This window comes from Parapontixanthobacter aurantiacus (genome assembly GCF_009827635.1).
Lineage (GTDB): Bacteria > Pseudomonadota > Alphaproteobacteria > Sphingomonadales > Sphingomonadaceae > Parapontixanthobacter > Parapontixanthobacter aurantiacus.
The window spans coordinates 1-57,671 of sequence record NZ_WTYW01000005.1 but is presented as its reverse complement, the minus strand read 5'-3'; the positions used below and the strand labels follow the sequence as shown (position 1 = coordinate 57,671).

Below are 57,671 nucleotides of genomic sequence, written 5' to 3'. Positions count from 1 at the left end.
GTGCAATAATTCCGCTCGACGAGTTTCGCTGTTCGCGCTCACTCGCCAAGACCCTGAAGCGCGGCACTTACCGCGTCACCTGCAACCGGGCGTTCGGCCGGGTCGTCGGCGAGTGTGCCGCCCCGCGCCCCGCCCCGGACGGCTCGGACGAAGGTAGCTGGATCAGCCACCGGATCGAGCGCAGCTATCTCGCGCTTCATCGGGCGGGCTTTGCGCATTCGATCGAATGCTGGCGCGTCCCTGCAGCAGGGGAATACCCAGAGGCGGCAGGCGAAGCGAATGGCGGGGAACCATCCCTCGTAGGAGGTTTATACGGTGTTTCCTTCGACCGGGTATTCTGCGGAGAGAGCATGTTCTCGCGCGCGGACAACGCCAGCAAGGTGGCGCTCGCCTGGCTGGTCGCGGCCATGCGGAGAGGCGGCTACCGGGTGCTGGACTGCCAGTTCATGACCGACCATCTCGCAAGCCTCGGCGCTGTGGCTCTACCGCAGGCGGACTATCTTGCGGCGATCGGCGAGGCGGCAGGCCCGCCGGAAATGGATATCTGCGAGGCGATCGCGCGGTTCGAAGAGTGCGATCAGGCTTCCTCGCCCGGAAAGCTCATCGCACAGTCCTTGACCCAGACGTCGTAGATCGGGTGCTCGACCACGTTGAGCGAGGGCGAGTTCTTGAACAGCCAGCCTGAAAAGATGCGCTGGAAGTCGGTGTTCTCCGCGTTCGGATTGCGCACCATGACCTGCACGAACGCGCCCGTTTCCTTCTGCGTTTCCCACGGCGCGGTCCGCTCGCAGGCGGACAGGCCGACGATGATGTTACCGAGCCGTTGCTGCTCGCCCGGCGTCAGCTCGATGTCACGCGTCGCATTGTTGCGCTTGTTGAGCACACCGATCGTCGCCACGCGCTCTTCCATCGGGGTCGCGCCTTCGACCTGACCCTCGGGCTGGACAGCGCGATTGGAGGTCTCGCGAATTTCCTCGGGAATTTCGGTTTCCTCGCCCGTTTCGGCTGGCGGAACATCGTCCGAGCAACCTGCGAGCATCGCCAGGCAGGCAGCGCCGACCGGCAGTAACAGACCCCGGCGAACCTTCATTATTCGGGCGTCCAAGCCTCGTAATCGCCGACCGCCTTCACCCGCTTGCCGCCCCGTTCGAGCGCGCCTTGCGGGCGATAGGCATCGGCGGTGCCCGTCGCATTGGGGACGTATTCGGTTTCCCAGATCTTTGCAGGCGGCAGATAGCTTTCGGGAACATCGTCGAACGAGCCATGCAGCCAGCCATGCCATTCGGGCGGGACGCGGCTCGCATCGTTGGCGCCTTCGTAGATGACCCAGCGCCGTTCCGCCCCGATATAAGAGCCGGCGGTGGTCATATCGCGCTTGTTGCGTGACCGGTAATAGGTATTGCCCTGCGCATCGGTGCCGACCTTCTCGCCGCGCCGCATCGTGAACAGCGATGTGCCGATGGTGGCACCGTTCCACCAGGTAAAGATTTTGCCGAGGAAGCTCATAGGGCTTCGCGGTTAGACGATTCCCCGCTTACCGCCAAGACCCATTTGTGCTGGCTGTCCAGCGCCTACCAGGTGACGCGGTCACCCGGTTCGATGCCGAGTTCGGCGGATCGGCCACCCCTGATTTCTAGGACGAGACTGGCCGGACCGGCCGATGGCAGCGACTCCTCGGACAGCGGCTCGGTATTCTCGTAGATGTTGATGATCCGCTCGTCCGGGCCGACATAGATGATGTCGAGCGAACTCGGCGTGTTCTTCATCCAGAAGCTTTGCACGCCCGGCGGATTGTAGGGAAAGATCATTCCCTCATTGTCGCCCAGCGGAGGGCGCTCCATCAGCCCGCGGCGTTGCTGATCGAAGGTGCGTGCCACCTCGACTGCGAAAACGTGCTCTTCCTCACCCGATTCGATGGTCAGAGGGACGACTTCGAGGCCCGATACGGGATGGCGTTCCGGCATGGCCGCTTCTGCGCGAACGTCCTGCTGCTGCGTCGAGGCGGCCTGCGGCGAACAGGCGCCCAGCCAAGCCGCACCAAGGATCAGCGTCAGCGCACGCTTCCCGAATTTATGCATCGTCGTCTCCTCGCGCCCATTCCTCCGCTTCGGCCTCGTTGCGGAAATCGAGAATGGCGCTGGCATCGGCGAATTCATGCCCTGCCCGGAGCATTGCCGCAAGCTGCTTGTCGCGCAATTTGCGGCGTTCCTCGTTCGCGGCGAAATCGCGATCTTCGGGCAACAGTCCGTCCTCGATATCGCCGTTCGGCCCGCCCCGCGCGAACGGTCCGAAGCGCCGCTTGCGCGCCAGGGCCAGTGCCGCCTGCCGTGCTTCCGCGCGCTGGGGTGCATGGGCATCCCTTACTTCCTCGGCTATCCCGTCATGCCGCAGGGTTTGTTCGATCCGCCGGGCGCCGTAGCCACGCGACAAGAGGCTTCCTGCACGGCTCCGCGCGAACTGGTCGTCATCGACATAGCCCTTTTCCACGAACCGCTCGACGAGTTCCCCAATTCTGGCGCGTCCTGCCTCGAGCGATGCCTCGTCGCTTGCCCTTGCAGCATCCTCCGCGAGCCAGTTTTCGGAAGCATCGGGGGTGTATCCACGCTCGCGCAGCTTGCGCAGAAGATATTTTTCGAGCTTCGCAGCGCTCGTTGCAAAGCGCGCGACATAGGCGACCGCGAATTCTTCGAGACGCGCCGGATCGAGCGGTTTTAGGGGCTTTCGCGGCCGTCTTCCACGAGGCTTGCGATTGGGATAACGCGGCATTGCGCCTTATTCGTGCCACACTCCTTATCAAATGGAAAACTTTGCAACCGGGGATTTGAGCGTTAACGGTTCATCCGCGGATCATGTGGGGGTGCAAGAAGGCGCAAATCTTATGATCAAGAGTTGCGACAGAACATAATCATGCAGGAAGCAGCTATCCAGCCGACGCCGAACGATTGCGCGTTACCGCGCCGTCGCGCCGATTTCGCCACCTTCGTCGAGGCGATCGATTACGCCGCGAGAAGCGAAAAGGGCCTGAATTTCCACGATATGCGGGGCGCGTTGGAGCGTGCCTACACGTTTCGGGAAATGCGAGAGGACGCCTTGGCGCAAGCGCGCCGCCTCGTCGCCAGCGGCGTCGAGAAGGGCGACCGCATTGCGCTGATCGCGGAAACCTCGCCGGAGTTCGCCGCGCTGTTCTGCGCCTGCGTCATAGTCGGCGCCTGGCCTGTGCCGTTGCCTTTGCCTACCGGATTCGGCGGCAAGGAAAGCTACATCGACCAGCTTTCGGTGCAGTTGCAGTCGAGCGATCCCAAGTTCCTGCTCTACCCTGCGGAAATCGACGAGATGGGTGCCGCCGCGGCGGCGCGTCAGGGTTGCGAGGGCGTGAACTGGGACGATTTCGCCGAGCGCGACGGCCCGGAATGCACCTTTGCCAAGGCCGAGCCCGAAGACATCTGCTACCTCCAGTATTCCAGCGGCTCGACGCGCTTCCCGACCGGTGTCGCAGTCACGCACGAGGCCTTGCTTCACAACCTCTACGGCCACGCGACGACGATGAATGTCGGCTCGAACGAGCGCGTGGTGAGCTGGCTGCCTTGGTATCACGACATGGGCCTCGTCGGATGCTTCCTGTCACTGATCGCGAACCAGATGTCGGTCGACTACCTCAAGACGGAGCATTTCGCGCGCCGCCCGCTGGCCTGGCTCGACCTCATCAGCCGCAATCAGGGCACGACGCTCTCCTATTCGCCGACCTTCGGCTACGATATCTGCGCCCGCCGCATCTCCAGCCAGAGCAATGTCGGCGAGCGGTTCGACCTGTCGCGCTGGCGCGTCGCCGGAAACGGGGCGGACATGATCCGGCCTGACGTGATGCAGAACTTCGTCAACGCCTTTGCCGGTGCGGGCTTCAAGGCCAATGCCTTCACCCCCTCCTACGGTCTCGCCGAAGCGACGCTGGCAGTGACGGTCATGCCGCCTGGCGAAGGCATTCGCATCGAACTGGTCGAGGAAGAGCGCCTTTCGGGTACGCAGCGCGACCTCTCGCGCCCCGCCCGCTACCGCGCGATCGTCAATTGCGGCAAGGCCCTGCCCGACATGCAGGTCGAGATTCGGGGCGAGAACGAAGAGGCGAAGGGCGATCGCCAGATCGGCAAGGTCTGGTGTCGCGGTCCCTCGGTCATGCATTCCTATTTCCGCAACGAGGAGGCGACGAACGACTGCCTCGTTGCCAAGGAAAACGGGGAGTTGTGGCTCGATACCGGTGACATGGGCTATCTCGCGGACGGGTATCTGTTCATCGTCGGACGGGCGAAGGACATGATCATCATCAACGGCAAGAACCACTGGCCGCAGGATATCGAGTGGGCCGTCGAGCAGCTTCCGGGCTTCAATCACGGCGATATCGCGGCCTTTTCGGTCGAAACCGAAGCGGGCGACGAAGCCCCGGCGGTCCTCGTCCATTGCCGGGTTTCCGATCCTCAGGAACGCATCAAGCTGCACCAGCAAATCCGCGACAAGGTTCACTCGGTTACCGGGATGAACTGTGTCGTCGAGCTCGTTCCGCCGCGCACGCTGCCGCGCACCTCCAGCGGCAAGCTGAGCCGCGCAAAGGCCAAGAAACTCTACCTTTCCGGGGAGATACAGCCCCTCGACCTGGCCGCCTGACGCCTCTCCCGCGCAAAGTCCACAAGTGCACCTGAAGCGCCCTCAATGATGTCGAGGGCGGATCGACGGTCGTCTTACTCTACGGGAGCGGTCCAGCGCGGCACGACGCGAAGGCCGCCCGGCACGATCTCGCTCGGCGCCAGTTCGATGCCCTGCCGGCGCAAGCGATCCTCGACGATTGCGACCAGTCTTTCGGGTCCGGTAAGCGCGATAGGCGCATCGACCCGCGCCCCGGCCCAGCCGACCAGTGCGAGCGCCGTCGCGCCCTCCTCCGTCGGCACGAATTGCACCTCGCCAGCCGCGCCGTCGGCGTCGACCTCCTCTTCGGGCAAGCGAGCCTCGAACGCGATCGGAGGCAGCGCGCGCAATGGCGGGCGCAGTTCGATCCGCCAGCCATCGACGCCATCGGCGATGCGCCGTTCGAGCGTCCGGTAGGCAGCGAGCGTCGCCCCGTCGAGCGGATTAGCGCGCACCGTCGCCCGGCGATTCTGCCGGTCCACCAGCACCTCGCTACGAGGCACACCGGCGACGAGCGCCAGATTGGCGGCGATCGCTTCGGCGCGGGCCGCGTCCGCCTCTTCCGCGCGCGCATCGGCTGCCGCAATCTCGGCCGCTTCGGCTTCGGCCTGGGTGCCGACGCGGAACTGCGTCAGCCGCAGATCGACCGGACGACCGAGCAGGACGGCGAGCGACCCCTCACCGTCGCGCTCTGCCAAGGCCATCGTGCGCGGCGTCAGGACGGTGGCATCGACCGTCACCGGCTCCGCCTCCAGATCGAAACTGAGTTGCGAGATGCGCGCATCTCCGTCAAAACTTTCGAGGACCGTGCTGCGGATCTGCCGCGCGGCGTTGGTTTCCCAGGCGATCTGGCGCAGCGAGAGGAATAGCGGGATGGCGAGCGCGACGAAGATCGTGACGATCAGGATCGTCTGGAACCGCGTCTGGCGCTCCGACAGTTCCGCGCTGAAGCCATAGATGCGCGCCATGATCGTGGCGACCAGCGCGATCGTCATGAGGTTGGTCACGAACAGGAGAAGCGCGCCGGAGAACACGGTCCAGTTCGTCGTCGCGAGGCCGAAGCCCGCCACGGCAAGCGGCGGCATCAGGGCGGTAGCGATGGCGACCCCGACGATCGTGCCCTCGCGTCCCCTTATCATCGAATAGGCACCGGCCAGCGCCGAGAATACCGCAACACCGAGGTCGAACAGGTTGGGCCGCGTGCGCGCCGCGATCTCGGGCGTGACCGTCTGCAAGGGCGAAACGAAGACGATCAGCGCGCATAGCGCGACCGCCAGGACTGTCCCGGAGACCAGCGCCCTTACCGAGCCGCGCAGCCACTTGTAATCGCCAATGGCGAGCGCGAAGCCCGCGCCGATGATCGGGCCCATGAGCGGCGCGATGAGCATGGCGCCGATGACCACGGCGGGCGAAGACAGGAGAAGGCCAAGCACCGCGATCCCCGCCGACATGGCGAGCATGAACAGGTAACGGGGCGAGGTATAGGCTTCCTCGCGCCGCTTCTCGATGACGCTCGCCTGATCGACCGTGCCGATGACGGCGTCACGCCACCAACGACGCCAGGACAGCATGACGCTGGCGAAGCTGTCAGGACCGAAGATCGGCGTATTCCCGGCGGCGGTGTCGCCGGGCGCGCCGACGTGCCGCTGCGATCCGCGTTGCGCCGCGCCCTCGCCGTTCGCCGCTGTCTCGTTCGCCAAAAAGTCGTCCTCCTCGCCCCGGCCCCTCATGGACCGCGGGTTCGGCCTATGTCGATAGCCGTTCGCCCGCTGCCGTCAAACGTGCATTCGTCGCAGATTGCTATTGCATAGAGGGCGCAAAGCCCCCGATACTGCTTGAACAGTGTGTTGTATGACACTAATACACTAGGCGAACCTCAACGCCGTCACAGATTGGAGCGACTGTCCGACATGGCCGAGAACCTGACAACGACTCAGACCAAGACCAAGACTGACGATTTCGAGCTGACCCCGCCCGACCCCGTGCCCGCCGTGTCGGCGGAAAAGGCGGCCGGCCTCGTGCCCGTCAGCGACGAGGTGAAGACCAAGTTGCAGAGCAAGGTCGAGGGCTTCGTCGAGGCGTTGGTGGCAGAAGATGCCAATTCCCCCGAATTCGGCAAGAAGGTCGATCAGCTCACCAATATGGGCCGCAAGGAAATCGCGGCGGCTTCGCAGATGTCGAACCGTTTCCTCGACCGCCCGGTGCGCGCGATGGACAAGGACGAAGGGGTCGGCGCGAACCTGTCGGAACTGCGGCGCACGGTGGAGGATCTCGACCCGTCGAAGCGCGGCAAGCTGACGACGGGTCGCAAGATCCTCGGCATCATTCCCTTCGGCAACAAGCTGAAGAACTATTTCGAATCCTATCAGAGCGCGCAGACGCACATCCAAGCGATCCTGACCAAGCTGGCCGACGGCAAGGACGAGCTCTTGATGGACAATGCCGCCATCGACGTCGAACGGCAGAAGCTGTGGGAGGCGATGGGCAATCTCGAACAGATGATCCACATCTCCCGCGCGCTCGACGAAAGGCTCGAGGAAAAGGCGGAGGAGCTGGATTCCACCGATCCCGCCAAGGCGAAGGCGATCCGCGAAACCGCCCTGTTCTATGTCCGCCAGCGCACGCAGGACCTGCTGACGCAGATGGCGGTCAGCGTGCAGGGCTATCTTGCGCTCGATCTCGTCAAGAAGAACAATGTCGAACTGGTGAAGGGCGTCGATCGCGCCAGCACGACGACGGTCGGTGCGTTGCGCACCGCTGTCACGGTGAGCGAGGCGATGACCAACCAGCGCCTCGTCCTCGGCCAGATCACCGCCCTCAACGACACGACGGCAGGCATCATCGATTCCACCGGCAAGATGCTGCGCGAGCAGACCGGCAAGATCCACGAGCAGGCGGCGGCCAGCACAATCCCGCTGGAAACGCTGCAACGCGCCTTCCAGAACATCTACGACACGATGGACGAGGTGGACGAGTTCAAGCTGCGCGCGCTCGACAGCATGAAGCAGACCGTCACCGTGCTTACCGACGAGGTCGAGAAGTCCAAGGGCTATATCGCGCGCGCCGAGGGGCAGGCGCAGGCACAGGGCAAGCTGGCGAAGGAGGAACCCTCGCTTCTGGAACTCGATAGCTGATGGGCGATCTGACGACTCATAGCGACCGGATCATCGAGGAAGGCCGCCGCGTTCGCGACGATAATCGCGCTGGCGGGCGGCATCGTGCGACGGGTTCGATCGGCAAGGGCTCCTCGCAACTGAAGACGCAGCATTATCTGCGCAAGGTCATTCGCGTCGCGATGGCGATCGGGGCGATCCTCGTCGCGGCGATCGCTGCCGGAATGATCATCGGCGGAATCGGCTTTGTCGGCGTGATGCTGACCTTCCTCGCGATCATCGCGGCGATCATCGCCTTTAGCATCTTTCCGAAGATGAAGGTGCCTGCCCGCGCCGACCTGACGAAGGGCGATGCGAAGACGATGGTGGCGCGCACCGAATTGTGGCTGGAGCATCAGCGCGCCGCGCTACCCGCGCCCGCTGCCGCGCTGCTCGACGACATGGGCGTGCAGCTCGATACGCTCGGCATCCAGCTGGAGACCGCGGACCCCAACCATCCCGCGACCCGCGACATCCGCAAGCTGGTCGGCGAAATCCTGCCCGAAACGGTCGAGAGCTATCGCCGCATCCCGCAGCACATGCGGTCCGATGCGAGCGCCGGTTCGACCCCGAACGAGCAATTGACGCAGAGCCTCACCAACATCTCTCGCGAACTCGACGGCATCAACCGGCAGCTATCGACCGGCGCGATGGACGACCTTGCCATCAAGCACCGCTATATCGATTACAAATACGGCAAGGGGCAGGATGCCGCCCTCACCGACGGGCGCGCGCAGCGCGAGGGAGAGGAAGCCTGATGCGCGTCGCCATTCCCCACAATCTTGACAAGGCGGAAGTGCGGCGGCGCCTCCGCGAACGCAGCGGCGAGATCGCCGATCACATTCCCGGCGGCATGGCGCACGTGACGACGAACTGGCGCAGCGAGGACGAGATGGCGATGTCGGTCGCGGCTCTGGGCCAGTCGGTCGATGGGAGCGTTCTGGTCGAGGATCAGCAGGTCGTGTTCGTCGTGACCCTGCCCCCTGCCCTCTCTTTCTTCGAGCCGATCGTGGCCGGCGCGATCCGCGACAAGGGCGTGAAGCTGCTGACGTGACCTGACGCGGTCCCGCCTTTCAGCAGGCTGCTAGAGGTCGCGGTCGAGTTCCAGAAAGTCCTTCGGGATGCGCAGCGCCTCGGAAGCCGCCCGCGTCTCGCGCAGGAACAGGACGAGCGCCCACATCAAGAGGGCGACGGCGAGGATGAAGAACGTCGCCACCACCGGTTGGAGGGCGAGATTGGCGAATTCCTCAACGAACAGCAGGACCACGGTCACGCCGATGCTGAGGCCACTCAGCACCATCCGGAGGATCGCATGGCCGATCAGTTCGATGCGGCGGTCGATGATGCGGATTTCGCGCACGACGATGTCGTGCTCCGCGCCGCTGGTTTCGCGGTGCCGCTCCTGCAACTGGCGCGAGCGATCGACCACCCGCCCGAGCCTGCTGGACAGCAGGTTCATGATGTTGCCGATCGCCACGAGGACGAAAACTGGCGCGAGCGCAAGCTGGATGGTCTGGGCAATCATGAACCGGGCCTGTCCTTCGTCACAATGCGAAATTAACTCACTAAGGATACACGGGAAACCGGATGCCGGACCGGAACGAAACCGGTTCTGGCACGTAGTATGACGATTGAATTTTCGCACGCTCCCGATCGCATTAAGGCAATAACGGGAGAGAGGTTCGTGCGAAAGCCTGATTTTACGTGAGGGCGGGCACGAAAGAGTAATGGGAACGCATTCGGACAAGAATAAGGACACCTTGCGGGCAAAGCTTCGTAGGGCGACATCCGATTTGCACGACCGGCTCGACCGTCAGCTCGGCAATCTCGATCTGACCAATCCCGTTCAGTATGCCCGGTTCCTGCGCGTGCAGCTGGCCGCGCGCCGCCCCATCGAATTGTGGCTGGCCGTACGTGAACTCGACGGCATCGGGCTGCCGCCGCGGCAATCGGGCATCATCGAGCGCGACATCATGATTACCGGGGCCTCCCCCCGGCTTCATTCGACGCGGGTGAAGCCGTTCGACGTGCCCGGGGCCGACCGGCCGGACGATGCGGCGCTCGGCGTGGCGTGGGTGCTGGCAGGCTCCGCGCTCGGCAACCAGATGATGCTGTTGCGCTTGAAACGAGCAATGCCCGTGAGTACACAGCCGCACGCTTTTCTGGCCGATAACTCGATGAAGGATTACTGGAACGTGCTTCGCCCGCATCTCGAACGCCCTCGGTCGCAGGAGACCGAGAGAAATGCGATCGAGGGGGCGACCGCCGCTTTCTCGCTGTTCCTGCACATTGCCGATGGCGAACTCGCCATGGTGGCCGCATGACGCTCGCGAAGACCGTTACCGACATAACCGATTGCGACCGCGAGCCAATCCATCAGCTCGGGCAGGTGCAGTCCTTCGGCGCGCTCGTCGCGGTCAACAGCGACTGGATCGTGACGCAATATTCGGAAAACCTGTCCGAAATACTTGGCAAGGACATCGGCAACCCGCGCGGGCATCGGCTCGACGAATTCTTCGACGGCGCCGCGATGAAGGAATTGCGCCGGGTCTCGCGCGACTGTTTCGAGAACGAGCAGGTCGAGCGTTGCTTCGGCATGAGGCTGACCGCTGCCGACACGACGTTCGACGTCGCGCTGCACAGCACGGGCAAGACGCTCGTCATCGAGTTCGAGCCGCACGACGGCACCGATCACAACAGCCGGATTGCGGCGCTCGGTCCGCTGATCACCAGGCTCCCGAACGAGCAGGACATTGTCGAGCTGTGCAACATCACCGTGGCAGAGGTCCGCAAGCTGATCGGCTTCGACCGCGTGATGGTCTACAAGTTCCATGAGGACGGCACGGGCGAAGTCATCGCAGAGGATCACAAGGCCGAAGTCGAAAGCTATTTCGGTCTGCGCTATCCCAAGACAGACATTCCCGAACAGGCGCGCGAGCTTTACCTGAAGAACCGCTTTCGCATCATCGCCGATGTGCGCGACGAGGGCGTGCCGATCGTGCCCGGCATCACGACGAGCGGCGAACCGCTCGACCTGTCGCTGTCCATCCTGCGCTCGGTCTCGCTCGTCCATCTCGAATATCTGCGCAATATGGGCGTCATGGCCTCGCTGTCGATTTCGATCGTGGTCGAGGGCAAGCTGTGGGGCCTCGTCGCCTGCCATCATTACGAGCCTGCGAAGCTGTCCTATTCCGAGCGGACGGCAGCGGAACTCGTCTCGGCCATCATTTCGATCAATATCGAGCGCGCCCTCAACGCGCAGCGCGCGGCAAACGAGATCGATTCCTTCAAGCTGCACGACCAGCTGATGCGCGGCTTCGCCGCCGGCACCTCGATTGCGGAAAGTCTCGACGAGATTGCTCCGATGCTCGAACGGGTGATCGATTTCGACGGCGTCAGCGTGTGGCTCGACGGCGTCTACCGGACCTATGGGATGGCGCCCGACAAGGAAGAATTCGGACAGATCCAGCCGATCCTCAACACGCTCGAGACGAGCACGATCACTGCCACGGAATCGCTCGAACAGCTGATCCCGGAAGCGCAGCAATTTGCCGACCGGGTGGTAGGCGCAATCATCATTCCGATCTCGCGAAGCCCGCGCGACTACGTCATCTTGTGGCGCCGCGAACTCGTGCGGATCGTGTCGTGGGCCGGCGATCCGAGCAAGGCGAAGGAAACGGGCGACCGGCTGACCCCGCGCAAGAGTTTCGCCGCATGGCAGGACACCGTCCGCGGTCGCAGCGCCCCATGGACAAGGCGGGAGCGCGACGCAGCCGTGGCGATCCGCACCAGCCTGCTCGAAGTGATCCTGCGCGTGACCGACGAAGCCGTGCAGGAACGCGCCCGGTCGCAGGCGCAGCAGGAATTGCTGATCGCGGAACTGAACCACCGCGTGCGCAACATCCTCAACCTTATTCGCAGCCTCGTCAGCCAGTCGCGCAGTCAGGCGGAGACGATCGACGAATTTTCGGACCTGATTGCCGGACGCATCGGTGCCCTCTCCAACGCGCATGACAATATCACGCGCCAGAACTGGACCGCGGCGGCCTTTCGCGATCTGCTCGCTTCCGAGGCGGAAGCCTATCTCGCGGGCAAGACCGACCGGGTGAAGATTTGCGGACCGCGCGTCATGATTGCGCCCGAGGCGTTCACGGTCCTTGCCCTCGTGATGCACGAGATGATTACCAATGCCGCGAAATATGGTTCGCTTTGCGACAGTCGTGGTAAGCTGCTAGTCAATCTGTCGATCAGGGATAATGGCGATCTGCAGATCGACTGGCGCGAGGAAGACGGGCCCGAAGTTACCAAGCCCAAGCGCCGCGGTTTCGGTTCGACGATCATCGAAAAGTCGATCCCGTTCGAACTGGGGGGAGAGAGCGAAGTGGCATATAAGAAGGACGGTCTCGAAGCGACCTTCGTCATACCTGCGGCGCATGTCACCGTAACGGATGAAGAGGTCGAGGAAACCCTTCCGCGCAGCGAACGGGAACCGCGCACCGAAACCGGCGCGAGCGAAATACCCGACAGCGTGCTGCTCGTCGAAGACAGCATGCTGATCGCGCTCGACGTGCAGGATTGCCTGGAAGAAGCGGGCGTCGCCCGCGTCGAAGTCGCCAGCACGGTGACGCAGGCGCTCGGTATGCTGAAGGATCACGAGTTCCAGTTCGCGATCCTCGACTTCAATCTCGGCAGCACGTCGAGCGAACCGGTCGCCAAGGCCTTGCGAGAAAAAGGCGTGCCGTTCGTGCTCGCGACGGGCTATGGCGATCTCGACGAGAAGCTGAAGGAACTCGGCGCGAAGAAACTCCTGACGAAGCCTTACGGCAAGCAGGAAGTTACCCAGCTTCTCGAAGAGTGGAGCAGCTACTGATTTCGGCGGCTGCCGGCTTTACTGGTCGGCGGCACCGGGAAGTTTCCCGACCTTCTGCGCCCCTTCGCGGGTCGTGACCAGCACCTCGCCCTTGTCCACGACCACGATGAGGTCGCACGCACCCACGATGGATACGCGTGGCCCATCGCTTTCGACCATGACGTTGCGACAATCGACGAGGTCGGCCTGACCGCGTGCGTGGTTGCCGTCCCCATCGCTGTCCCGCGCTTCGGCAAGCGCGTCCCAGTTGCCGATGTCCGACCACCCCATGTCCGCCGAGACGGTGGCCGCTCGATCCGTATGCTCCATGACCGCATAATCGACCGATTCCCCGGTGATTTGCGCGAATGGCTCTCCTGCGGGGTAGAAAACGCGCCCCTCGCTGCGCCCCTCCTCGACCGCGCGCAGGGCCGCTGACGCCATCTCGGGCCGGGTCCGCTGCAATTCCTCGAGATAGCGACCGGCAGCGAATGCGAAGATGCCCCCGTTCCAGATGTAGCCGCCCTCCGCCAGGAAGGTTTCGGCTCGCTCGGCATCGGGCTTTTCGACGAAGCGTTCGATGCGGTGTCCTTCGCCGAGCGGCTCTCCGGTCTTGATGTAGCCATAGCCCGTCTCGGGCCGGGTCGGCGCGACGCCGAACGCGACGAGCCACCCTTCTGCCGCCAGATCGCGCGCCTTTGCCACGCCCGCCCTGAAGGCCGCACCATCGCCGATGTGATGGTCGGACGGGCAGACGAGCATGATGTCCTCGGGCTCCAGTCGTGCAGCGGCCAGCGCGATAGCCGGGGCGGTGTTGCGCGCCGCCGGTTCGACGATGAGACGCGCTTCCTCGCCCGCTTGCTCCATCACAAATTGCTGGTGCGCCTCGCCCGCAACGACGATGGGCGGTGCGAACAGCGAAGGGTCGCGAGTCCGCTCGAGCGATTGCTGGAACAGCGTACGCTCTCCGACGAGGGGAAGGAAAGGCTTGGGTGCGGCGATCCGGCTTCGTGGCCAAAGACGCGTGCCGCCGCCACCGCACAGGATAACCGGGTGTATGAGGCTCATATCACTTCCAAATTCGCGAACGGGCAATCGGGTCCGCCTTGTCGATAAAAGGTCTTCCCGCCACGCCTAGGCCGGATCGAAAGTCTGCTCCCACCCGTAACGCGCGGGCACCGGATTGCCCGCCGCATCGCGGGCCGGGTTGAAACGGATGCGCTCGATGACGAGCGGGCATAGGGCGGCGTTCGCCCGAGGATCGGGGCCGGGGCGGATGACGCTGCAATTGGAGGCGCGACCGTCGACGCCGACGGTAAAAGCGACGACGATGCGCGTGCCGAAGCGGGTTGCGCGGCCGCCTTCCGGTATGGGAAAGTCGCGCGCGGCATCGATCCGGCCGGACCGGACCGAGGGGCGCGTGACGGCTCCACCGCCGCCCTGCCCGCTTCCGGCATTGCCTGATCCCGTGCCCAGGCCCTCGCCGGCTGCGCCCGTGCCGCTGCCTTCCTCGCGCGCTCCCGATGTCGTGTCGCGGCCTTCGGCGCTCGCGCGCGGTATGGGGCGATCCTGCCGGATGACGACTTCGGGTTCGGGCGCGGTCTCGGGCCGCGGGATGGCTTCGCGTCCCGGTTCTCCTGCCGCACCGTCGTCGGGTGCGGCATCGGGTGGAGGGGCCGGTTCGGGAGGGGCGGTCGGAATGGAAAAGGTGGACAGCACTTCGCGCTCCACCCCCGCAACCATGTCCGGCGCGAACAGTCGTGCCAATCCGTAAAGTGCGCCGAGGTGAAGCAGCACGAGAAGCAGTATCAGGCCGACGCGCGGCCGCCGGCGCGCGTTGCCGTATCCACCCGATGATCTACCGGCCCGGTTCGCATTGCTCCCGGCCCTCTCGCTCGTGTCCATGCCGCGTTCCTGCCAGCTTTCGGGAAGTCCGCGCAAGCCTTTGCAGCGGGCGAAGCGACGAGATGGATTACAGCGCCGCGAATGACGCAAAGAAAAAGGGGCGGCACCCTCCCGGATACCGCCCCGTTCTCTTGTCTGGCTGCCTATCGCTTAGAATTCGTAGCGAACGCCAAGCTGGATCTTCCACAGCGAGGAGCTCGGCTGGATTTCCGGAGCACCGAGGCCGCTATAGTTCGAATAGACGTAACGGCCCGAGGAATCGAAGTTCGCCTGGATCGGGGCTTCCGTATAACGGTAGCGCTCGAACACATTGGCATCGCTGTCGATGAGGTTCAGGAAGTTGTCGAAATCGACGAACAGTTCCAGCTTGTCCTCGGTGACACCGAACAGGCTTGCCGGTCCGGGCAGTTCCTGTGCGAAACGCACGTCGAGGTCGTAGAACCACGGGTTGTTGCAGCTGTTGCGAGCGATCGTACGACCGCGATATTCGCTAATGCAGTCATTCTCGTTGATGAATGCATCGAGCCCCTGCGCAGCCTGTTCCGCCGTCTGGACAACCGCGCCGTTGAACGTCGTATCGCGATAGACGACGTTCGGATCGTCGATACCCGTCGGGATGTACAAGAGCGAGTTGAAGTCGCCGCTGGCACTGTCGTTGAACACGCTGCTCGAGATGTTGTCCTGCACGATGGAGTAAGGACGGCCCGAGCGCGCGATGAACACGAAACCGAAGCTAGTATCGTTGTCGCCGAAGAACTGCTCGCGGAAGTTCAGACCAAGCGAGAAGTTATGCCGCGACTGATATTCCGCCGTGGCGACATCGACGTTCTGACGATCGAAAGCAGCCACGATGTCGAAGCTCGACGTTGCCGTGGAGCTGTTAGCATAGCGGTTGTTCTCGGCATCGGTGTAAGCATAGCCGAGGTTGAAGTTGATGGCGCCGGTTTCCGTGAAGATACCGCGATACCAGTTCTTCGTCAGGATGGCCGAAGCGATCTTGCTCTCGTAGCTCTTGCCGTTGGTCAGCTGGATTTCGTCATCGCGGCTGGTGTTGAAACAGGCCGGAGTGACGTTGGTGTAGGTCGGCGAGAGACCGCCCTGGTTCTGCAACTGCGCGGAGCAGCCGTCAGCCGTGGGGTCGATCGCCCGGTAGATCGGACGCCCGTCGACCGTGAAACCGTCGAGGCCGAGGTCGGTATTCACGACCTGCGACAGATCGACGAAATCGACCGGATTGACGAACTTGCTGTAGATGAAGTCAAGATCGAGCTGCCAGTCGCTGAGCAGGCCCGTTCCCGTGCCGAAGCCGGTCGAGATACCGAAGTTCGCGCGCCATACGGTCGGCGCCTTGAAATCGGGATCGGTCGACTGCGTGTCGGCCGTACCACCTGCTGACGATGCCGACGCGGCGGCAATGACGCAGGCCGGAACGCCAGTGAACTGGCCGTTCTCGACGACATCGACCTGCGTCCCCTCAGGACCGCAATTCGCCCGCCCCGTTCGGCCGAAGCCAACAGCAAAGCCGTTGTTGGAGAACGCGTTCGAGAAATACACGGCCGGGTCGCCGCCCGTGAACCGGCCCACGCCGCCACGGATCGCCGTGCTGTAGAAGAAGCCTTCATTGTCGAAGTCGTAGGTCAGGCCGAGACGCGGCAGAATGACCGGATCGACCTTGCCGAAGCTGTTCGCGTTGGTGAAGCCGTAACGGTCGAGGAAGGCTGGGTTTGCTTCGGGCGCATCTCCCGAAAGCCACTCGACGCGAACGCCGGCGACGATGTTCAGCTGATCGGAGGCCTGCCAGTCGTCCTGCGCATAGATCGAGAAGGTCTTGCGCTTCCAGTCGGCAGCAGCATCGTTGATGTCACCGCTTGCCGTAAAGTTGCCGTAAGCACCTGCTGCATCGCCATCAGCGATATCGGCACCGCTCGGGAAAGTGTTGGTGCCGCTGGAAAGCAGACCGGCTTCGAAATCGTCGAGATCGATGAACGTCAGCGTCCCGGTGGAGTTCTGTGCGAACAGGTTGAAGACGTCGAGTTCGTTATACTCGGCACCGATCGTGACCGTGTGGCTGTCCGCGTTGATCCGTCCGAGCGCCTTCAGCTGTGTAACCGTCGTGTTCAGCTCGTTCGAGGTGCGCGAGAAACCGGGGCCGGCTACGATCGAACCGAGGTTCGTTCCGTTCGAGACGCCGACCACGATGCGCGGAATGGGGTTGCCGGATTGGGCTTCGCCGCCGCCAACTGGACCCTGGACGTCCTGAACGTCTGCACGCGATGCGCGCAGTTCGGTCGAGAAGATGTCGGACCAGTCGGAATAGACGCGAACCGAGTAATAGTCGCTGACCGTTCCCTCTTCCTCGAACGAGTTGAGGCCGGTAAATACGCGCGACTGCCGGCTGAAATCGTCGGGCTCGACATTTTCTTCCTCGAGCCGCTGATACGTCGCTTCGAGACGGTGATTGTCGTTGATGATGGCGTCGATACGACCGAAATAGCGCACGTCTCCTTGCGCAAGATCGGTTGCGATGCCGCCGCTGTCGATGCCGTAGGTATCGCTCAGGATATTGGAGAAGCGATTGAACTGTTCGGTCGTGACGAAGTCCAGTTCGGTGGGGAAGCCGAGGCCGGGAGGGCCCTCGAGCTGGCTGTCACCGAGATCGGTTTCCTCGTAGCCGACGAAGAAGAAGAGGCGGTCGGGAATGATGGGACCGCTCAGCGTGGCACCCCAGCGCTTTTCCTTATAGGGCTGTCCGGCGAAGTCGAGATCGCCAGCCTGATCACCCTGCAAGCTGTCATCGGCGTAAGTGAAGAAGGCAGAGCCGTGGAAGTCATTGCCGCCGGACTTGGTGACGACGTTGATGGCGCAGCCGGTGAACTGGCCGTATTGTACATCGAACGGGGCGAATTCGACCGACGTCTCGCGAATGGCATCGTAAGGCAGCGGCAACGAATTGCGGCTTGCGAAGGGCGTTCCGTTCAGGCCGAAAAGGTCGGATTGAGCGATGCCGTCGACGGTGAATGCGTTGGTGCGCTCGTTGCCGCCGAGGCACGAGACCCGGTCGACTTCGTTCGAACGATCGAGGCTGACGCGAGGGTCGAGCCGGATGATGTCGCGGACGTCGCGGCTGATCGAGGGGAATGCGTCGATCGTTTCGGCACCGAAGGACTGACCCGGACCAATGGCACGCTGCGTCAGTTGGACGCGCGAACCGGTCACGACGATGACATCGCTGCTCGCGACGGACGCATCGGAAAGCGAGAATGTCAGCTGCGCATTACCCTGCAAGTTGATGAAGACGTTCTCGACGGTCTGGCCTTCGAAACCGGGAAGGGTCGCGGTGACAGTGTAGGGTCCGCCGGTGATAAGACTGTCGGCGCGGAAAGAGCCCTGCTGCCCGGTCGTAATCGTCTGCTGCTGACCGGTCCGGGTATCGGTGATGACGACGGTTGCCCCGGCGAGCGGAGTGCCGTCCGTGCTCTCGACGAATCCCTCGATGCCCGAGGTGATCTGCTGAGCGGCGAGAGGTGCCGGCACGATGGCTGCGGCGGAAAGGCTGACCACGCTGGCCGCCAGCAAGTACTTGAGTTTCATTCAGAACCCCTATGTCCAAATAGCAATGACTAGAAACGCGAAGTTTGTGTTCGACAATCGCCGCCTCTCCCGTGGCGATATGCCGCTGCCCTAAGCGGGAGCTTTATTACCACTTCGTGACAGTTTTGCAGCCCCCTCGCCTTTCGGCTTATCCACTGGGGTCTGAAACCGAAGAATCATACAAATCAATGACATAGCATCGTTGCAAAAATAGCGCAGTAACCGGATTTTTTTACCGTCGGGCGGGCGCTGACGCCTGCCCCAAATTCGTTTCCGCGCGCCGCGCCGACATGCCCGATAATGATTCTCTCTCGAGGGCTTTATGTTCGAGACCCTCAAACACGCAGAATTGCGCGGTTTGAGTTACTGTCGCGAAATTTGGCGCGCCGCGTTTTTCTAATGACGGGTTTGGTATCCTAATTGAAACTTATGTTTCCAAGCGGCCCGCTTATCGCAAGATTGTTCTTGACGGGCACCGGCATTTTATAAATCATTCCTAGCGACGGTATGGAAAAACACCGCGATAGATGGGAGAGAGATTATGGCCGGTCCACAGGACGGATATATTTCGCGTTTTCAGTTTTCAGTTTCGACCTCGGCGCTTGCATTGAGCCTGATGGCGGCTCCCGCCTTCGCGCAGCAAAGCGCGACGGATCCCGGCGTCCTCGCCGCGCAAGACGACGAGGTTATTGAAAACCAGATCGTCGTCACCGGAACGCTGATCCGCGGTACGCCGGAAGATACGGCTCTTCCCGTCGAGGTGTTCTCATCCGAGGAATTGACGGCCGAAGGTCAGACATCGCCCCTCGATTTCATCAAGGACATCCCGGCAGTCGGATCCGTACTCGGCGACTCCAACCAGTTTGCTCAGGGCGCACAGGGCCTTAACGGCGTCGGCACGATCAACCTTCGCAACCTCGGACCGCAACGTACGCTCGTCCTTCTCAATGGTCATCGCACGATCCAGGCGGCCGGAGCAGGTATCAGCGATACGAACCTTCTTCCCCTATTTGCGCTGGAGCGCGTCGAACTCCTCAAGGACGGCGCTGCCGTGACCTACGGCTCTGACGCGGTCGCAGGTGTCGCCAACTTCATCACGCGCGACAATTTCGAAGGTGTCGAAGTTCAGGCCGACTACACGTTCATCGATGATAGCGATGGTGACTGGACCGCATCCATCTTGGGGGGCATCAATCTCGGTGCAGATGCCAATATCCTTGCTGGCTTCGGCTATCGCCATCGTTCGCCGCTCAACGCCATCGATCGTGATTTCGCTAACCAGCCCTTCGAAGTGAACCCGGCGGGTTATTCCGGCATCTCCAGCATCGGGACTTATATCCCGCTTGGCTTCATCGGCGGAGCGGTCAGGCCGATCGCCGGACCACAGCGCGATGCCAACTGCGAACCGCTCGGCGGGGTAGAAGGCACGCTCGGTTCAGGCCTTGCGACCTGTTATTACCAATATACCGATTACAACAATCTCGTGGAAGATCAGGACTTCTATCAAGCGTTCGCGTCCATGAACGTCGATCTGAGCGATGATTTTCGCTTCAATGCCGACGCTTTATGGGCTCGCAGCAAGACCCTGACCGTTCTTTCCCCGTCCTACCTGACGTCCAAGGGGCCGCGCGGCATCGGGCTGGGCACGCCATATCTTATTCCGCGCAACAATCCGGGCTTCGATGATTACATTGCGCAGACCGGCAATACCGATACAGCGATCGGCGCACTTGTCGGCGTCTATCGCCCGCTTTCGCTGGGCGGCAACCCGATTTACGGAGAACCGTTCGGCGGCCAGGGCGAGGCGGTCGCCAACAGCTGGCGCGTTTCTGCAGGCTTCGAGCATGATCTGGGCGATACGATCGTTGCTTCCTTGCAAGGAACCTACATCGATTCCGGATCGAGAGACTTCTCTCGCGATTACCTCTCGTTCCGTCTGCAGAACGCCATCAACGGGTTCGGCGGACCGGATTGCGACATTGCCACAGGCTCGCCGGGCGTGGGCAACTGCTACTTCTTCAATCCTTTCTCGAACGCGATACCGGTCAATCCCCAAACCGGTCAGGTAAATCCGGGCTACGTGCCAGGTAACGAGAACCGCGAAGACGTAATTGCTGCCCTGTTCGAAGAGAGCGGCGTGATCGACAACGAAACACAATACGTCGTCGACGCTCTGGTCAGCGGCAGCCTTCCGGGCTTCGACTTGGGGGCAGGCCCCGTCGCGTTCGGTGTCGGAGCGCAGTATCGCAAGTCCACCTTCCGATCCCGTCCGATAAGCGTGTTCTCGGATGAAGCGCAATTCCCTTGCCCAAGCCCGGGCCAAGAGCTCGGCGAAACCAACTCCAGCGGCTATACCTGTAACACGCCCGTTGGTCCGTTTGCGTTCCTCGGCTCGTTCAACGATGTCGAGGTCGAGCAGGATATCTACGCAGTGTTCGGCGAAGTGCTGGTCCCTGTCTTCGATCGCCTCGAAGTGACGCTTGCATTGCGATACGAAGATTACGGCGAACCCGTCGGTTCGACGCTCGATCCGAAGGCATCTTTCCGCTTCGAACCGCTCGACTGGCTGGTCCTGCGCGGCTCGGTCGGTACGACATTCCGCGGTCCGCTGGCCGGACAGGTAACGACGAACAGCGTGACGGCCCTCCAGTCCATCACAGCTGCCGGCAGCAACTTCCTGTCCGTCGATACTCGCGGCAATCCGGATCTCAGCCCGGAAACCGCTTTTACCTATAACGTTGGGGCAGTCATCCAAACTGGCGGGTTCAATGCTTCGATCGATTACTGGAGCTACGATTTCGAGGACCAGATCATCAACCAAAGCGCCAACGCGATCGCGGACACGATCGCTCCGGGACCATCCCGTTTAGCAGATTGCGACAGCCCGCTTCGTCCCCTGATCACGTTCGAAAGCGGCACGTGTGTCACCGGCACGACCAGCGGGGCCAATATCGTCCGAATCGCGACGCAAACCGTAAACGGGCCGCCGGTCGAAACGCGAGGTGTCGATTTCGAGGCCGACTACACGAGCGATCTCAGCGCCAATCTGGTTGCAACGATCGGTATCGCGGGCACGTGGACAATCGATTACAAGGTCGATCCCTTCTTCGTGAATGGAGTTCAAGTAGCAGAGGCTTTCAACGGCGTCGGCTTTAGCAACTTCGATCGGACAGCCCCGGCTATCTCCGAATTGCGAGCCAATGCCTTCGCAAACTTCAATTTCGGCGGTTTGAATGCTCGCTACATCGTACGCTACGGTAGCGGCGTCGATGATGACCGGTACGACGATCCGCTCTTCGCCGATTTGCCGCAGGCACGCGCTGCGCCGGAACCGCGGCCGGAATCGTTCTACGGACGCGACGGGGAGGATTCCTGGCAGCACGACCTAACGCTGCTTTACGATCTGCCGTTCGATTTCGCGCAGGTGCAGTTGCAGGGTTCGGTGAACAATATCTTCGACGAAGATCCGCCCGTTGCGCGGCTGGAACTGGGCTACAACCCGTTCCTCGGCACGCCGCTCGGTCGGACCTATCGTCTAGGCATCAAGGCCGGCTTCTGAGCTAAAGTAGAATGACAAAGAACGCGATATCTTGAAGATATTCGCCACATGACGGACGGTGCGTCGGGGCAAACCGCCTTGGCGCACCGTCACTTTTCCTGAAGCCCGCATCCGATGCCGAAGACGGCACGAAAACGGGTCACGCGGTTCGGCGACTTTCCGCTCAAGCAAAAGGTGACTCAATTACGATGTCCAGCACGGTCGCAAACAAGTTCGATGCCGCAGACGGCGAAGTGAGCGCGAGAGCGCGGCGCGTCACCCTGACCCTGCTGACGGTCACCTATTTCTTCAGCTACATGGACCGGCAGATCCTTGCGATCCTGCTCGAGGACATCAAGGCCGACCTGCTCCTGAACGACACGCAGCTCGGACTTCTGTCCGGACTCGCCTTCGCGCTGTTCTACGCCACCCTCGGCATTCCCGTCGCGGCGCTCGCCGACCGGATGAACCGGGTCAACATCATCTCGATCGCGCTCGCCCTGTGGAGCGGCATGACCGCCGCCTGCGGTCTGGCGCAAAATTTCTTCCAATTGCTGCTCGCGCGGATCGGTGTCGGTGTCGGCGAAGCCGGGTCCTCGCCGCCGAGCCATTCGATCATCGCCGACCTTTATCCGGCAGAAAAGCGGGCGCTCGCCCTGTCGATCTATTCGCTGGGGGTGACGCTGGGCGCGGCGGCCGGGCAGATCTTCGGCGGGAACCTTACCTATTTCTTCGACTGGCGCGTGGCCTTCATCGCCATCGGCCTGCCGGGCGTCATTCTCGCGATCGTCGTCAAGGTCTTCGCGACCGAACCCATGCGCAAGGCGGAGCCGGGCGCGGTCGCGGAGACGGAAACTCCGTCCATCGCGGCAGGATTTCGTTCGATCTTTGCCAATCGCGCGGCGGTCTGGCTGGTCGCCGGAGTAACGCTTACGTCGATGATTGGCTACGCGCTCACGGGCTGGACGCCGGCCTATCTCATCCGTTCCTTCGGCCTCAACACGCTCGAAGTCGGCAACATCGTCGCTCCCTTATTGGCTATTGCCGGGGTCGCGAGCGGGCTTGGCAGCGGCTGGCTGGCGAACCGGCTGTCGGAACGCTACGGCCTCAAGGCGCAGCCCTATATGGTCGCCGGTCTCAAGACGATCGCCCTACCCTTCCTCATCTGGTTCTACGTCGCGGAGAGCGCCCCCCTTGCGGTCGGCGTCTACTTCATCGCAGTGCTGTTCCAGTCCTGCTATCTAGGGCCGACCTTTGCGCTCATTCAGACGCTGGCTCCCCTGCGCATGAGAGCAGTGTGGGCGGCCATTACGCTTCTCGTCATCAACCTGATCGGTCTCGGTTTAGGCCCGACCATGGTGGGCGTCCTGTCCGACATCTTCGCCGATCAATATGGCGAGGAGTCGCTGCGACAGGCACTGCTGGTCATCGCGCTGGCGACCCCGCTCGCGATCTTCTGCTACTGGCGCGCAGGGCGCTGCCTCGAAGCGATGAAGAAAGCCGAGACGCCGCGCACCGCTTAATTGCCAGGGCGAAACCGGCTCAGAGAGCCTTTCGCCAGCGTGCGACGAAGAAACCGTCGAGTCCGCCTTTCTCCGCCATCATGCCTGGGTGGGTGCGCACCCGGCCATCTTGCAAGGCGTCGGACGCTAGGATCGCAGGCAACTCTTCGGGTCGCACCTTGTCGGGCTTCAACAACCCCTTCTCGTCGAACAGCGCAGCCTGCGCTTCGCCCTCTTCGGCTTCGAGCGAGCATACCGCGTAAACGAGAACGCCGCCCGGCTTCAGCCACGCCGCGGCCCGTTCGAGCATAGCCGCCTGCAATTCGGCGAGTTCTACGATCTGCCGCTCTCCGATCCGGTGGATCACGTCGGGATGACGGCGCAGCGTTCCCGTCGCGGTGCAGGGCGCATCGAGAAGGATGGCATCGAAAACCGCTTCCGACCCATCGACGAGCCGCGGCCGCCACTTCAGCACGTCCGCCCGCACGATGTCCGCGGCCAACCCTGTTCGTTCGCAATTTTCCGCAACGCGCTCCAGCCGGCGCTTCGAGATGTCGAGCGCCGTGACGCGCCACCCCGCCGCCGCCAGTTGCAGCGTCTTGCTTCCGGGTGCCGCGCATAGATCGAGCGCAGCACGACCCGCCCCCGCCCCTATCAACCGCGCAGGTATCGCGGCGGCGAAATCCTGCGCCCACCAATGCCCGTCTTCATAACCAGCAATCCGCTCGACGGCCTGCCCGCGATGCAGACGAAGCGATCCTGGCGCCATGACTTGTGCGTTCAGCCGATCGGCCCACGCCTCGGTCGCGGTCTCGTCCTTCAGCGTCAGATCGAGCGGCGGCGGAACGGCAAGGCCAGCCGCGATCTCGTCCGAACGCGTACCCCAGCGCCGTTGGGCACGCTCCGGCAAGGTCGGCTTCTCGGGCAATGCGGCCTTACGTTTTGCCAAGGTCGAGAACACGCCATGCGCCAGCCGTCGCGGTCCGCCGTCGAGCAAGGGGAGCGCGGTCGCAATGACCGCATGGGGGGGCGTTTCGAGCCGCAGCCAGCTCGCCAGCATGATACGCAACACGCTGCGCGCCTTGGCGTCGTCCGGCAGGTTTCGCTTCGTGGCGCTGTCGATCAGGGCGTCGAGATCAACGAGCCAGCGCAGCACCTCGCTCGCCAGCGCGCGGGCCAATGCCTTGTCGGCGAATTCCGTCAGTTGGCCGGTCGCGCTGCCGAAAGCCTGATCGAGGGTTTCGCCGCGACGCAGCACGGCGTCCAGCAGGCGGAGCGCTGCCTTGCGCGCAGGGTATCCGGAAATTTCGGCCATTATCGGCGCGCCCTATCCGCGATTGAAACCAAGCGCCAGTCCGACCATTTGATAGGGTGTCATGAAACGTTCGACGAAACGCCCCGAAAACTTCCGAAAACCGGCGCACTGGACCAACGATCCGCCGCCCGAGCCCAAGCCGATGGAAAAGACCGACGACCCGCAAGGCCTGTCGCCGACGCGCTATGGTGATTGGGTGAAGGACGGCATCGCCATCGATTTCAGCTAGGCGCTCACTCGCCCTGTAGCGGCGTAAGCGTCACCCTCAGTCCATCTTTCGGCTTCGGGATCGGCCAGGCCTGCCAGTCGGGTTCGTAGCCTTCTGCAATTTCGATCCGGTAACGGGTCAGCAGATGCGCGGTCAGGATCTTCACCTGCATGTAGGCAAAATGCAGGCCGAGGCACATATGCGCGCCGCCACCGAACGGCACCCAGGCGTATTTGTGGCGTCCCTTCACTGCTTCCGGCGTGAAGCGCATCGGATCGAACTTTTCGGGTTCCGGCCAGATTTCCTCCATCCAGTGCGTCGCTCCGGGACTGACCGAAACCTGCGTGCCCGCCGGGATCGTATAGCCGCCATATTCGAAGTCGCGCAGCGCGCGGCGTGGGATCGACGGGACGGGCGGCATGAAGCGAAGCGCTTCCTTGAACGCCATTTCCGTCAGTTCCATCTTGCCGAGCGCCGCTTCGGGCAAGCTGCCATCATCGTCCATCAGCCCCAACGCTTCCTCGCGCAGCTTTTCCTGCCACTCGGGATGTTCGGCGAGCTTCCAGACGAGCGTCGTCGCGCTGCTGGTAATGGTGTCGTGCGCCGCCATCATGAGGAAGTTCATGTGATCGGTCACTTCGTCGACCGTCATCAGTTCGCCGTCCTCGCGCCGCGCACGAGCGAACTGGCTGAAAAGGTCGGGCCCTTCCTCGCCCTCGCGGCGACGCAGCGTCTCGCGCCCGAACCACTCCTTCAGGAACTTGCGGCCTTTCACGCCCCGACCCATCGCGGTGAAGGGCAATGGCTTTCTGATCGGGGCGACGGAGGCCTGCACCATGTCGACAAAGGCGGTGTTGATCGCATCGGCCTCTGGCCCGAACGGCAGGCCGACGAAACTGTCTGCGGCGAGTTCCAGCGTCAGGGACTTGATGGCGGGATAGAACTCCATCGGCCCCGCGCCCCAGGCGGTCACGCCCTGAGCCATCCCGCGATCGAGCGCCTCCGCGTAATGCCGCATCGGCGCAGGCTTAAAAGCAATGGACAAAGCGCGCCGGTCGGCCCGGTGGCGCTCGAAATCCATCAGCATCAGGCCATGCGGAAACAACTGGTCGAGCACCGGACCCCAGCCCGCTTCGCTTGAGAACAGCTTGTTCTTGTCGAACAGGACGAGCTCATTCGCCTCCGGTCCGATCATGCTGACCGTGTAGTAGCCGAAGCTGTTGACCTTGTAGACCCTGCCGTAGCGAGCCTGCATCCGGCGCGCGAATTCGGGAGGGTCGCTCAGCACCGCGAAGGTCGTTCCCACCAGCGGCAGGCCGTCTGCGCCGGGAATATGCTCCAGCTGCGAACCGGAAGTCGGGGGTCCGCTCAAATCATGCGCTGGGGTTTGCGGATCTGCAAGCTGGGTGGCCATCGCTCTTGTCTCCGGGCTGGAGGTAACATCGGTTTCGTTTCGCTACGTATCTGCCTAACGTAACCGTTGCGTTAAATCCAGCCGAAGAGTTCGCGCCGCACGATCGTTTCGAGCATCTCCATGCCGGGAGCGCCCGCATTGAGGCAGGACAGGACAGCAAAATTGTCGCCGCCCGCATCTGTAAACTGTCGCTTGCCCTCGATCGCCAGTTCCTCCAGCGTTTCGACACAATCGGCGGCGAAACCGGGCGCGGCGATGGCGATGCGCTTCGTCCCACGTTCCGCTTCGGCCTCGAGCGTCGCATCGGTTGCCGGTTCAAGCCATTTCGCCGGTCCGAAACGCGACTGAAAGCTGGTTTGCACGCGCCAGTCAGGCGCGATGACGCCTTTCCCTCGCAGGCTGTCTTCGAGCAGGCGCGCGGTCTTGCGACAGTGGCAGTGATACGGATCGCCGAGTTCCAGCGTGCGCTTCGGCATTCCGTGAAAGGACAAAAGCAGCACCTCGGGGGCGAAGGACAGGCCTTGCAGTTGCGCACCGATGTCCTGCGTCAGCGCCGCGATGTAAGCCGGATCGTCGTGATAGGGCGGCATGGTCCGGATGGATGGCTGCCAGCGCATCTTCGCGAGCACCTGTCCCACCTTGTCGACGACCGTCGCCGTGGTCGCCGCGCAATATTGCGGATAGAGCGGCGCGACGAGGATGCGCTCGCACCCTGCCTCCTTCATCGCGACGAGCCGGCTCTCGATCGACGGATTGCCGTAGCGCATCGCGTAATCGACCGTGAGACCCGTGCCGAGCCGTTCGCGGAGCGCCTCCGCCTGATCGGCGGTGATGGTTGCCAGCGGCGATCCGCGTTCGCCCCACACCTTTGCGTAGGCGCGCGCAGACTTCTTCGGCCGGGTGTTGAGGATGATGCCGCGCAGGATCGGCTGCCAGGCGATCGGCGGAATTTCGATCACCCGCCCGTCGGACAGGAACTCGGCGAGATAGCGCCGCACGGACTTCGCGTCCGGCTCGTCGGGCGTGCCGAGATTGACGAGCAGTACGCCGATCCCGCCCGATCGCACCGACGGATGATCTTCGGGAAGACGCTGTTTCTGCCAGGTCATATCGGCTCCGTGCTGTCGGCGGCGAAACCGCCTTCGTTTAGTGCATCGAGTTCCTCGACCGACATCGTATCTTCGTCGGGCGGTATCTCGGCCGGTTCTTCCCCGTTGGTCGCATCGGCGGGTTCGGGCTGAGGCTCGGGCTCCGGCGCAAATTCCGCCAAATTGCGGGTCAGCGGCAGGCTCCGCAACCGCGTGCCGGTGGCGGCATACATCGCATTCGCGATTGCCGGGGCGACGACGCCGACGCCAAGTTCGCCGGGGTCGAAGGCAGGCGCATCGCTGGCAACGAAGATGACGTCGATAGTAGGACTGTTTGCAAGCCGCGGGACGTCGAGTTCACTCAGCGTCGTTTGTTGCGGCACCGAATTGCGGATTTCCGGTGCGCAGCCGACGGCCAGCCCCATGCCGAACAGCAACCCGCCCTCGATCTGCTGGCGGGCAATGTCGATATTCACGATCCGCCCGATATCGACCGCTGCGAAAAGTTGCGCCACCTCGATACCGCCCGGACCGGGACGCGCCTCCGCAATGCAGGCGATCCGCCCTTCGCTAAGCCCCTGTTCGCTCGCCAGCTCCATCCTGAAACAGGCAAGCCCCTGACCGTGGCTGCGCGGCTCGCCAGCGCGCCTGCCGCCATCCCACTGTGCCAACCCCGCCACCTCGCGCAGCAGCCGGGCCATGCGCGGATCGCCGCCAAGCATGGCGACACGGAAGGACAGCGGTTCGCGCCCCTCGCGCCCGGCCAGTTCGTCGATGACGCATTCGGTGGCGAAGTTCGTGATCGCGCCGGTCCCGCCGCGCATCGGCCCGCAGGAGAGCGGCAGCGTTACGGGCACGTGATCGATGGCGATTTCCGGTATGGCGTAAGGCGGAATGGCTGCACGACACATGATGGCGTCCGCCTCGCCGCCTGCCTCCGCGATCGCCGCTTCGGGCGTTTTGTTCTCGAAGAGCCGTGCGCCGAACTCGTGATGCACCGAAGGCATCGCGACCCGCTCGTACCAGGACGCGATGCGGCCCCCATCCGTGCCGGTCATGCCCACCGCGATGTCGATGAGCGCGGGCGGACGCATCGGTATGCCCAGCACGTCCTGCCGCCGCGGCCAGGTCAGCTGGACCGGCTTGCCGACTGCCTGGGCCAGTTGGGCCGCCTCGATCGCCTGGATATGCGTGAGCCTCGCATCGAAGCTGCCGCCGGCGGGCATCGGATAGAGCACGACATCGGTCAGCGGCAGATCGATCGCTTTCGCCGCCGCGCGCCGGGCCGCTTCGGGGGCCTGTGCCGCCATCCAAAGTTCGAGCCGTCCCTGCCGATAGCGCGCCGTGACGCTCGTCGTTTCCAGCGTGGCGTGAACGGCGGGTTCGATCTCGAAGCGCGCCGTATATTCGCTCGGTCTGAGAAACTCGCCTTCGCCCAGCCGGATGACTTCGAGCGGCTCTTCGGTTTCCATCGCGGTCGCCAGCATCTCGCGGTTGCGCTCGCTATCGACCGGGTCGGGTCCGCTGAAGCGCGGGTTCATGACCGCGAGTGCGCTTTCCGCTGCCCACCAGTTCGTGGCGACCGCCGCCAGCCAGCGCTTCGAGCGGACGACGCCGACCAGCCCGCGCACCGACGCGGTATTCTCCTCTTCGAAACTTTCGAGGATCGGACGACCGAGCAAACCGTGACGGATGCTCGCATGGACCATTCCCGGCAGGCGCACGTCGGCGGCGAACTGGAACGTGCCATCGACCTTGGCGGGCGCATCGAGGCGGGGAAAGGCAGACGGCTCGACCGGGCCGAGCGCCACGGGCCGCTCCTGTGCCGGCATGGAGCGGAGCGGAGGCGGATCGGGCGGGGAGAAGGTTGCCGCTTCCTCCGCCAGTTCGCCGAACGAAAGGCGTCGATCGCCATGGATGATGAAACCGTTCTCGGCTTCGAGTTCCTCCCAGGTGACGTCCCAGCGCTCCGCCGCCGCCATGGCGAGCATCGCCCGCGCCGCAGCAGCCGCTTCGCGCGCGGGCATTTCGTAGGCGTCGAGGCTGGTCCCCGATGCGGTCGCTGCGAAGGCTTCGGAACGCGCCCAGCGCCCCGCGATAAGGCTGTCGGGCCATGATGAGGGATCGCTCGCCAGCGACGCCGCGAACGGCATCCATAGCGGTGCCCATTGTGCGGCCAAGGGCACGTTGGGATAGGCCCCGCTCGGCGGCGTCGGCTGAACCGCGACCTGTCGCCAGTCCGCCCCCAGTTCGACGGCGGCGATCTGCGGCAATATCGTCGTGATGCCCTGCCCCATCTCGAGCTGCGGGACGGCGACCGTAACCACGCCGTTCGCGGCGATCTTGAGCCAGGCGCCGAAGCCGTATTCGCCCGGCCCCGGCGCCAGCGGAACCTCGTAGTCGCGCGGCAAGGCCATCCAGGCAACGATCAGGCCACCGCCCAACGCCGCCCCGACGAGCAGCCCGCGACGGCTCAGTTTCGGACCATGTTCGCCAATCTTGTTCATGGGTCCGGCGGTCTTATCCGCGCTTGTCGAGCCACGCAGCAAGTTTTTGCGCGATCGCGGCGAAAGCCCTGCCGTCGGGCGTATCGCCGAGCGCGGGGGGCGAGCCGGCGTCACTGTCCTTGCGAATGGCGATGGAGAGCGGAATGCGTCCGAGGAAGGGCAGGTCGAGCCGCTCAGCGGCTGCCTCGATCCCGCCGCTGCCGAACGGGTCGCTGACTTCGCCGCAATTCGGGCAGACATAGCTGGCCATGTTCTCGACGAGACCGATAATCGGAATGTCGCCCTGGTCGAACAGCTGCCCCGCCCGCACCGCATCGATCAATGCAAGATCCTGCGGCGTGGATACTATGATCGCACCGTCGGGCCGGAAATGCTGGAGCATCGAGATTTGCACATCGCCTGTGCCGGGCGGCAGATCGACGAGCACGACGTCGGCATCCCAATGCGCATCGATAAGTTGTGCGAGCGCCTTGCCCGCCATCGGCCCGCGCCAGGCGAGCGCCTTGCCCTGCGCGACCAGATGACCCATCGAGAGGAGCGAGACACCGTGCTCGCTCGCGATCGGCACAAGCTTTTCGTCCCGAGCTTCAGGTTTCTCTCCGGTCGTGCCGAACAACATCGGTTGCGAAGGACCGTAGATATCGGCATCGACGACCCCTACCGAGACGCCACTTTTCGCCAGTGCCACCGCGAGATTCGCAGTCAGGGTCGACTTGCCGACCCCGCCCTTGCCCGAACCGACCGCGATCATCACCGGTTTGTGCATCGACGCCGGGGCCGTGCGCTCGCTCGTCGCAATGATCTGCACGTCGCCCGGCGCACCGGCGAGCGACAGGATCGCAGCGCGAACGTCGCCCATGGCCGCGTCGCGCTCCGCTCCGCCCAGCGCGGCAACGTCGAGCACGGCTACCCAGCGCTCCTTTCCGGCGGTCAGGGACTGGAGCCGTTCGGCCAGTTCGGCAGGCAGTTTCTGCCGGGCCTGTTCCAAAATCGAGACATCGTTCATGCGCGCGGACCGTTTCACCATTAAAAAGCGAATGCCAACCCTGTTTTTCCCCGTATCCGCGCCTATAAAGAAGGCATGACACTGTTTGGCGGGTTCGGAAGAACGATCGGGCTGGCGATGGCCGGCAAGAACAATCCCTGGGGGAAACCATCCGGCGGCGACGGCTCGTCGGGCGATGGCTCGGACAGCGAGGGCAAGTCCGGCGGCAAAAGCGGCGGACCGCGCAATCCTTGGCTCCCCCCGGCAGGTGGCAGCGGCGAGACCAAGGGGCCGCGCCGTTCCGCCAGTATCGAGGATATCTTCAAGAACCGCGGACCCGAAGGGCCGCGCCGCGTCGGCGGTGGAGGCGGCGGGCCGAATTTTCGCCTGCCCGAACGCCCCGACGGCAAGAGCTGGGTTCCGCTGATCGTGGTCGCTCTGGTAGTCGGCTGGTTCCTTTTGTCGAGCGTTCACCAGGTCGGTCCGAAGGAACGAGGCATCGTCACGACGTTCGGCAAATATACCAACACCCTGTCGCCGGGCCTCAATTTCACCGCGCCCTGGCCGTTCCAGAATGTCGACATAATGGACGTATCGACATTCCGGTCCGAGCGGGTTCCCGGCAACAATAACACCGAAAAGCTTATCCTGACGGGCGATCAGAACCTCGTCGACCTGTCCTACGTCGTGCGCTGGAACATCGCCAATCTTCAGCAATACAAGTTCCAGCTCGCCGAACCTGAAGAGACGGTTCGCGAAGTGGCCGAAGCAGCCATGCGCGCATCGGTCGCGGAACAGGAACTCGACAGCATTCTGTCGGGTGCGGGACGCGCCGAGGTCGAGCAGCAGGTCCGTATGCGGATGCAGGCGCTGCTCGATGCCTATCGTTCCGGCATTGCTGTGCAGGGCGTCGAAATCGAGAAGACCGACCCGCCTGCGCGCGTCGTCGAAGCCTTCAAGGACGTCTCGGCTGCTCAGCAGAACGCCGAAACGGAAGTTAATCGTGCGCGCGCCTATGCTCAGCAGGTCCTGGCTCAGGCAGAGGGCGGCGCGGCGGCGTTCGACAAGATTTACGAGGAATACCGGCTCGCTCCTGAAGTGACGCGTCGCCGCCTCTATTACGAAACAATGGAACAGGTTCTCGCCAATACCGACAAGACGATCGTCGAGTCGGACGGAGTGCAGACGTATCTGCCGCTGCCCGAGGTTCAGCGCCGCGCGCAGCAGAACCGCAACGCTCAAGCCGGCGAGGCAGGACAGTAAGATGGAACGTATCTGGGATCAGTACAAACTCGTCATCATCGCGGTCATCGCGGCGATCATCGCGCTCTTTTCGGTCATCATCATCGTTCCCGAGACGCAGCAGGCGGTCGTCATTCGCACGGGTGAGCCGGTGCGCAAGATCAACACCTTCAAGCCGGGCGTGCCTTACGGCCAGACCGGCGCGGGTATCGGCTGGCGCATTCCGCTGCTGGAAACGGTCCAGTATATCGACAAGCGCGTGCTCGACCTCGACATGGAGCGCCAGCAGGTGCTGTCGAACGACCAGCAGCGTTTGCAGGTTGACGCCTATGCCCGCTTCCGGATCATCGACCCGGTCCGCATGGTTCAGACCGCCGGAACGGAAGAAGCCGTAACGACGCAGCTTACCCCCATTCTGACCTCCGTCCTTCGCCAGGAACTTGGCCGCCGCCCCTTCGCGGCCCTGCTGACGGCGGAGCGCGGCACGGCGATGGCGAATATCCGCCAGGCGCTCGACCGGCAGGCGCGCGAATACGGCGCGCAGGTCATCGACGTGCGCATCAAGCGGGCCGACCTGCCCGAAGGACTGCCGCTTGAAGCAGCCTTCCAGCGGATGGAAGCCGACCGGCAGGAAGAGGCTGAAACGATCCGCGCACAAGGCCGCAAGAACGCGCAGATCATTCGCGCCGAAGCCGAAGCGGCAGCCGCCAACACCTATGCCTCGGCATTCGGGAAGGATCCGGAATTCTACGACTTCTACCGCGCGATGGAGAGCTATCGCCGGACGTTCAACCAGGGCGAGGCCGACAGCAACGTCATTCTGTCGCCCGACAACGAATATCTGCGGCAGTTCCGCGGGAGCCGTTGATCGGTTCGTTCCCGCTCGCCCGGAAATCCGCCGTGAAGCCCGACAAACGGCGCATGGCGGTCGACCGGCGGCGCTGCCGTTCAATGGCAGTTAAGCGGTTTTGCGGTGTAACCGGTCGCGTTCTGCCGCCTCCCCGGCGGCTTTACCGACACTATCGAGAAGAGGATTTGAAACCAGTGCGATATGCTTACGGTTTGACAGGTGCCCTGCTGGTCGGCGGCGCCGCTATTTCTTTGGCGACCGGCTATCCCGCCGGCGCGCAAGTCGCCCAGAACGACGACAGCCGGATGGCGCAGGTCGTCCCGCGCGCAGGTGCGCCTGCCAGTTTCGCCGAGCTGACCGAGCAGTTGCAGCCGTCGGTCGTCAACATCTCCACCCGGCAGCGGGTCGAGATCCCGACCAACCCGCTCGCCGAGTTCTTCAACCGCCGCCGTGGCGGTCCGGACGAGCCGCAGTTCCGTGAGGGCACTTCGCTCGGCTCGGGTTTCATCATCAGCGCCGACGGCTATGTCGTGACCAATAATCACGTCGTCAGCCCCGACCGTCGCGGTACCGTGGAAGAAATCACGGTGACCATGCCCGACGGCACGGAATATCCCGCCGAACTGGTCGGCGCGGACGCCGCATCGGACCTTGCCGTCCTCAAGATCGAGCGGGGCGAGCCCTTCCCCTTCGTTGAGTTCGGCAATTCGAGCCAGGCGCGACCGGGTGACTGGGTCATTGCGATCGGCAACCCGTTCAACCTCGGCGGGACGGTGACCTCCGGCATCATTTCCGCGATTGCGCGCACGACCGGCCAGGGCGGCGCCTATGACCGCTACATCCAGACGGATGCGAGCATCAATCGCGGCAATTCCGGCGGTCCACTGTTCGACATGCAGGGCAACGTCATCGGCATCAACAACGCCATCTTTTCGCCTTCCGGCGGCAGCGTTGGCATCGGTTTCGCAATCCCTGCAGAAACGGCCGCTCCGATCGTTGCCGAACTCATGGAGGGTCGCGCGATCGAGCGCGGCTATCTCGGCGTGCGGATCGAGCCGGTCGTCGGCGATCTGGCCGACTCGCTGGGCCTGCCGCCCAATCGCGGCGAGTTCATCCAGTCGACCGAGGACGATTCCCCGGCGGCACGCGCGGGCATTCGTGCGGGCGATGTCGTGGTCAGCGTCAACAACCGTGCGGTGACGTCGGACCAGACGTTGTCCTTCCTCGTCGCCAATATCGAACCCGGCACGACCATTCCGGTCGAACTCATCCGCAATGGCGAACGTCGCCGCGTCGATGTGACCGTCGCGCGCCGTCCGAGCGACGAAGAACTGACCCAGCGCCAGATGTTCGAAGGCGATGACGAAAGCAGCGACCCCCCGGTCGAATCGAGCGACATCGTGAGCGAGCGGCTCGGCATCCAGGTCGTCGAACTGACGCCGCAGATCAATGCGCAACTCGGTATCGACAGCGACACGACCGGCGTCGCCATCCTGTCGGTCAATCCGAACAGCGATGCGGCACGCAAGGGATTGCAGCGGCGGGACGTTATCCTGCAGGCGAACTACCGCCCGCTCGACGGCATTGCCGGGCTTGAAGCAGCCATCGCCGCAGCCGAGGAAGAAAACCGCGAAGCCGTGCTGCTGCGCGTTCAGCGCCGCGGAGTGCCCCCGCAATCGGTGGCCGTCCGGCTCCGGTAAAACTCCTTGAAGAGAAACGAGGAACCGCCCGCGCCGATAGATGGCGCGGGCGGTTTTTCTTTGTCTCGTTCCAAGTGAGAGGCTCGTTCGCGTGAGCTAGGGCGGCTGGCCTAGGGCTACCCTATCAGCCGTGCCGTCATTCCTGACCGGCGGGCGAGCGGGTCGAGCGGATCGGCTCGCCGCGAACCGAGCCGCTGGGTGCGCGTGTATTGCCGGCTGGCTGCTCGGGTATTTCCCGCCCCGTGGCTTCTTCGAGGAAGTCCTCGTCGACCGCTCGCGGCAGACGCCGTTGCCGCGGTTCAGGCGACTGGTTGCCGCTCCGCACATCGACCTCGCCATCCTGACGCAGCGGATCGTCGCCGAACTCCCCGTCGATCGCGAAGGGGTTCTCGCCGGGACCTTCGTCGCGCATCCCCGGTTCGATCAGGTTGCCCTGTTCGTCGATGAAGTAATAATCGTCGGGATCGCCGAAGAAGTACTCGTCATCGGGTTCGAGCTGCCATTCGGGCAACTGCACCTGTGTATCGAATTCCTCGACCGGCCGGTCGCGCACCGCGACTTTCATAAAGTCGGCAAAGGCGCGCGCCGGAGCACGCCCACCCTGCAATCCGCCGACAGGCTTCGCATCGTCGCGGCCCATCCACACGCCCGTCGTTATGCCGCTCGAGAAGCCGAGGAACCAGCCATCCTTGTTGGAATTGGTCGTGCCGGTCTTGCCCGCGACGGGCCGCCCGATCTGCGCCGCACGCCCCGTCCCCGTATTGACGGCAGTCTGCAACAGGTCCGTGATGCCCGCCGCCACATAATCCGGGACGAGCTGCGAAGTCCGCCGCCGTTCATGCTGGTAGAGGACATCACCACTCGCGGTCGTCACCCGGATGATCCCGTAAGGCTGGACGGATTCGCCCTTGGCGGAGATCGCGGCAAAGGCCTGCGTCATGTCGATGACGCGCGTCTCGTTCGTGCCGAGGACCATCGAAGGGTAGGTCGAAACTGGCGTCGTGATGCCCAGCCGCCGGGCCATGCGGGCGACCGTGCCGAAGCCGACCTCGTTGCCTAGTTGCGCAGCCACGGTGTTTTTCGAATAGGCAAAAGCGGTGCGCACGTCGATCTCGCCGGCATAACCGCCGCCCGAGTTGCGCGGCGTCCAGCCCTCGATCGTAGTCGGCGTATCCTTGACCCGATCCTCCGGCGTGTAGCCCGCTTCCAGCGCGGCGAGATAGACGAACAGCTTCCACGCGCTGCCGGGCTGACGCACCGACTGGACGGCGCGATTGTAGTTCGATTCGACGTAATCGGTCCCGCCGATCATCGCGAGGATGGCCCCGTCGCGGTCGAGGCTGACCAGCGCGCCTTGCGCGCCCTTGGGTGCGTTCGCCTTAATGGCAGCGGCGGCGGCATCCTGCAGTTTCGGGTCGAGCGTCGTCCAGACCTCGATCGGCTCGAAGGTTTCGGGCAGCAGGAGGTCGAGCTGTGGCAAGGCCCAGTCGGTGAAGTAGCGCACCGAGTTCTGGCTGCGATCCTGCTTCAGCCGGACGGTCGAAACGTCGATGGAGGCTTGCGAGGGGCTGATGACGCCCTGCTCGCGCATCAGGCGCAGAACGACTTTCGCGCGATCGACCGCGCGGTCGACATCGGCAGTCGGCGAATAGCGCGAGGGCGCTTTGACCATGCCGGCGATAATGGCAGCTTCCGCCACGGACAGCTCGGTCCCGGAATGGCTGAAGAACTTCCAGCTGGCGCTGTCGATGCCGTATGCGCCGCCGCCGAAATAGACCTTGTTAAGATAAAGCTCGAGGATCTCGTCCTTCGTGAACTTCGTCTCCAGCGCCATGGCCAGGACCGCCTCGCGCAGCTTGCGGTCGACAGTCCGGTTGGAATTGAGGAACAGGTTGCGTGCAAGCTGCTGCGTGATGGTCGAGGTTGCGCCAATGCGCTTGTCGCCCGTCGCCCATTCATAGACCGCTCGCGCAAGGCCGATCGGGTCGACGCCCGGATGCATCCGGAACCGCCGGTCCTCCACGGCGACCATCGCTTCCTTCATGGCATCGGGGATTTCTTCGCTGTCGAGCCACACGCCGAAGCTCGGTCCGAGTTCGACCAGTTGCGACCCGTCGCGCGCGCGCACGATAATCGTCTGGCCGTGCTGGCTCGCCTTCAACTGGTAATAGCTGGGGATGCTGCGCGCTGCGAACAGGACCGCGATGGCGAGCGCAATGCATCCGAGCAGGGCAAGACCGCCTCCCCACAGGAAAAGACGCTTCATCCAGCGACCGAACGCGCTGCCCTCGTCGGAGCGGCGCGGTTTGCGGGAATTGCGCTTGCCGACGGTTCTGGTCCGGGCATTGCGCGAAACATGCGCTCGTTCCTTACGAGGCATCGTTCCGGCCACACCCCAAATTATAGACCTTCATGGTCGAACCCGATCCCTGTCCAAGCCGAAGCCCACCGCCCCCGCAATTCATGGCGAATATGCGCGTCGAGGTCATAACCCAAGGTGAACGGGCCGGACAGGGAAAGTTGCTTTGGCCACCCTGCCATGAGTTCGGCGGCGTCAGTCCTCCGGCTCGAACTCCAGCGCGAGGCTGTTGATGCAATAGCGCAGGCCGTGGGGACCGGGGCCGTCGGGAAAGACGTGGCCGAGATGTCCCTCGCAATTCGAGCAGGTCACCTCGGTGCGGATCATGCCATGCGAGGTATCGCGATGTTCGGCGACCGCGGACTGCTCTGCCGGCTCGGTGAAGCTGGGCCAGCCCGACCCACTGTCGAACTTGTCGTCGCTTTCGAACAGGATCTGCCCGCAGCCGGCACAGCGATATTCGCCCTCGGCCTTGTTCTGATCGTACTTGCCGGCAAAGGCGCGCTCCGTGCCTTTTTCGCGCAGGACATGGAACTGTTCAGGGGTCAGACGCTCGCGCCATTCGGCTTCGCTCAAATTCTTGGGATCGGTCATCGTTTCAACGCTCCTTCGGCATCGATATGGTGCCTCTCGGTGCCATTGTGAACCCGCTCGACATCAGTCTAGATGTCGACTTTCGCATAGTGAGCGGGCGGGTGGATGCCCTCCATCTTCTCCGACAGCATGGGGCGAAAGCTGGGCCTGCTCTTGAAGACGGAGTACCAGCGCTGGGTCGGACCGTGATCCTTCCAGTCGATGCCACCGAGATAATCCGCTACGGAAATCTGGGCTGCGGCGGCCAGATCGGCAAGGCTCATCGTCGCTCCGGCAACCCAGGCACGATTGTCGATCAGCCAGTCGATATAGTCGAGATGCGCGTGCGCGTTCTTCATCGCCTGCCGCAATACGCGCGAATCCGGGGGTTCGCGCAGGACGAGCCGTTTCCTCATCCGTTCCTGCAGGAGTGGCGCTGTCACATCGGCATAGAAGTTCTCGTCGAACAACGCGACCAAACGGCGGATTTCCGCCCTTCCCACAGCCGTTCCGTTAATCATGGGAGACCGCTCGACCGTTTCTTCCAGGTATTCGCAGATCGCCCGACTGTCGCACAGCGTCAGGTTCTTGTCCGGATCGTGAAGAACCGGGGTCCGGCCCGCCGGATTGAGCGCCCATAACTCGTCGCTCTCTTCCCACGGATTTTCGCGCTTCAACTCGTAGGAGACGCCCTTTTCCCCCATGAGCAGACGCAGCTTCCGACTGAACGGACACAGGGGAAATTGATGAAGTTGCCACATCTCGCGGCTGTCCATGCCGCAATGGTTAATCTACGTCCATAGCAGCAAGCACGCTCGTCTGATTTTGGCACTCGCTATCTTATGTCGCGGCCCGCCTGCCCGACCTGTGCGCCGAGTTCACGCAGCCTCGGCATCATCGTTTCAAGCGCCTGCGCCATGCCGGCAATCGCGCCCATCGCGCGTGGGACCTGCGTTCCCACCTGCTCGGGGATTGCGCTGCTTCCCGGCGCGATGCTGCGCAGGATCAGGTTCGGATCGACCTCGGCAAGTTCCTCTCCAGCCATTTCGGCAGCAGCCTCGGCAAGCGGCGCGAGCGGAATATCGAGCAGGATTTCGGTGACCGTCTGCAGCATCATTCCGACTTCGCGTTGCCTGTCCGAATCGTCCATCGCCTCGACCAAGCCCGAAAGGTTCCGGTCTTCGACCTCATAGCCTTGAACGGTATCGTCGACCGCGTCCTGCGCCAGCGACGGGGTCGCCAAACTCGCGGTCGCCAAGGCAGCCAGAGAAATTATCGAAAAGCGCATCGGATTGCTCGCCAAATCAGTCGAAGAAATAGACCGTGATAGTCCGACAGCAAGCGTGAGCGGACGATGAACGGCAGTCAGAGACGTCTTACAGGCCGGACACTTCGAGCAGGGACAGGCAGGGCGGAACCATCTCGTCGAGCGCTTGCCCATTGTCCCACAATGCCTGTGCCTGCGCGGAGAGGAGCCGACTGACTGTCGCCCTGTCGAGCCCTTCTTCGTCCATCAGCCGTGCCATGCTGCGCACCATGTATTCGCGGCCCCTCGTCGCCACGTCGGGATAGGCGAGCGCCTCTGCATTGCCGTTTGCCTGCTGCCGGGCAACGATCGCGAAGAGGGCCGAGCAGCGCAGTGCCGTCTGTTGCTCCATCGTCAGGCGATCGGCCATCGCTGCGGTCGCCGGATCGACCATCGGCATGGGTTCGCTTTGCGCGAGAGCGGGGCCGCTCGCGGACAAGGCGATTGCAGCGGAAACGGGAAACCACATCTTCATGCAGACGCTCTTAATTCCGCTTGCCTGAACGAGAAGCAACGCACCGCCGACCGAGAAGCCGGGTTCTCAGCGCGCCAAATGAAATACCGCGAATTCGGCGCGCAGATTGGCTGCCGTCGCCGACAGCGAACGCTCACCGGCAAAGAACCAGCACCCCCGAATGTCGCAACCCTTGAGGCGTGTGAGTTCGCGGAAATCGTCGACGGTGACGTGATGGATGTTGCGCGTCTCGTACCATGTCAGCGGAAGGGCGCGGGTCACTGGCATCCGCCCACCGAGGAGCAGCGCCGCCCGCGTGCGCCAGTGCGCGAAATTGGGGAAGCTGACGAAAGCCTCCCGCCCAACCCGCAGCAACTCGTCGAGCATGAGGTCGGGCCGCTTCGCCATTGGTAGCGTCTGGCTGAGCACCGCGTAATCGAACGAAGCGTCGGGATAGTCGGTAAGGTCGCGATTGGCGTCACCCTGAACGACGGACAGCCCGTGAGCGACGCAGCCAGCCACTTGTTCGGCGTCGATGTCCATGCCCCTCGCATCGACACCCTTGCTGTCACGCAGCGTCTTCAGAAGCGCACCATCGCCGCATCCGATGTCGAGAACGCGCGCGCCCGGTGCGATCGCTTCGGCGATCACGGCGAGATCGGGACGAAGATGCTGGCTCATTGCGACAGAAAACCTGCGACCACGCGGTCGAGCGCCGGCACGTCGAGCAGGAAGCTGTCATGGCCGAAGGGTGCCGAGAGTTCGACGAAGCTGACCGCTGCCCCCGCCGCATTCAGGGCATGGACGATATGGCGGCTTTCCGCCGTCGGATAGAGCCAATCGGTATCGAAGCTAACGATACAGAAGCGCGCTTCGCTGCCCCCGAATGCCTGTGCGAGCTTGCCTCCATGCTCTTCGGCGAGGTCGAAGTAATCCATCGCGCGCGTGATATAGAGATAGCTGTTCGCATCGAAGCGGCGCGTGAAGCCGCTTCCCTGATACCGCAGATAGGATTCCACCTGAAAGTCGGCATCGAAGCCGAAGCTCTTGGCCCCCGGCGCGCCGTCCGGGCGATCCTGAAAGCGGCGACCGAACTTCTCCGTCAGGCCGTCCTCGGAGAGATAGGTGATGTGCGCCGCCATGCGCGCCACGGCGAGCCCGGCATCCGGGCTGGTCTCGCTTGCGTAATAGTCACCGTTCGACCAGGCTGGGTCGGCCATGATCGCCTGCCGCCCGACCTCGTGAAAGGCAATGTTCTGGGCAGAATGGCGGGCCGTGGTAGCGATGGCCAACACGCGACCTGCGCGCTCCGGGAAATTGGCGGCGAGCGAAAGCGCCTGCATTCCTCCCATCGAGCCGCCGATCACGCAATGCAGCCGCTCGATCGCCAGTTCATCGAGCAATCCGACGAGGCCGCGCACCATGTCGCGAATGGTGATGACTGGGAAGCGCATGGCATAAGGCTGGCCGTCGCTGGCCATGCTGGCCGGGCCGGTCGAACCGAGGCAGCTGCCGATGACATTGGCGCAGATGACGTGGAAACGATCGGTATCGACCGGCTTGCCCGGTCCCACCATCCGATCCCACCAGCCGGGTTTGCCGGTCACGGGATGCTCGCTCGCAACGAACTGATCGCCGGTCAGCGCGTGGCATATGAGGATTGCATTGTCGCGCGCTTCGTTGAGGACGCCATAGGACTCGTACGCGATCTCCGCATCGGACAGCACCTGTCCGCTGTCGAGCGGCAGGTCATGGGGCAAACGGATGCTGGAAACGGGGTAATCGCGTGTCATGTCTCGGCTTCGCCTTACGGGGCGGCGGCAAGCTGTCAATTCTCTGTTGCTTGCCGGCCAAAGCGGCTATGCGCCCCCCGTTATGCAAGAACAGCGTCCGTCAGCACCGCAGGCCAAGGCATGGATCGAGGCGATCCACCCTTACGTTCCGGGCAAGGCGAAGGCGGCGGACGGGCGCAAACTCGTCAAGCTTTCGGCCAACGAGAACCCGCTGGGATGCAGCAAGGAAGCTCTTTCGGAATTGTCGCGGGCGCATGATCCGGCGACTTACCCCGATCCCGATGCGACCGCTCTACGCGAAGCCATTTCCGAAGTTCACGGTCTTGCGGCGGAACTGATCGTTTGCGGAACAGGCTCGGACGAGTTGCTCAATCTGGCCGCGCAGGCTTACGCCGGGCCGGGTGACGAAGTGCTCTTCTCACGTCACAGCTTTTCGGTCTACGAAATTGCCGCGCGGCGGGGCGGTGCGAAACCCGTCGAAGCCCCCGATCGCGATTTCGGTGCGGATGTGGACGCGCTGCTCGACCATGTGAGCGAGAGGACGCGCGTCGTCTTTCTTGCCAATCCAAACAATCCCACGGGAAGCTATCTGCCCCCAACCGAAGTATCGCGGCTGCGCGAAGGACTGCCACCCGATGTCCTCCTCGTCCTCGACCAGGCCTATGCCGAATATGTCGATCCGGCCGAAGCCGAAGCGGGATTGGCCTTGGCGGGCAAGCACGACAACGTCCTCGTCACCCGAACTTTCAGCAAGATCTACGGCCTTGCCGCAGAGCGCATCGGCTGGGCGACCGGCTCTGCCGAAATCGTTACCAACCTCAATCGCATTCGCGGGCCGTTCAACGTAACGAGCAGCGGACAGGCCGCGGCAAAGGCGGCAGTGCGCGACCAAGCCTTCGTCGAGGCAACCCGCGAACACAACAGGAAAGAGCGCGAACGCTTCGTCAGCATGATCGAGCGGCTGGGCAATCACGGATTGCGCCCCCTGCCCAGCGCCGCGAATTTCGTGATGATCCTGTTCGAGGGTCGCCTCACCGCCAAAGCCGCGCATGACGGTATTGCAGAGGCCGGCTTTGCCGTTCGCCATTTCTCCGGGGGCGGGCTCGAGAACGCGCTTCGCATTACGATCGGGCGGGCGGATGATATGGACGTCATCGCCGACGTGCTCCGCCGAATGGCAGAAGACGCATGACCATCCGGCGCGTTGCGATCGTAGGCCTCGGTCTCCTCGGCGGGTCGCTGGGGCTCGCCATTCGGGAGCGGCTGAGCGAGGTGAAGACGCTCGGCTTCGACCATTCCGAAGAAACGCGCCGCCGCGCCGCCGAACGCGGGCTGGCGGATACGGTTTGCGACACTCTCGCAGAGGTCGTCCGCGAGGCGGATCTCGTACTGCTGTGCGTGCCCGTAGGAGCGATGAAGGCCGTCGCGAGCGATCTGGCGGCTCTCGTCCCGGCGGATTGCATCGTCAGCGATGTCGGTTCCTCGAAGCAGAGCGTGATGCGCGACTTGCTCGCCGCCTTACCGGGAAAGACCGTTATCCCCGCCCATCCCGTCGCCGGAACCGAGGAAAGCGGCCCGGACGCAGGATTTCCCGGCCTGTTTGCAGGGCGCTGGTGCATCCTGACCCCTCCTAGCGATGCACCGCCTGACAGGGTGGCCGAACTTCGCACATTCTGGGAAGCACTCGGCGCCACAGTCGAGATCATGGATGCCGAACATCACGACCTCGTCCTGGCGGTAACCAGTCACATACCGCATCTCATCGCCTTCACCATCGTGGGAACCGCGTCCGACATGGAGGAAGTGACCCGCAGCGAAGTCATCAAATATTCGGCCGGCGGCTTTCGCGATTTTACCCGCATCGCGGCTTCGGACCCGACCATGTGGCGCGACGTGTTCCTTCACAACCGGGACGCCGTGCTGGAAATGCTCGGGCGCTTTTCCGAGGATCTCACGGCCATGCAGCGCGCGATCAGATCGGGCGACGGAGACACGCTGTTCGAAATGTTCAGTCGAACCCGCGCCATTCGCCGCTCGATCATCGAAGAGGGCCAGGACGATGCCGCGCCCGATTTCGGCCGACGGCACTAAGGCGTTTCGCTCGCCCCGTTCAGCGCATTGATCTCCTCGACCACCCGCCGCTCGACTTCCTCGCGTTCGAGCCCCGCCGGAATTTCCGATCCGAACCGGTAAATGATGGTGCCCGGCTGCTTCAGCCAGCGGTGATAGACCGGACCGCTATTAACGGCGACAGGGACGACGGGCAGCTTCAGCATCTTATAGAGGCCCGCGAAACCGGAACGCAGCGGAGCGATTTCGCCGTGCGGAATGCGCGTGCCTTCCGGAAAGATGACGAGCGGTCGCCCCGCTGCCGCCATCCCGCGTGCTTCCCTGATCATCGCCATCAACGCCTTTGCGCCCGCATTGCGGGAAACCGGTATCAAACCGTAGGCCGACGCGGCGCGCCCCCAGCCAGGCAGCCTGAACAGTTCCTCCTTTGCAAACACGCTCGGCGTATCGAGGAGGTTGGGCGCGTCGATCGCCTCGAAGAAGCTCTCGTGCTTGAAGGCATAGAGAACCGGCTTCGATGCGCGGCTCCCCTCGATGCGGACGTCGCAGCCGATGATGTTCCGGAGGCACCACCGCTGATATCGGCCCCATTGCCGCACCAGTCGCCGGAACGCCTTCTCGTCGAACAGCATCAGGACGAGCGAACCGAAAGTGATCGCGATCGATCCGGCATAGAACAGCGGGTAGAAGACGATGTTCTTCAGGATGAGGACGAAGGTTTTCATAAGCCGGTGTAATAGGCGATGCGGCTAGCGAGGAACTTGTGATATTCGAGGAAGAGAGTGGACAGGCTCGGGCTGCCGACCGTCGCATCCTGCACGATCGTGATCTCGCTCGGAATGACGCTGCGAAATTCCGCATAGACGCGCGGCATATGCCAGTCGCTGGTCACAAGGCGAACGCTGCGCACTCCGCGCTGTTCGAGCCAGTTCGCCGCTTCCCTCGCATTGCTGCGCGTGTCGACGGCATCGAAGCCGAGTGTGACGCAGCAATCCATTTCCTGCGCGCTGACATCGAACTGCTCGGCGAATTCTTCCGCCCGCACTTCAGGATCGACCCCGGACACGAACAATTCTCGCGCATAGCCCCGGTCGATCACTTCGAGCCCTCGCTCGATCCGACCTGCCCCGCCGGTCGGCACGATGACGACATCGCTGACCCCGTTTTCTAGCGGACGCGGCAGGGTCACGGCGAACAGGACGAAGCCGAGCAGCCACACGACGAGCATTGCCGATACGATCCGCCAGATCATACCGGGCGCCGCAACAGCAAGAGGACGGTGAAACGTGCGGTCAGCAACGCGATTGCGCAGGCAGCGACGGGGACGAGCACGATCGCGAGCCAGTCCAGCCAGATCAGCCCGCCTCCCGCGACGAGTCCGGATTCGAGCGCCGCGAATTGCGAGCCGAGCAGCCATAGCGCGAGCAGGCCAAGGACGAAGCCTGCCACGCTGCCGACCACCGCATCCGTCCTCATCGCCCGTTGCACCACGCGCGCGATCTGGTGGTCGTCGCCGCCGAGCAAATGGATGACTTCGATGGTCTTTGCATTGATCGAGAGGGCGTTGCGCGATGCGAGCCAGACCGCAGTGATGCCCGTGAAGGCAAGCATCGCCACCAGTACGAGGGCAAGCCATTGCAAGGAGGCAATGGCGGCGAAAACCGGTCCGAGCCAGTCGGCCTGTGCATCGAGCCGCGCATCGGGCGCGTCGCGTTTCAGGAGGCTTTCGAGGCGCAGGAGTTCCGCCTCGCTCGCCGGTCCGACAAGCCGCGCATCGACGAGGGCTGGGATCGGCACGGAAGGCGCCGCCGGGTCGATTTCCCCAAGCCATGGTTCGAGCAGGGCATCGAGTTCGCTCTGCGGAACGGCCCTGACCGCGGCGACACGCCGGTCTGCTTCCAGCAGGCGGACGGTTGCCTCGGTCTGACGTTCGCGTTCGGCGGGGTCGGCTTCGACGATCTGCACGGTGATCGAACCGGCGAGGTCGTCATTCGCCGTGCTTGCGAGCCGATTGAGGGACAGGGCGCCGCCGGTCGCCAGCACGACCAGAGCGACCATGATTGCGATGATCCACGGCATCGGCCCGCCCATGCGCGTTTGCGGCAGGAGCTGCGTCGCCTGCTTGCGATGCAACGGAGTAAGGCCTCGCTTTACGGCGTCGGATATGACGGGAGGACGCTTCACGGCATTTCCCAGCCGCGCTTCTCCGCAGCCTCGACGTCTGCCGCTACACTGTCATCGCCACTGTCGTGCTCGTCAGCCTTAACGAAGCCGATGGTTGGACGCATTGCCCGGTCGTACAGTTCCCTCTTGCCGGCAGGGCGCTCTGCGCGCGGCGGATAACGAAGCGCCCCGGTCGGGTCCATCAGGCGTCCCTTGTCCAGCCGCATGATGGTCGCATCGGGCATCTGCCGCACGAGATTGAGGTCGTGGGTCGCGACGACGATGGTCGTGCCGAGGCGATTGAGGGCGTAGAACAGGCTCAGCAGTTTCATGGCCATGTCCGGATCGACATTGCCCGTCGGTTCGTCGGCGACGAGCATGTCGGGCCGGGAAATGACGGCCCGCGCGATCGCCACTCGCTGCTGCTCGCCGCCAGACAAGGTCGCAGGCTTCGCCCGGGCGCGATGCTCCAAGCCGACCCAGGACAGCATATCCTCGACCGGTTCCGCCAGATCGCGCTCCCGCACGCCGGCCACGCGCAGCGGCAAAGCGATGTTGTCATAGGCGCTCATATGCTCAACGAGGCGGAAGTCCTGGAAGACGACGCCCAGCCGCCGCCTGAATTCGGGAAGGCGCGACTGGGGGATGGTCAGCATGTCGGTGCCGAACATCCGCATCGCTCCGCGTGAGGGCGTTTGAGCCAAGTAGAGGATCTTCAGCAGCGACGTCTTTCCCGCGCCGCTCGCCCCCGTCAGAAAGTAGAAGCGGCCCGCATCGAGCGAGCAACTGACGCCGGACAGAACTTCCTTGTCGGTTCCGTAACGCAGTCCGACATTGTCGAGATGGACGATCGGATCGTCACTATCCATCATATCCGATAATCGTCCAATAACCGCCGACGCCGTAGGATTACCGCGTTTCCCCGAAGTCCTATAACGTGCCTCCAGTGTGGAAAAAAGGCATCATTGGCAAGAGGGGGCGGCACCCAAGCCTTGTTGATGGCGAATCGGCGTTCTAAGACGCTTAACCATGATTATCGCCTGTCCTGCCTGCAAGACGCGTTACGTCGTACCCGACGACGCGGTCGGTATCGAGGGGCGGACGGTACGATGCGCCAAATGCAAACACAGCTGGTTTCAGGAAGGGCCCGAACTCGCTCCGCGCGATGAGGCGCTTTCGGAAAGCCGCGCACCACAAGCTGAAGATGCGCCAAGCGAACCGGTCAGAGAGGCAACGGCGCTATCGTCCTCGCATGAAGATGACGCGGCGGGCGAGGTTGCAGCGCGACGGGACGAGCGCGACGAGGCGGTTCCTGCAACAGCACCACCGCCCGAGGAAACTTCGCGCGACGCAACTGCCGATGCACCGGGCGGGGACGCGGCATATGCGGAAACGCCTGACGAGGATGCGTCCCGCGACGACGAGCGAGACTTTTCACGCGAGCACGAAGCCGCCGCACCGCGCGAGGCGTCGATGGTCGATCCGGCGCCGGGCTATATATCCGCCCCCGCCGAAGATCCTCACGACAGCTATGCAGACGAGCACGCGGACGACGTGGCCGGCGGACGTGTCGAATATGCCGATACCGACTACGCACCGCCGGCGCGGTCTCGGCGTAACCCTCTGAAGCTGTTCACGATCGCCGCCGCAGCCTTCGCCATTCTCGCCCTTGCGGCAATCGCGGCGATCCAGGTGTGGGGCTTGCCCGACTGGGCGACGAGCGGGCCGCAATTCGCCGAGGACCAGCCGGACTTGAAGCTCGATTTCCCCATACAGGACCAGCAGCGCCGCACCCTTTCCGACAACACCGAGTATTTCGGTGCGCGCGGGACGATCACCAATGTCGGGACGGAAACGCGACGGGTTCCGCCCGTACTCATCGTGCTGCGCGACGAGAACCTCAAGATCGTGTATAGCTTTGAAGCTCAGCCGCCCAAGGACGAACTCGCTCCGGGCGAAAGCATGGTCATCAGCGAGGCGGTTGCCGACTTCCCCCGATCCGCGCGTTACGCCGATTTCGGCTGGTCGACGAGCTAATCTCGTACTTCGCTGGCGAGCGCAGGAGATTGTTTGAGCGCGGGACGGTCAAAACACTTGCAGCCATCGTGGCGCGTTGCTAGTGGCGCGCTCCTACCATGCGGGCACGGCCTCGGGCCGACCTCGCAATCTGACTGTGTGCGGTCGTGGCGGAACTGGTAGACGCGCAACGTTGAGGTCGTTGTGGGTGAATAACCCGTGGAAGTTCGAGTCTTCTCGACCGCACCATTCAGTCCATATCTCCTGATCAAATTTCTCATAGAGGACCGGGAAGGAGTTTCCCCGTTTCCGGTCCAGCATTGCTGCCAAAATGTTCAGGACGGTCCTTTTTCTTCCATCTTCTGGTTTGTGCGCTCGACCACCTCGTCCTTTTTCTTTCGCGCTTGTTCGCCAGCCTGTTTCGCCGTCTCTTCGGCCTTGTCCAACGCTCGCGCACCTTGCGGACCGAGTTTCTCCCGTTCGGTTTGCGACGCGGGGATGACGGATCCGGCGATGGCGCCGACGATTGCAGCGGCCAGACCGCCCACCAGGGGGTTGCTGTAGTAGGCATCCCGCCCCTTTTCCGCCGTTCGTTGGCCTCGTCGTGCTAGGTCGGTGCGGGTCTGCCGTGCGCTATCTGCGAAGCGGTCACGCTTTTCGCGCATCCGTCCCGTCGCATCATCAAGCCGTTGGCGATAGGACTTGTCATCTTCGTCGTGGCCACGTTCGATCATCAGATAAGTTCCGCGGTGCTCGTCGCGGCGGCGATAGTAAAACTGGTCTTCCTCGTCCGGTCGCCGCTCTATCCGAGACATGTGTTCGATATAGGCTCGGTGATCGGGATCGTAGTCGTGAGCGTTGGCCGATACTCCGTTGCTGCCGGAATCTGACGTGAATGCGGAGGGTTTGGCATCGTAGTCGCTTATCAGCCAAATGCCGCCCGCCGAGATGAGTCCCAAGGCAAGCGGGTTGCGCCGGGCGCCGTCGAGGATGTAACGGGCGTCGATCCCGTTCTCGTCAGCTTTGTCCAGTAAGGCATTGAACAGGTTGCGGGGCGACATCTGATCACCGATCCTGTCGACGGTTCTGCTCATGTCTTCCTGGGTGCGCCGGATATCGGCTTCAATCGTATCGGGGTCGCGCGTGTCGTTATGGTTCATCGTGTTGCTCCGGAATGGGTAAGCTCGCCGCGGGCGGCATCGGGCGTCCGTTCGACGGTGTCGATCGTGCGCTCTGGCTTGAGGTGCGTATCCTTCATCTTGCCGCGGGCTACCGCATAAAGAATGGCCGCTATGATTAACGTCGCAATGCCAACCAGCAGCGTGGCAAGATCGCGGTCACCAATCGCATCGCCGATAAGATAGGCGATGCCCATCAGGGTGACGCCGAGGCCGGAAATACCGAACACCGCCGCGCCCAACAGGCTGGCAATCGATTTCTGAATGTCGCTTACAGATTCGCGCATTTCGGCTTGGACGAGATTGACCTGCTGCTGAGCGAGATGGGCGCTCTGGCTAGTCAGATGGCTTAGCAGATCGACCACATTCTCGTCGCTGCGGGTACCCGCAGAAGAGGGATCCATTTTGTCGCTGTTCGGTGTCATCATACGCCTCCAGTCGACCGTGTGGTGGCAGCATTAGCTCTCGCCTGAGCGACCGTCTGATCGCGATTGCCGGTACCTGTGGCTGCCGTCGGACTTGCTGGAGACGAACCGATGCCCTCTGGCGTGTGCGAAGAATCGTATCTTCGGTCCCGCTGATTATTCTTCACATCGTAATCGTCATGATATTCCGCACCTGCTCTGAGGAACCGGGCAGCGGCGAAGCCGGCAATCGCGGAGGCGCCGAGGAACGCCGATGGATTGTCGCGAGCGAAGCGGCGCGTTTCACTGGCAAGCTCGCGTGGCGACTTGTCCTGCAGGCGTGACGCAAGCCCGTCCACTTCGCGCGCAATGCTACTAAACGCGGAAGCGAGCCAATCGGGCGCCTGATCGTCGTTACGCAGTTCGTCAGCCGCGGTCTGCATAGCTGACGAAGCCGATTGAGCTGTGCGCCCGACGCGATCTTTCTCCTGTGCTGCTTTTGCTTCACCCTGCTCGACCGCAGTGTCTTTGAGGTCGCGGGCGTCGTTCTTAATTTCGCCGGCTACGTCACTTTTTCGTGTCGTCTGTGATGTACTTGATGGTGTTTCGGCCATGTTCAATCTCCTCAACGATTGAGGATTAAGCCGGTGGTACAAAAGATAGTTCCTAGAAAGGTCAAAGCCTTAACATAGATTGATACTGGTCCAATCAGGCTCAGATACGACCTCTTTCAGAAAACTCATTTCAATAACGGTCATAAGATTGAGCATCCAATCAGATCACCAAAGCCATGAACCTAAAAGCGGACTGACGGCCCGGTATCAGCGTTCGAAGATTGAGAACACCGTTCGCTATATCGGCGCGAACATAGAAGTTGCCCTCAGTCTGGCTGAGAACGCAGATATCTGGCCGTAGTTGGCGCCCGAGTTGGTCGAGGCTAACGTCCGCCTCTGGGATGATTAGCAGATGATCTCTCTATAACACTGCCAAGCGATCGCAACACAGTTCGCTTGCCGAGGATACCGATACGAGCGTCAGCTACGCAATATGCGAGGGCCCATCTAGGTCTTGTTCGCTGACTGTACCAAAGACGCGTCTGACGGTGCTGCGGAACATTGCTAGTAACGTGCCATTGCATGAATATGGGAAGTCTCCGTCGAGAACCAGTCTGGTGGCGTGATGAAACCATCTACCAAATCTACCCCCGTTCCTATCAGGACTGCGACGCGGACGGCGTAGGGGATTTGCCCGGCATCCTTGCCCGACTCCCCTACATCGCCGAACTTGGAGTCGACTGCTTCTGGCTTTCGCCAATCTTCGCTTCTCCGATGGATGATTTCGGATACGATGTAGCGGATTATCGCAGCATCGATCCGCTTTTCGGGACGATGGACGACTTCGACGCCTTACTGAACGCGGCCCATTCTCATGGGTTGAAGCTAGTGTTAGATTTCGTGCCCAATCACACGTCCGACAGGCACGAGTGGTTCAGGGAAAGCCGGGGTTCGCGAACCAACGCCAAGCGCAACTGGTACATTTGGAAAGACCCGGCCCCCGACGGCGGCCCGCCGAACAACTGGATCAGCAACTTCGGCGGTTCTGCTTGGGAGTTTGACGAACGCACGGGGCAATATTACTATCACGCATTCCTCGCCTCGCAGCCCGATCTCAACTGGCGCAATCCCGAGGTTCGCTCCGCTATGTTCGACGTCCTTAGATTTTGGCTCGACAAGGGGGTGGACGGGTTCCGCGTTGACGTCATCTGGCATCTCATCAAGGATGCAGAGTTCCGCGACAATCCGCCGAACCCCGAGTACCGTCCCGGTCAGCCGGAGATCGAGAAGAACCTGCAGGTCCACTCGGCAGACCAGCCCGAAATCCACGACCTGGTGGCGCAGATGCGCGACGTGATCGAGGAGTACGACAATCGTCTGATGATCGGAGAAATCTACCTGCCGCTGGAGCGGATGGTGCGATACTACGGCGAGAGCGGAGAGAGCGGCGTGCACCTGCCGTTCAATTTCCAGCTACTGCAATGCCAGTGGGAACCCAAGAAGATTGCCGGTCTGGTGAAGGAGTACGAGGCGGCGCTGCCCGAAGGGGGCTGGCCGAACTGGGTGCTGAGCAACCACGACCAGCCGCGCATCGCCGCGCGGGCAGGCGCGCGGCAGGCGGGGATCGCCGCCATGCTGCTGCTAACCCTGCGCGGCACTCCGACGCTTTATTACGGCGATGAGATCGGTCTCGCCGAAGTGGATATCCCACCCGACCGCATACAGGATCCCTGGGCAAGGCAGGAGCCGGATGCCAGCTTCAACCGAGACAAGGCGCGTACGCCGATGCAATGGTCGAGCAAGGAGAACGCGGGCTTTTCCGGAACCCAACCCTGGTTGCCGCTGTCGCAGGACTGGCGTGAGCGCAATGTCGCTCAACTGGACGAGCAGCCGGGCTCCCTTCTGCGCCTATACAAGCGGTTGCTTGCCTTCCGGAAGAACGAGCCGGCGCTGCGCGACGGTGCATATCGCGAAATCCACGTGGGCGAAACGATGTTTGCATACGAGCGTGTACTGGACAAGGAGCGACTGCTTGTGCTGCTGAACTTTTCCGACGATCCCGTAGCCGCTCCCCCTCTCCCTGATTCCTACCGCGGTGGCACGGTGGTCTTCTCGTCGGAAGAGGTTGACAACCCGCCAGAGCAGGATGCCGCCGCTATTACACTAAGGCCCGGCGCGGGCGTGATCGTGCGGGGTGGGGAGAACCGCTCGTGATTGAGGATCGCTGGTACAAGAACGCCATCATCTATTCGCTCTCGCTCGATAGCTATCTCGATTCGAACGGTGACGGCGTTGGGGATTTCGCCGGACTGCTGGACCGGGTGGACTATCTGCAGGGTCTAGGAGTCTCGGCGATCTGGCTTATGCCGTTCCACCCTTCTCCCCGCCGCGACCACGGATACGATGTGGCCGACTACTACGGTGTCGATCCGCGCTACGGCACGCTGGGTGATTTCGTGGAGTTTACCCAAGCGTGCCGCCAGCGCGGAATTCGGGTAATGATGGACCTGGTGCTCAACCACACCTCCACCGATCATCCATGGTTCAAAGCGGCGATTACCGACAAGGAATGCAAGTACCGCGATTTCTACATTTGGGCGAAGGAAAGACCGGCGAATGCCGACCGTGGAATGATCTTTCCCGGCGTGCAGGAAACGACCTGGACGTGGAACCGCCATGCACAGGCATACTACTTTCACAAATTCTACGATTTTCAGCCGGACCTGAACCTCGCCAATCCCGAGGTGCGGGCGGAATTACTGAAAATTGTCGGCTTCTGGTTGGAGCTGGGAATATCGGGCTTCCGCGTCGATGCCGTGCCTTTCCTGATCGCGGAGGACGGCATCAACGTTAAGGACCCAGAACCGGCCTTCGAATTCCTCCGGCGGCTGCGCGAATTCGCCCAATGGCGCAAGGGGGACGCGGTGTTCCTGGCAGAGGCGAACATTCCGCCGCAGGATTGCCAGCGCTATTTCGGGAAGGCAGGCGACCGGTTGCAGATGATGTTCAACTTCCCGGTCAACCAGACGCTGTTCTATGCGCTGGCCAGCGCGGACACCATGCCGCTGCGGGAAAAGCTGAAAGCATCGCGCGACGTTCCGGCAACGGCGCAGTGGGCGCACTTCCTTCGCAATCACGACGAACTCGATATCGGCAGACTGCCCGACAATCAGAGGGAAGCCGTGTTCGCCGCTTTCGGTCCGGAAGAGGACATGCAGCTATACGAGCGAGGTATCCGCCGCAGGCTGGCGCCCATGCTGGGCGGCAATCGGGCGAAGCTGGAACTTGCCTATTCGCTGATGCTGACAATGCCGGGCACTCCGGTAATCCGTTATGGCGACGAGATCGGCATGGGCGAGGACCTGTCGCTGCCCGAGCGCGAGGCGGCGCGTACGCCGATGCAATGGTCGGCGGAAAAAAACGCCGGCTTCACGGCCAACGACGACCCTGTTCGTCCGGTGATCGACCATGGGCCGTATGGCTACCGCAAGGTAAATGTGGCGATGCAACGGGCGAGCGAGAGCTCCTTCCTGCGCTGGACCGAACGCATACTGAGAATGCGCAAGGAACTGACCGAGATCGGCCACGGCAGCTTCTCCATCCTCGATACGGAAGGCCACATCCTCGCCATGCGCTACGCCCACGAAGGTCGCATCTCAGTGTTCACGCACAACGTCTCCGACCGGAAAGTGGAGTTCTCCATCGACGTTCACGACGGCGAGGCAGCGGGTCGTGCCCTGGTGTGCCTGCAAACCAACCGCACCATTTCGCCGGACGAGGATGGCAGTTTCGATCTGGTGCTGGAGCCGTACGGCTATCGCTGGTTCCGTCTGGGCGGACTTGAGGACATGATTGCAGAGGACGGCCCGGCAGCCGACGTTCCGCAGCGTTCGGCCGACTGATCGTTCACCCGTTGCCGATGAACCCCGGATAGAGCGTCATACCGCCATCGACGTAGAGCGTGGTCCCGGTGACGTAGTCCGCCTCGTCGCTGCACAGCCAGCCGACCGGCTTCGCCACATCCTCCACCTCGCCGATTCGTCCGTAGGGTATCAATTCGCGAAGCTTTGCCGCCTGCCCCGCGTCGCTCCAGACCTGGCGGTTGATGTCGGTCTTGATCGCACCTGGCGAGATGCCGACCACACGAATGCGGTGCTCGGCGAATTCCTGCGCCAGCGTCTTCATCAGCATGTTCACACCCCCCTTGGCAGCGGCATAGTTGGCGTGACCGGCCCACGGCACCGTATCGTGCACCGAGCTCATGCACACGATCACGCCGGCATTGCATCGGCCTTCGTCCACGCCCTGTTCGATGAAATGCTTCGCCGCCGTGCGGGCGACCAGGAATTGCCCCGTCAGGTTCACTTCAATGACCTTGCGGAACTCGTCCGCCTTCATCTCCAGCGCAGGGGCATCGATCTGGATGCCCGCGTTGGAAACGAGGATGTCGATCCTTCCGAGGCGGGCCACGGTTTCCTCCACGAGCCGGGAGGCGTCCTCCTCCCTGGAAACGTCGCCACCGATGCCGAAGGCCTTGGTGCCGCCGCGGGAGATTTCGTCCGCCAGCTCCTCGGCGGGTCCGGCTTCGCTGTGCCAATTGATCGCCACGTTAGCGCCGCGCGTCGCCAATTCGCGCGAGATCGCTTCACCGATGCCGGTATCACCGCCCGTGACCAGCGCCGCGCGACCCGTGAGATTACCGCTCATGAGCCGAACGCCATTGTCGAGAGCAGTGCGACCTCGCTGCGCCGGCAATCGAGCCGCGTATGCTGGACGACGATTGGCATGTCGGATTCGACCACACTGGCGTAATCGGTGTCGCGCGGGACTGGTTCCTTGAGGTCCTTGAAACGAAGGTGCAGGGTGCGACGCGCACCCACGACCAGCCTGTAGGGGCCCGCAGGTTCACGATCCTTGCAATAGATGGTCACGCTTACGTTGGCATCCTCGTCGCCGGTGTTGAGGATACAGGCGGTTTCGTGGCTCACCAGGGCGGGGTCGTCGGGGTCCGCGCTGCCGGGGGGAATGTATCCTTCCGCGATGGCCCAGCGTCTTTTGCCAATCTCGGTCATCTTTGTCGAGCGCATCATGTGGGCAATAGTTCCGCAAACTTTGAAACACTTCGGCGTGCAGGCGATTGACCTGTAGAACAACATGGGAGCGCAGCAGTTGGGCGACACGCAGCAAACCGACGCAAGCGAGGGGAAACCCCTGCTCCTCATCACCGGGGCGGACGGCAACATCGGGCGTTCACTGGGCAAGGCCTTTTCCAGGGATTTTACCGTGGTGGGGCTGGATCGCTCCAAAGACCATGAGGATGGCCCGCCCATCGTCGAGATCGACATAACGTCGCCACAGTCGATGAAGACCGCGCTCGAGAAGATCGGCGACAAGCATGGACGAAAGGTGGCCGCGGTGATCCACCTCGTCGCCTTCTTCGATTTTTCCGGGGAACCCAGCCCGAAGTACGATCAGGTGAACGTGGAAGGTACGCGCCAACTGCTGAATGCTCTCGGCGGATTCGAGGTCGAGCGGTTCATCTACGCCAGCACCATGCTGGTGCACGAACCGCAGGATCCGGGCGAACGCATCGACGAGCAAACCCTTTTCGATCCGCGCTGGCAATACCCCAGGTCCAAGAAGAAGGTGGAGGACCTGATCCGCGCCGAGGCGCAGATGCCCTACGCCATCCTGCGCCTTGCCGGCATCTACGACAGCGAGCGCGCCGTCCCGACGCTTTCCCACCAAATCGCTCGAATCTACGAGCGCAGCCTGCAGTCCCATTTCTATTCCGGGCCGCTGAACGCCGGGCAATCGATGCTTCACCGCGACGACATGGTCGACGCGATGCAGCGCGCGGTTGAACGGCGCAGCACGCTGCCGCCCGACGCCGAGATCCTCGTCGGCGAACCTTTCGCGCCGGGCTACGACACCTTGCAGGACCGTATCGGCGAACTGATCCACGGCGCAAGCGAATGGGAGACCATAAAGCTGCCCGCACCCGTCGCCAAGGTCGGTGCCGCGGCGCAGAACGCTGCCGAGCCGATTGTCCCCGATGCCATCGACCAGGGCGAGAAGCCGTTTATTCAGCCGTTCATGATCTCGATGGCGGACGATCACTACGCACTCGACATAAAGCGCGCGGAAGACTGGCTCGGCTGGCATCCCAAGCACCGTCTGGAAGACGAACTTCCGGCGATGGTGGCCAATCTAAAGCGCGATCCGGTCTCCTGGTACGAGCGCAACGGCATTACCCCGCCGCAATGGCTGCAGGATGCGCAGGATGAGGACGTGCAGCAGCCCGAGGTCATGCGCGAGGAGATCGAGGCGACGCGCATCGCCCAGCACCGCGCCAGCCGCTGGACCCATTTCGTCAACATCGCGCTGGCCTTCTGGCTGATGACGCAGCCGCCGCTGATCGGCATCGAGAACCCTCTCTACGCCTGGGCCGAAGTCGGCGCCGGCGCAATGCTGCTGGTGACCGCGATCGCTTCGCTCAGCTGGCGCCTCGCCATCACGCGCTGGCTGTCTGCGGGTATCGGGATGGTGGTAATGGCGCTGCCCGTGTTGTTCGTCACGCCCAACGCCACCGCCTATCTTTCGGATACGCTCGTCGGCGCGCTGGTCTTCGGCATGGCCATTGCCGCCCGGCCGGAAGTGGGAACGGCGCTCGTGGCGCGCAGAAGAGAGCCCGAAATCCCGCCGGGGTGGAGCTTCAACCCTTCATCTTGGACCCAGCGCCTGCCGATCATCGCGCTCGCTATCATCGGCCTGTTGTTTTCGCGCTACCTGGCGGCCTACCAGATGGGCCACGTCGACGGCGTTTGGGAGCCGTTCTTCGCCGGCTCCGCGGCGGACCCGCAGAACGGCACGGAGGAGATCATCACCTCCAGCGTTTCCGAGGCTTGGCCCGTCCCCGACGGCGCCGTGGGGGCCTATATTTACATGCTGGAAATCCTTACCGGCATCGTCGGCAGCAGGGCGCGCTGGCGCACCATGCCGTGGCTGGTGATGGCCTTCGGTCTGATGATCGTGCCGCTCGGCATCGTTTCCATCGGCTTCATCATCATCCAGCCCATCGTGATCGGCACTTGGTCAACGCTGGCCCTGATCGGCGCAGCGGCGATGCTGATCCAGATCCCCTATTCGGTGGACGAACTGGCCGCGAGCATGAGTTTCATACGGCGCCGGGTAAAGGCCGGAAAGAGCCTGCTGCGCGTCGTGCTGTTCGGCGACACCGACGACGGCGACAGGCTCACTCCGGTCGAACATGAATTCGAACGCGGCCCCATGACGATCCTGAAGGAGATGTGGGCGGGCGCGGTCAACCTGCCGTGGAACCTGTGCTTGGCGGGCGTCATCGGCCTGTCGTTCCTGTTCACCCGTCTGACGCTGGAAGCCGAAGGTTCGTTGGCCGACGCGGACCATCTGCTCGGCTCGCTGGTAATTACCGTGATGGCGATTGCAGCGGCGGAGGTGTGCCGGGCGGCGCGCTACGCGCTCGTCCCGCTCGGATTGGCGCTGGCAGCAGCTCCGTTCTTCTACGACGGGTCGATGGCACATATGGCTGTCAGCGTTGCTGGAGGGCTCGCCATCACCGCGCTGAGCTTCCCACGCGGACGGATTGTCGAAAGCTACGGTTCGCTGGACCGGATCATTCGCTAGTCATGGGCGAGGGCGAGATTGCCCTTGGCAAGATTTTGCTGCTTTCATTCCTTCCGGTCGTCCGCAACGCGCTAGGCGGAGCCGTGGCGGATTGGAAGCAACTGCCACGATGAGTGACCGACCGGACGATGAACACCGTCGCCGAGGTTTGTGTCGCAGTTGCCGCGCTCGAACTGATTCAGAAAGTCCAGTAAGGGGTCGATATCGAAGTACTCGCCCTGACGATCCGGCCTAGCAACATCACCCCTATGGGACTTTCCTAGCTTACCCGCTATGCCAAGGCCAAGCTGGCGACCCAGGCAGGGCGCTACGACCTGTGGAGCGTATGCTGCGGTCGGCGTGGACTTGATCTGCACAGAGTTCAGAAAAAATCATAGGCTCAGAAGCATGCATGACTTCGGCTCGCGCCGACGCCTTGCGCCAGTCCTTCTCGACGAGACTGATCAATCCTGCTTGACGCTCTCGCGGTTCCAGAAGCGTAACTTGCCGCAGCTTTCTATGAACTGCTTTGCTGCGTTCTTGCCGCTCGACACATCGATGAAACCATCATCCATCCAATCCCAGATACCCGCCGTTTCAAACAGGGGCTTTACCTCCGGCACGTAAGCAACGAACT

General features: G+C 62.9%; 48 protein-coding genes, 1 tRNA gene and 1 pseudogene (1 of these 50 running past the window's edge). 20 read left to right on the top strand and 30 right to left on the bottom strand.

Annotated elements, in window-relative coordinates:
- Positions 1-632 carry the 3' portion of a leucyl/phenylalanyl-tRNA--protein transferase gene (aat, locus tag GRI38_RS13115; RefSeq protein WP_160685175.1) on the top strand. The gene continues 136 nt to the left of window position 1, outside the view, so 632 of the gene's 768 nt are visible here — the last part of the coding sequence; its start codon lies off the left edge, out of view; the stop codon is at positions 630-632.
- Here aat and GRI38_RS13110 read toward each other — a convergent pair.
- The 4 genes from GRI38_RS13110 to GRI38_RS13095 form a co-directional block, all read right to left on the bottom strand.
- Positions 578-1,090, bottom strand: coding sequence for a DUF2155 domain-containing protein (locus GRI38_RS13110; RefSeq protein WP_237487556.1), 513 nt, complete (start codon positions 1,088-1,090; stop codon positions 578-580). The genes aat and GRI38_RS13110 overlap by 55 nt on opposite strands.
- Positions 1,090-1,506: an NADH:ubiquinone oxidoreductase subunit NDUFA12 gene (locus GRI38_RS13105; protein WP_160685017.1), complete on the bottom strand. Its 417-nt coding sequence runs from the start codon at positions 1,504-1,506 to the stop codon at positions 1,090-1,092. Before GRI38_RS13105 ends, GRI38_RS13110 begins: the two co-directional genes overlap by 1 nt.
- 65 nt (positions 1,507-1,571) lie before the next feature.
- The gene (locus GRI38_RS13100) at positions 1,572-2,078 is read right to left on the bottom strand and encodes a DUF192 domain-containing protein (protein ID WP_160685014.1); all 507 of its coding nucleotides are present in this window, start codon (positions 2,076-2,078) and stop codon (positions 1,572-1,574) included.
- Positions 2,071-2,766: a regulatory protein RecX gene (locus GRI38_RS13095; protein WP_160685011.1), complete on the bottom strand. Its 696-nt coding sequence runs from the start codon at positions 2,764-2,766 to the stop codon at positions 2,071-2,073. Before GRI38_RS13095 ends, GRI38_RS13100 begins: the two co-directional genes overlap by 8 nt.
- A gap of 141 nt (positions 2,767-2,907) precedes the next feature.
- On the opposite strand from GRI38_RS13095, the gene GRI38_RS13090 reads away from it, so the two are divergent.
- Complete coding sequence (locus tag GRI38_RS13090) at positions 2,908-4,656, top strand: fatty acyl-AMP ligase (RefSeq protein WP_160685008.1); 1,749 nt, start codon at positions 2,908-2,910, stop codon at positions 4,654-4,656.
- Positions 4,657-4,730: 74 nt separating this feature from the next.
- Here the strand turns inward: GRI38_RS13090 and GRI38_RS13085 are convergent, their stop codons facing one another.
- Positions 4,731-6,374, bottom strand: coding sequence for a TIGR00341 family protein (locus tag GRI38_RS13085; protein WP_237487555.1), 1,644 nt, complete (start codon positions 6,372-6,374; stop codon positions 4,731-4,733).
- A gap of 210 nt (positions 6,375-6,584) precedes the next feature.
- Between GRI38_RS13085 and GRI38_RS13080 the strand changes: the two genes are divergently transcribed.
- Genes GRI38_RS13080 through GRI38_RS13070 form a run of 3 tightly spaced genes read left to right on the top strand, consistent with a single transcriptional unit; the run spans position 6,585 to position 8,880 of the window.
- The gene (locus tag GRI38_RS13080) at positions 6,585-7,808 is read left to right on the top strand and encodes a toxic anion resistance protein (RefSeq protein WP_160685005.1); all 1,224 of its coding nucleotides are present in this window, start codon (positions 6,585-6,587) and stop codon (positions 7,806-7,808) included.
- Entirely contained in the window at positions 7,808-8,584 is a 777-nt protein-coding gene (locus GRI38_RS13075) for a hypothetical protein (RefSeq protein ID WP_160685002.1), read from the top strand. Before GRI38_RS13080 ends, GRI38_RS13075 begins: the two co-directional genes overlap by 1 nt.
- Positions 8,584-8,880 (top strand): polyhydroxyalkanoic acid system family protein, encoded by a 297-nt coding sequence (locus tag GRI38_RS13070; RefSeq protein WP_160684999.1) that lies wholly within the window; start codon positions 8,584-8,586, stop codon positions 8,878-8,880. Before GRI38_RS13075 ends, GRI38_RS13070 begins: the two co-directional genes overlap by 1 nt.
- 30 nt (positions 8,881-8,910) lie before the next feature.
- On the opposite strand, the gene GRI38_RS13065 is transcribed toward GRI38_RS13070, so the two are convergent.
- On the bottom strand, positions 8,911-9,351 hold the full coding sequence (locus tag GRI38_RS13065) for a DUF2721 domain-containing protein (protein WP_160684996.1): 441 nt from the start codon (positions 9,349-9,351) through the stop codon (positions 8,911-8,913).
- Between the two features lie 202 nt (positions 9,352-9,553).
- On the opposite strand from GRI38_RS13065, the gene GRI38_RS13060 reads away from it, so the two are divergent.
- Both GRI38_RS13060 and GRI38_RS13055 read left to right on the top strand, forming a co-directional pair.
- A complete protein-coding gene (locus GRI38_RS13060; protein WP_160684993.1) occupies positions 9,554-10,150 on the top strand; it encodes a biliverdin-producing heme oxygenase in 597 nt (198 codons plus the stop codon).
- Positions 10,147-12,696 carry an HWE histidine kinase domain-containing protein gene (locus tag GRI38_RS13055; protein WP_160684990.1) on the top strand — a complete coding sequence of 850 codons (2,550 nt, stop codon included), beginning with the start codon at positions 10,147-10,149 and terminating at the stop codon, positions 12,694-12,696. The genes GRI38_RS13060 and GRI38_RS13055 overlap by 4 nt, the downstream gene beginning before the upstream one ends.
- Before the next feature lie 18 nt (positions 12,697-12,714).
- Here GRI38_RS13055 and GRI38_RS13050 read toward each other — a convergent pair whose 3' ends face one another.
- The 3 genes from GRI38_RS13050 to GRI38_RS13040 all read right to left on the bottom strand — a co-directional run bounded on the left by GRI38_RS13050 (position 12,715) and on the right by GRI38_RS13040 (position 18,171).
- A complete protein-coding gene (locus GRI38_RS13050) occupies positions 12,715-13,743 on the bottom strand; it encodes a mannose-1-phosphate guanylyltransferase (protein ID WP_160684987.1) in 1,029 nt (342 codons plus the stop codon).
- Between the two features lie 66 nt (positions 13,744-13,809).
- The gene (locus GRI38_RS13045) at positions 13,810-14,616 is read right to left on the bottom strand and encodes an energy transducer TonB (protein ID WP_237487554.1); all 807 of its coding nucleotides are present in this window, start codon (positions 14,614-14,616) and stop codon (positions 13,810-13,812) included.
- A 114-nt stretch (positions 14,617-14,730) separates the two neighbouring features.
- Positions 14,731-18,171, bottom strand: coding sequence for a TonB-dependent receptor (locus tag GRI38_RS13040; protein WP_160684984.1), 3,441 nt, complete (start codon positions 18,169-18,171; stop codon positions 14,731-14,733).
- Between the two features lie 541 nt (positions 18,172-18,712).
- Between GRI38_RS13040 and GRI38_RS13035 the strand changes: the two genes are divergently transcribed.
- Both GRI38_RS13035 and GRI38_RS13030 read left to right on the top strand, forming a co-directional pair.
- Positions 18,713-21,730: a TonB-dependent receptor plug domain-containing protein gene (locus GRI38_RS13035; protein WP_160684981.1), complete on the top strand. Its 3,018-nt coding sequence runs from the start codon at positions 18,713-18,715 to the stop codon at positions 21,728-21,730.
- 188 nt (positions 21,731-21,918) lie between these two features.
- Positions 21,919-23,232, top strand: coding sequence for a spinster family MFS transporter (locus GRI38_RS13030; RefSeq protein WP_160684978.1), 1,314 nt, complete (start codon positions 21,919-21,921; stop codon positions 23,230-23,232).
- A gap of 19 nt (positions 23,233-23,251) precedes the next feature.
- Here GRI38_RS13030 and GRI38_RS13025 read toward each other — a convergent pair whose 3' ends face one another.
- The gene (locus tag GRI38_RS13025) at positions 23,252-24,526 is read right to left on the bottom strand and encodes an RsmB/NOP family class I SAM-dependent RNA methyltransferase (RefSeq protein ID WP_160684975.1); all 1,275 of its coding nucleotides are present in this window, start codon (positions 24,524-24,526) and stop codon (positions 23,252-23,254) included.
- A 61-nt stretch (positions 24,527-24,587) separates the two neighbouring features.
- Between GRI38_RS13025 and GRI38_RS13020 the strand changes: the two genes are divergently transcribed.
- Positions 24,588-24,755 carry a DUF1674 domain-containing protein gene (locus GRI38_RS13020; protein ID WP_160684972.1) on the top strand — a complete coding sequence of 56 codons (168 nt, stop codon included), beginning with the start codon at positions 24,588-24,590 and terminating at the stop codon, positions 24,753-24,755.
- A gap of 4 nt (positions 24,756-24,759) precedes the next feature.
- Here the strand turns inward: GRI38_RS13020 and GRI38_RS13015 are convergent, their stop codons facing one another.
- The 4 genes from GRI38_RS13015 to GRI38_RS13000 form a co-directional block, all read right to left on the bottom strand.
- Positions 24,760-26,148, bottom strand: a complete 1,389-nt coding sequence (locus tag GRI38_RS13015; RefSeq protein ID WP_160684969.1) for a cytochrome P450 — start codon at positions 26,146-26,148, stop codon at positions 24,760-24,762.
- 71 nt (positions 26,149-26,219) lie between these two features.
- Entirely contained in the window at positions 26,220-27,257 is a 1,038-nt protein-coding gene (hemH, locus tag GRI38_RS13010) for a ferrochelatase (RefSeq protein ID WP_160684966.1), read from the bottom strand.
- Positions 27,254-29,743: a molybdopterin cofactor-binding domain-containing protein gene (locus tag GRI38_RS13005; protein WP_160684963.1), complete on the bottom strand. Its 2,490-nt coding sequence runs from the start codon at positions 29,741-29,743 to the stop codon at positions 27,254-27,256. Before GRI38_RS13005 ends, hemH begins: the two co-directional genes overlap by 4 nt.
- A gap of 13 nt (positions 29,744-29,756) precedes the next feature.
- Complete coding sequence (locus tag GRI38_RS13000) at positions 29,757-30,749, bottom strand: Mrp/NBP35 family ATP-binding protein (protein WP_160684960.1); 993 nt, start codon at positions 30,747-30,749, stop codon at positions 29,757-29,759.
- Positions 30,750-30,824: 75 nt separating this feature from the next.
- Here GRI38_RS13000 and hflK point away from each other — a divergent pair, with 75 nt between their 5' ends.
- From hflK to GRI38_RS12985, 3 genes are all read left to right on the top strand, one after another.
- Entirely contained in the window at positions 30,825-31,991 is a 1,167-nt protein-coding gene (hflK, locus tag GRI38_RS12995; RefSeq protein ID WP_237487553.1) for a protease modulator HflK, read from the top strand.
- Position 31,992: 1 nt separating this feature from the next.
- Positions 31,993-32,838 (top strand): protease modulator HflC, encoded by an 846-nt coding sequence (gene hflC / locus GRI38_RS12990; protein WP_160684957.1) that lies wholly within the window; start codon positions 31,993-31,995, stop codon positions 32,836-32,838.
- 176 nt (positions 32,839-33,014) lie between these two features.
- The gene (locus tag GRI38_RS12985; protein ID WP_337191296.1) at positions 33,015-34,520 is read left to right on the top strand and encodes a Do family serine endopeptidase; all 1,506 of its coding nucleotides are present in this window, start codon (positions 33,015-33,017) and stop codon (positions 34,518-34,520) included.
- Between the two features lie 136 nt (positions 34,521-34,656).
- Here the strand turns inward: GRI38_RS12985 and GRI38_RS12980 are convergent, their stop codons facing one another.
- From GRI38_RS12980 to metX, 7 genes are all read right to left on the bottom strand, one after another.
- Positions 34,657-36,900, bottom strand: coding sequence for a transglycosylase domain-containing protein (locus GRI38_RS12980; protein ID WP_419880275.1), 2,244 nt, complete (start codon positions 36,898-36,900; stop codon positions 34,657-34,659).
- A 174-nt stretch (positions 36,901-37,074) separates the two neighbouring features.
- Entirely contained in the window at positions 37,075-37,473 is a 399-nt protein-coding gene (gene msrB / locus GRI38_RS12975) for a peptide-methionine (R)-S-oxide reductase MsrB (protein ID WP_160684954.1), read from the bottom strand.
- A gap of 68 nt (positions 37,474-37,541) precedes the next feature.
- Entirely contained in the window at positions 37,542-38,213 is a 672-nt protein-coding gene (locus GRI38_RS12970; protein WP_160685156.1) for a glutathione S-transferase family protein, read from the bottom strand.
- A gap of 74 nt (positions 38,214-38,287) precedes the next feature.
- Positions 38,288-38,740: a hypothetical protein gene (locus GRI38_RS12965; RefSeq protein WP_160684951.1), complete on the bottom strand. Its 453-nt coding sequence runs from the start codon at positions 38,738-38,740 to the stop codon at positions 38,288-38,290.
- A gap of 88 nt (positions 38,741-38,828) precedes the next feature.
- A complete protein-coding gene (locus tag GRI38_RS12960) occupies positions 38,829-39,233 on the bottom strand; it encodes a hypothetical protein (protein ID WP_237487551.1) in 405 nt (134 codons plus the stop codon).
- A 66-nt stretch (positions 39,234-39,299) separates the two neighbouring features.
- A complete protein-coding gene (gene metW, locus GRI38_RS12955) occupies positions 39,300-39,893 on the bottom strand; it encodes a methionine biosynthesis protein MetW (RefSeq protein WP_160684948.1) in 594 nt (197 codons plus the stop codon).
- Positions 39,890-41,005: a homoserine O-acetyltransferase MetX gene (gene metX / locus GRI38_RS12950; protein WP_160684945.1), complete on the bottom strand. Its 1,116-nt coding sequence runs from the start codon at positions 41,003-41,005 to the stop codon at positions 39,890-39,892. Before metX ends, metW begins: the two co-directional genes overlap by 4 nt.
- Positions 41,006-41,087: 82 nt before the next feature.
- Here metX and hisC point away from each other — a divergent pair, with 82 nt between their 5' ends.
- Both hisC and GRI38_RS12940 read left to right on the top strand, forming a co-directional pair.
- The gene (hisC, locus tag GRI38_RS12945) at positions 41,088-42,197 is read left to right on the top strand and encodes a histidinol-phosphate transaminase (protein WP_160685150.1); all 1,110 of its coding nucleotides are present in this window, start codon (positions 41,088-41,090) and stop codon (positions 42,195-42,197) included.
- Complete coding sequence (locus tag GRI38_RS12940; protein ID WP_160684942.1) at positions 42,194-43,096, top strand: prephenate/arogenate dehydrogenase family protein; 903 nt, start codon at positions 42,194-42,196, stop codon at positions 43,094-43,096. The genes hisC and GRI38_RS12940 overlap by 4 nt, the downstream gene beginning before the upstream one ends.
- Here GRI38_RS12940 and GRI38_RS12935 read toward each other — a convergent pair.
- The 4 genes and pseudogenes from GRI38_RS12935 to ftsE form a co-directional block, all read right to left on the bottom strand.
- Positions 43,093-43,800, bottom strand: a complete 708-nt coding sequence (locus tag GRI38_RS12935) for a lysophospholipid acyltransferase family protein (RefSeq protein WP_160684939.1) — start codon at positions 43,798-43,800, stop codon at positions 43,093-43,095. The genes GRI38_RS12940 and GRI38_RS12935 overlap by 4 nt on opposite strands.
- The gene (locus GRI38_RS12930) at positions 43,797-44,327 is read right to left on the bottom strand and encodes a YdcF family protein (protein WP_160684936.1); all 531 of its coding nucleotides are present in this window, start codon (positions 44,325-44,327) and stop codon (positions 43,797-43,799) included. The genes GRI38_RS12935 and GRI38_RS12930 overlap by 4 nt, the downstream gene beginning before the upstream one ends.
- Positions 44,324-45,259, bottom strand: coding sequence for a cell division FtsX domain-containing protein (locus GRI38_RS12925; protein ID WP_160684933.1), 936 nt, complete (start codon positions 45,257-45,259; stop codon positions 44,324-44,326). The genes GRI38_RS12930 and GRI38_RS12925 overlap by 4 nt, the downstream gene beginning before the upstream one ends.
- A 131-nt stretch (positions 45,260-45,390) precedes the next feature.
- Positions 45,391-46,107 (bottom strand): annotated as a pseudogene (gene ftsE / locus GRI38_RS12920) (cell division ATP-binding protein FtsE); the annotation flags it as partial.
- 160 nt (positions 46,108-46,267) lie between these two features.
- Here ftsE and GRI38_RS12915 point away from each other — a divergent pair.
- Positions 46,268-47,275: an MJ0042-type zinc finger domain-containing protein gene (locus GRI38_RS12915; RefSeq protein ID WP_160684930.1), complete on the top strand. Its 1,008-nt coding sequence runs from the start codon at positions 46,268-46,270 to the stop codon at positions 47,273-47,275.
- 140 nt (positions 47,276-47,415) lie between these two features.
- Positions 47,416-47,503: transfer RNA gene (locus GRI38_RS12910), tRNA-Leu, on the top strand.
- Between the two features lie 86 nt (positions 47,504-47,589).
- On the opposite strand, the gene GRI38_RS12905 is transcribed toward GRI38_RS12910, so the two are convergent.
- From GRI38_RS12905 to GRI38_RS12895, 3 genes are read right to left on the bottom strand one after another with little or no spacing between them, the layout of a single operon-like run.
- A complete protein-coding gene (locus GRI38_RS12905; protein WP_160684927.1) occupies positions 47,590-48,414 on the bottom strand; it encodes a DUF3618 domain-containing protein in 825 nt (274 codons plus the stop codon).
- Positions 48,411-48,836: a phage holin family protein gene (locus tag GRI38_RS12900; RefSeq protein ID WP_160684925.1), complete on the bottom strand. Its 426-nt coding sequence runs from the start codon at positions 48,834-48,836 to the stop codon at positions 48,411-48,413. The genes GRI38_RS12905 and GRI38_RS12900 overlap by 4 nt, the downstream gene beginning before the upstream one ends.
- A 20-nt stretch (positions 48,837-48,856) precedes the next feature.
- Positions 48,857-49,450, bottom strand: a complete 594-nt coding sequence (locus tag GRI38_RS12895; protein ID WP_160684922.1) for a hypothetical protein — start codon at positions 49,448-49,450, stop codon at positions 48,857-48,859.
- Positions 49,451-49,972: 522 nt separating this feature from the next.
- Between GRI38_RS12895 and GRI38_RS12890 the strand changes: the two genes are divergently transcribed.
- Positions 49,973-51,604 (top strand): alpha-amylase family glycosyl hydrolase, encoded by a 1,632-nt coding sequence (locus tag GRI38_RS12890; protein ID WP_337191294.1) that lies wholly within the window; start codon positions 49,973-49,975, stop codon positions 51,602-51,604.
- Positions 51,601-53,292 carry an alpha-amylase family glycosyl hydrolase gene (locus tag GRI38_RS12885; RefSeq protein WP_160684919.1) on the top strand — a complete coding sequence of 564 codons (1,692 nt, stop codon included), beginning with the start codon at positions 51,601-51,603 and terminating at the stop codon, positions 53,290-53,292. The genes GRI38_RS12890 and GRI38_RS12885 overlap by 4 nt, the downstream gene beginning before the upstream one ends.
- Before the next feature lie 4 nt (positions 53,293-53,296).
- Here the strand turns inward: GRI38_RS12885 and GRI38_RS12880 are convergent, their stop codons facing one another.
- Positions 53,297-54,097 carry a glucose 1-dehydrogenase gene (locus tag GRI38_RS12880; protein ID WP_160684916.1) on the bottom strand — a complete coding sequence of 267 codons (801 nt, stop codon included), beginning with the start codon at positions 54,095-54,097 and terminating at the stop codon, positions 53,297-53,299.
- Complete coding sequence (locus GRI38_RS12875; RefSeq protein ID WP_202389999.1) at positions 54,094-54,480, bottom strand: sensory rhodopsin transducer; 387 nt, start codon at positions 54,478-54,480, stop codon at positions 54,094-54,096. Before GRI38_RS12875 ends, GRI38_RS12880 begins: the two co-directional genes overlap by 4 nt.
- Positions 54,481-54,559: 79 nt before the next feature.
- Between GRI38_RS12875 and GRI38_RS12870 the strand changes: the two genes are divergently transcribed.
- The gene (locus GRI38_RS12870; protein ID WP_237487550.1) at positions 54,560-57,055 is read left to right on the top strand and encodes an NAD-dependent epimerase/dehydratase family protein; all 2,496 of its coding nucleotides are present in this window, start codon (positions 54,560-54,562) and stop codon (positions 57,053-57,055) included.
- The last annotated feature ends 616 nt before the right edge of the window (positions 57,056-57,671 follow it).

Bases quoted from the DNA above. Each gene is read 5' to 3' on its own strand.
- GRI38_RS12875 (WP_202389999.1), bottom strand. From the start codon at position 54,480: ATGATGCGCTCGACAAAGATGACCGAGATTGGCAAAAGACGCTGGGCC.
- hflK (WP_237487553.1), top strand. From the start codon at position 30,825: ATGACACTGTTTGGCGGGTTCGGAAGAACGATCGGGCTGGCGATGGCC.
- GRI38_RS13000 (WP_160684960.1), bottom strand. From the start codon at position 30,749: ATGAACGATGTCTCGATTTTGGAACAGGCCCGGCAGAAACTGCCTGCC.
- GRI38_RS13095 (WP_160685011.1), bottom strand. From the start codon at position 2,766: ATGCCGCGTTATCCCAATCGCAAGCCTCGTGGAAGACGGCCGCGAAAG.
- metW (WP_160684948.1), bottom strand. From the start codon at position 39,893: ATGAGCCAGCATCTTCGTCCCGATCTCGCCGTGATCGCCGAAGCGATC.
- GRI38_RS13055 (WP_160684990.1), top strand. From the start codon at position 10,147: ATGACGCTCGCGAAGACCGTTACCGACATAACCGATTGCGACCGCGAG.
- metX (WP_160684945.1), bottom strand. From the start codon at position 41,005: ATGACACGCGATTACCCCGTTTCCAGCATCCGTTTGCCCCATGACCTG.
- GRI38_RS12965 (WP_160684951.1), bottom strand. From the start codon at position 38,740: ATGCGCTTTTCGATAATTTCTCTGGCTGCCTTGGCGACCGCGAGTTTG.
- GRI38_RS12930 (WP_160684936.1), bottom strand. From the start codon at position 44,327: ATGATCTGGCGGATCGTATCGGCAATGCTCGTCGTGTGGCTGCTCGGC.
- GRI38_RS13070 (WP_160684999.1), top strand. From the start codon at position 8,584: ATGCGCGTCGCCATTCCCCACAATCTTGACAAGGCGGAAGTGCGGCGG.
- GRI38_RS13075 (WP_160685002.1), top strand. From the start codon at position 7,808: ATGGGCGATCTGACGACTCATAGCGACCGGATCATCGAGGAAGGCCGC.
- hisC (WP_160685150.1), top strand. From the start codon at position 41,088: ATGCAAGAACAGCGTCCGTCAGCACCGCAGGCCAAGGCATGGATCGAG.
- GRI38_RS12980 (WP_419880275.1), bottom strand. From the start codon at position 36,900: ATGCCTCGTAAGGAACGAGCGCATGTTTCGCGCAATGCCCGGACCAGA.
- GRI38_RS13020 (WP_160684972.1), top strand. From the start codon at position 24,588: ATGAAACGTTCGACGAAACGCCCCGAAAACTTCCGAAAACCGGCGCAC.
- GRI38_RS12940 (WP_160684942.1), top strand. From the start codon at position 42,194: ATGACCATCCGGCGCGTTGCGATCGTAGGCCTCGGTCTCCTCGGCGGG.
- GRI38_RS13105 (WP_160685017.1), bottom strand. From the start codon at position 1,506: ATGAGCTTCCTCGGCAAAATCTTTACCTGGTGGAACGGTGCCACCATC.
- GRI38_RS12915 (WP_160684930.1), top strand. From the start codon at position 46,268: ATGATTATCGCCTGTCCTGCCTGCAAGACGCGTTACGTCGTACCCGAC.
- GRI38_RS12890 (WP_337191294.1), top strand. From the start codon at position 49,973: ATGAATATGGGAAGTCTCCGTCGAGAACCAGTCTGGTGGCGTGATGAA.
- GRI38_RS12960 (WP_237487551.1), bottom strand. From the start codon at position 39,233: ATGAAGATGTGGTTTCCCGTTTCCGCTGCAATCGCCTTGTCCGCGAGC.
- GRI38_RS13025 (WP_160684975.1), bottom strand. From the start codon at position 24,526: ATGGCCGAAATTTCCGGATACCCTGCGCGCAAGGCAGCGCTCCGCCTG.
- GRI38_RS12970 (WP_160685156.1), bottom strand. From the start codon at position 38,213: ATGTGGCAACTTCATCAATTTCCCCTGTGTCCGTTCAGTCGGAAGCTG.
- GRI38_RS12880 (WP_160684916.1), bottom strand. From the start codon at position 54,097: ATGAGCGGTAATCTCACGGGTCGCGCGGCGCTGGTCACGGGCGGTGAT.
- GRI38_RS12935 (WP_160684939.1), bottom strand. From the start codon at position 43,800: ATGAAAACCTTCGTCCTCATCCTGAAGAACATCGTCTTCTACCCGCTG.
- GRI38_RS12900 (WP_160684925.1), bottom strand. From the start codon at position 48,836: ATGGATCCCTCTTCTGCGGGTACCCGCAGCGACGAGAATGTGGTCGAT.
- GRI38_RS13005 (WP_160684963.1), bottom strand. From the start codon at position 29,743: ATGAACAAGATTGGCGAACATGGTCCGAAACTGAGCCGTCGCGGGCTG.
- GRI38_RS13060 (WP_160684993.1), top strand. From the start codon at position 9,554: ATGGGAACGCATTCGGACAAGAATAAGGACACCTTGCGGGCAAAGCTT.
- GRI38_RS13080 (WP_160685005.1), top strand. From the start codon at position 6,585: ATGGCCGAGAACCTGACAACGACTCAGACCAAGACCAAGACTGACGAT.
- hflC (WP_160684957.1), top strand. From the start codon at position 31,993: ATGGAACGTATCTGGGATCAGTACAAACTCGTCATCATCGCGGTCATC.
- GRI38_RS13040 (WP_160684984.1), bottom strand. From the start codon at position 18,171: ATGAAACTCAAGTACTTGCTGGCGGCCAGCGTGGTCAGCCTTTCCGCC.
- GRI38_RS13065 (WP_160684996.1), bottom strand. From the start codon at position 9,351: ATGATTGCCCAGACCATCCAGCTTGCGCTCGCGCCAGTTTTCGTCCTC.
- hemH (WP_160684966.1), bottom strand. From the start codon at position 27,257: ATGACCTGGCAGAAACAGCGTCTTCCCGAAGATCATCCGTCGGTGCGA.
- GRI38_RS12905 (WP_160684927.1), bottom strand. From the start codon at position 48,414: ATGAACCATAACGACACGCGCGACCCCGATACGATTGAAGCCGATATC.
- GRI38_RS13015 (WP_160684969.1), bottom strand. From the start codon at position 26,148: ATGGCCACCCAGCTTGCAGATCCGCAAACCCCAGCGCATGATTTGAGC.
- GRI38_RS13035 (WP_160684981.1), top strand. From the start codon at position 18,713: ATGGCCGGTCCACAGGACGGATATATTTCGCGTTTTCAGTTTTCAGTT.
- GRI38_RS13100 (WP_160685014.1), bottom strand. From the start codon at position 2,078: ATGCATAAATTCGGGAAGCGTGCGCTGACGCTGATCCTTGGTGCGGCT.
- GRI38_RS13030 (WP_160684978.1), top strand. From the start codon at position 21,919: ATGTCCAGCACGGTCGCAAACAAGTTCGATGCCGCAGACGGCGAAGTG.
- GRI38_RS13110 (WP_237487556.1), bottom strand. From the start codon at position 1,090: ATGAAGGTTCGCCGGGGTCTGTTACTGCCGGTCGGCGCTGCCTGCCTG.
- GRI38_RS13090 (WP_160685008.1), top strand. From the start codon at position 2,908: ATGCAGGAAGCAGCTATCCAGCCGACGCCGAACGATTGCGCGTTACCG.
- GRI38_RS12895 (WP_160684922.1), bottom strand. From the start codon at position 49,450: ATGGCCGAAACACCATCAAGTACATCACAGACGACACGAAAAAGTGAC.
- GRI38_RS13050 (WP_160684987.1), bottom strand. From the start codon at position 13,743: ATGAGCCTCATACACCCGGTTATCCTGTGCGGTGGCGGCGGCACGCGT.
- msrB (WP_160684954.1), bottom strand. From the start codon at position 37,473: ATGACCGATCCCAAGAATTTGAGCGAAGCCGAATGGCGCGAGCGTCTG.